General features: G+C 67.8%; 53 protein-coding genes (1 of these 53 running past the window's edge). 27 read left to right on the top strand and 26 right to left on the bottom strand.

Annotated elements, in window-relative coordinates:
- A partial coding sequence (locus ACWJIO_RS07275) for a sigma factor-like helix-turn-helix DNA-binding protein (protein ID WP_480312437.1) occupies positions 1-202 on the top strand: 202 nt, incomplete at its 5' end.
- 5 nt (positions 203-207) lie between these two features.
- On the opposite strand, the gene ACWJIO_RS07280 is transcribed toward ACWJIO_RS07275, so the two are convergent.
- Both ACWJIO_RS07280 and ACWJIO_RS07285 read right to left on the bottom strand, forming a co-directional pair.
- The gene (locus ACWJIO_RS07280; protein WP_480312794.1) at positions 208-630 is read right to left on the bottom strand and encodes a hypothetical protein; all 423 of its coding nucleotides are present in this window, start codon (positions 628-630) and stop codon (positions 208-210) included.
- 30 nt (positions 631-660) lie between these two features.
- Positions 661-2,331 carry an ABC1 kinase family protein gene (locus ACWJIO_RS07285; RefSeq protein ID WP_480312439.1) on the bottom strand — a complete coding sequence of 557 codons (1,671 nt, stop codon included), beginning with the start codon at positions 2,329-2,331 and terminating at the stop codon, positions 661-663.
- A 189-nt stretch (positions 2,332-2,520) separates the two neighbouring features.
- Between ACWJIO_RS07285 and ACWJIO_RS07290 the strand changes: the two genes are divergently transcribed.
- Genes ACWJIO_RS07290 through ACWJIO_RS07300 form a run of 3 tightly spaced genes read left to right on the top strand, consistent with a single transcriptional unit; the run spans position 2,521 to position 5,407 of the window.
- A complete protein-coding gene (locus ACWJIO_RS07290; protein WP_480312441.1) occupies positions 2,521-3,876 on the top strand; it encodes an aminotransferase class I/II-fold pyridoxal phosphate-dependent enzyme in 1,356 nt (451 codons plus the stop codon).
- A gap of 59 nt (positions 3,877-3,935) precedes the next feature.
- Positions 3,936-4,565 carry a precorrin-6Y C5,15-methyltransferase subunit CbiT gene (cbiT, locus tag ACWJIO_RS07295; RefSeq protein WP_480312443.1) on the top strand — a complete coding sequence of 210 codons (630 nt, stop codon included), beginning with the start codon at positions 3,936-3,938 and terminating at the stop codon, positions 4,563-4,565.
- Positions 4,562-5,407 (top strand): phosphatidate cytidylyltransferase, encoded by an 846-nt coding sequence (locus tag ACWJIO_RS07300; protein ID WP_480312444.1) that lies wholly within the window; start codon positions 4,562-4,564, stop codon positions 5,405-5,407. Before cbiT ends, ACWJIO_RS07300 begins: the two co-directional genes overlap by 4 nt.
- Positions 5,408-5,413: 6 nt before the next feature.
- On the opposite strand, the gene ACWJIO_RS07305 is transcribed toward ACWJIO_RS07300, so the two are convergent.
- The 5 genes from ACWJIO_RS07305 to ACWJIO_RS07325 all read right to left on the bottom strand — a co-directional run bounded on the left by ACWJIO_RS07305 (position 5,414) and on the right by ACWJIO_RS07325 (position 11,541).
- Positions 5,414-6,034, bottom strand: a complete 621-nt coding sequence (locus ACWJIO_RS07305) for an LmeA family phospholipid-binding protein (RefSeq protein ID WP_480312446.1) — start codon at positions 6,032-6,034, stop codon at positions 5,414-5,416.
- Positions 6,031-6,972: an alpha/beta fold hydrolase gene (locus ACWJIO_RS07310; protein ID WP_480312447.1), complete on the bottom strand. Its 942-nt coding sequence runs from the start codon at positions 6,970-6,972 to the stop codon at positions 6,031-6,033. The genes ACWJIO_RS07305 and ACWJIO_RS07310 overlap by 4 nt, the downstream gene beginning before the upstream one ends.
- Positions 6,969-8,162, bottom strand: coding sequence for an iron-containing alcohol dehydrogenase family protein (locus ACWJIO_RS07315; protein ID WP_480312449.1), 1,194 nt, complete (start codon positions 8,160-8,162; stop codon positions 6,969-6,971). The genes ACWJIO_RS07310 and ACWJIO_RS07315 overlap by 4 nt, the downstream gene beginning before the upstream one ends.
- Before the next feature lie 94 nt (positions 8,163-8,256).
- A complete protein-coding gene (locus ACWJIO_RS07320; RefSeq protein ID WP_480312450.1) occupies positions 8,257-10,806 on the bottom strand; it encodes an ATP-dependent Clp protease ATP-binding subunit in 2,550 nt (849 codons plus the stop codon).
- A 162-nt stretch (positions 10,807-10,968) separates the two neighbouring features.
- Positions 10,969-11,541 (bottom strand): GNAT family N-acetyltransferase, encoded by a 573-nt coding sequence (locus tag ACWJIO_RS07325; RefSeq protein ID WP_480312453.1) that lies wholly within the window; start codon positions 11,539-11,541, stop codon positions 10,969-10,971.
- 38 nt (positions 11,542-11,579) lie between these two features.
- On the opposite strand from ACWJIO_RS07325, the gene lysA reads away from it, so the two are divergent.
- The 10 genes from lysA to ACWJIO_RS07375 all read left to right on the top strand — a co-directional run bounded on the left by lysA (position 11,580) and on the right by ACWJIO_RS07375 (position 21,349).
- On the top strand, positions 11,580-13,010 hold the full coding sequence (gene lysA / locus ACWJIO_RS07330; RefSeq protein WP_480312455.1) for a diaminopimelate decarboxylase: 1,431 nt from the start codon (positions 11,580-11,582) through the stop codon (positions 13,008-13,010).
- A gap of 105 nt (positions 13,011-13,115) precedes the next feature.
- Complete coding sequence (locus ACWJIO_RS07335; protein WP_480312795.1) at positions 13,116-13,862, top strand: diadenylate cyclase; 747 nt, start codon at positions 13,116-13,118, stop codon at positions 13,860-13,862.
- A complete protein-coding gene (locus ACWJIO_RS07340; RefSeq protein ID WP_480312457.1) occupies positions 13,859-14,635 on the top strand; it encodes an isoprenyl transferase in 777 nt (258 codons plus the stop codon). The genes ACWJIO_RS07335 and ACWJIO_RS07340 overlap by 4 nt, the downstream gene beginning before the upstream one ends.
- A 57-nt stretch (positions 14,636-14,692) precedes the next feature.
- Positions 14,693-15,664, top strand: a complete 972-nt coding sequence (gene bioB, locus ACWJIO_RS07345) for a biotin synthase BioB (RefSeq protein WP_480312460.1) — start codon at positions 14,693-14,695, stop codon at positions 15,662-15,664.
- 10 nt (positions 15,665-15,674) lie between these two features.
- Positions 15,675-16,634 carry an oxygen-dependent tRNA uridine(34) hydroxylase TrhO gene (gene trhO / locus ACWJIO_RS07350; RefSeq protein ID WP_480312462.1) on the top strand — a complete coding sequence of 320 codons (960 nt, stop codon included), beginning with the start codon at positions 15,675-15,677 and terminating at the stop codon, positions 16,632-16,634.
- A complete protein-coding gene (locus ACWJIO_RS07355) occupies positions 16,627-17,643 on the top strand; it encodes a DUF952 domain-containing protein (protein WP_480312463.1) in 1,017 nt (338 codons plus the stop codon). The genes trhO and ACWJIO_RS07355 overlap by 8 nt, the downstream gene beginning before the upstream one ends.
- Positions 17,640-18,671 (top strand): hypothetical protein, encoded by a 1,032-nt coding sequence (locus tag ACWJIO_RS07360; protein ID WP_480312465.1) that lies wholly within the window; start codon positions 17,640-17,642, stop codon positions 18,669-18,671. The genes ACWJIO_RS07355 and ACWJIO_RS07360 overlap by 4 nt, the downstream gene beginning before the upstream one ends.
- Positions 18,671-19,198 carry a hypothetical protein gene (locus tag ACWJIO_RS07365; protein ID WP_480312467.1) on the top strand — a complete coding sequence of 176 codons (528 nt, stop codon included), beginning with the start codon at positions 18,671-18,673 and terminating at the stop codon, positions 19,196-19,198. Before ACWJIO_RS07360 ends, ACWJIO_RS07365 begins: the two co-directional genes overlap by 1 nt.
- Entirely contained in the window at positions 19,195-20,598 is a 1,404-nt protein-coding gene (locus ACWJIO_RS07370; protein ID WP_480312468.1) for a mechanosensitive ion channel domain-containing protein, read from the top strand. The genes ACWJIO_RS07365 and ACWJIO_RS07370 overlap by 4 nt, the downstream gene beginning before the upstream one ends.
- 139 nt (positions 20,599-20,737) lie before the next feature.
- Positions 20,738-21,349 (top strand): cytochrome b, encoded by a 612-nt coding sequence (locus ACWJIO_RS07375; protein WP_480312470.1) that lies wholly within the window; start codon positions 20,738-20,740, stop codon positions 21,347-21,349.
- A 44-nt stretch (positions 21,350-21,393) separates the two neighbouring features.
- Here the strand turns inward: ACWJIO_RS07375 and ACWJIO_RS07380 are convergent, their stop codons facing one another.
- Both ACWJIO_RS07380 and ACWJIO_RS07385 read right to left on the bottom strand, forming a co-directional pair.
- Complete coding sequence (locus ACWJIO_RS07380) at positions 21,394-21,732, bottom strand: hypothetical protein (RefSeq protein ID WP_480312472.1); 339 nt, start codon at positions 21,730-21,732, stop codon at positions 21,394-21,396.
- 57 nt (positions 21,733-21,789) lie between these two features.
- A complete protein-coding gene (locus ACWJIO_RS07385; RefSeq protein WP_480312473.1) occupies positions 21,790-22,134 on the bottom strand; it encodes a winged helix-turn-helix transcriptional regulator in 345 nt (114 codons plus the stop codon).
- Positions 22,135-22,610: 476 nt separating this feature from the next.
- Here ACWJIO_RS07385 and ACWJIO_RS07390 point away from each other — a divergent pair, with 476 nt between their 5' ends.
- Both ACWJIO_RS07390 and ACWJIO_RS07395 read left to right on the top strand, forming a co-directional pair.
- On the top strand, positions 22,611-24,200 hold the full coding sequence (locus ACWJIO_RS07390) for an alpha/beta hydrolase (RefSeq protein WP_480312474.1): 1,590 nt from the start codon (positions 22,611-22,613) through the stop codon (positions 24,198-24,200).
- Positions 24,201-24,535: 335 nt separating this feature from the next.
- A complete protein-coding gene (locus ACWJIO_RS07395) occupies positions 24,536-24,757 on the top strand; it encodes a CDGSH iron-sulfur domain-containing protein (RefSeq protein WP_480312476.1) in 222 nt (73 codons plus the stop codon).
- 89 nt (positions 24,758-24,846) lie between these two features.
- Here ACWJIO_RS07395 and ACWJIO_RS07400 read toward each other — a convergent pair whose 3' ends face one another.
- From ACWJIO_RS07400 to ACWJIO_RS07420, 5 genes are all read right to left on the bottom strand, one after another.
- On the bottom strand, positions 24,847-25,527 hold the full coding sequence (locus ACWJIO_RS07400) for a class I SAM-dependent methyltransferase (protein WP_480312477.1): 681 nt from the start codon (positions 25,525-25,527) through the stop codon (positions 24,847-24,849).
- 113 nt (positions 25,528-25,640) lie between these two features.
- Complete coding sequence (locus ACWJIO_RS07405; protein ID WP_480312478.1) at positions 25,641-26,261, bottom strand: LysE family translocator; 621 nt, start codon at positions 26,259-26,261, stop codon at positions 25,641-25,643.
- A gap of 87 nt (positions 26,262-26,348) precedes the next feature.
- Positions 26,349-26,897, bottom strand: coding sequence for a GNAT family N-acetyltransferase (locus ACWJIO_RS07410; RefSeq protein ID WP_480312480.1), 549 nt, complete (start codon positions 26,895-26,897; stop codon positions 26,349-26,351).
- Between the two features lie 78 nt (positions 26,898-26,975).
- A complete protein-coding gene (locus tag ACWJIO_RS07415) occupies positions 26,976-27,914 on the bottom strand; it encodes a DUF5996 family protein (RefSeq protein ID WP_480312797.1) in 939 nt (312 codons plus the stop codon).
- Between the two features lie 13 nt (positions 27,915-27,927).
- Positions 27,928-28,641, bottom strand: coding sequence for a pirin family protein (locus ACWJIO_RS07420; RefSeq protein WP_480312481.1), 714 nt, complete (start codon positions 28,639-28,641; stop codon positions 27,928-27,930).
- 759 nt (positions 28,642-29,400) lie between these two features.
- Between ACWJIO_RS07420 and katG the strand changes: the two genes are divergently transcribed.
- Positions 29,401-31,620 carry a catalase/peroxidase HPI gene (gene katG / locus ACWJIO_RS07425; protein WP_480312482.1) on the top strand — a complete coding sequence of 740 codons (2,220 nt, stop codon included), beginning with the start codon at positions 29,401-29,403 and terminating at the stop codon, positions 31,618-31,620.
- On the opposite strand, the gene ACWJIO_RS07430 is transcribed toward katG, so the two are convergent.
- Positions 31,604-32,377, bottom strand: coding sequence for an alpha/beta hydrolase (locus tag ACWJIO_RS07430; RefSeq protein ID WP_480312483.1), 774 nt, complete (start codon positions 32,375-32,377; stop codon positions 31,604-31,606). The genes katG and ACWJIO_RS07430 overlap by 17 nt on opposite strands.
- Positions 32,378-32,488: 111 nt before the next feature.
- Between ACWJIO_RS07430 and ACWJIO_RS07435 the strand changes: the two genes are divergently transcribed.
- The 5 genes from ACWJIO_RS07435 to corA all read left to right on the top strand — a co-directional run bounded on the left by ACWJIO_RS07435 (position 32,489) and on the right by corA (position 35,408).
- Positions 32,489-32,644: a hypothetical protein gene (locus ACWJIO_RS07435; protein WP_186696894.1), complete on the top strand. Its 156-nt coding sequence runs from the start codon at positions 32,489-32,491 to the stop codon at positions 32,642-32,644.
- 56 nt (positions 32,645-32,700) lie between these two features.
- Entirely contained in the window at positions 32,701-33,306 is a 606-nt protein-coding gene (locus tag ACWJIO_RS07440) for a nitroreductase family protein (protein ID WP_193913785.1), read from the top strand.
- 20 nt (positions 33,307-33,326) lie between these two features.
- Positions 33,327-34,001 carry a Coq4 family protein gene (locus ACWJIO_RS07445; protein WP_480312485.1) on the top strand — a complete coding sequence of 225 codons (675 nt, stop codon included), beginning with the start codon at positions 33,327-33,329 and terminating at the stop codon, positions 33,999-34,001.
- A gap of 109 nt (positions 34,002-34,110) precedes the next feature.
- Positions 34,111-34,260: a hypothetical protein gene (locus tag ACWJIO_RS07450; protein WP_193913787.1), complete on the top strand. Its 150-nt coding sequence runs from the start codon at positions 34,111-34,113 to the stop codon at positions 34,258-34,260.
- Positions 34,257-35,408 carry a magnesium/cobalt transporter CorA gene (gene corA / locus ACWJIO_RS07455; RefSeq protein ID WP_480312487.1) on the top strand — a complete coding sequence of 384 codons (1,152 nt, stop codon included), beginning with the start codon at positions 34,257-34,259 and terminating at the stop codon, positions 35,406-35,408. The genes ACWJIO_RS07450 and corA overlap by 4 nt, the downstream gene beginning before the upstream one ends.
- Before the next feature lie 117 nt (positions 35,409-35,525).
- Here the strand turns inward: corA and ACWJIO_RS07460 are convergent, their stop codons facing one another.
- Positions 35,526-36,020 (bottom strand): globin domain-containing protein, encoded by a 495-nt coding sequence (locus ACWJIO_RS07460; protein WP_480312489.1) that lies wholly within the window; start codon positions 36,018-36,020, stop codon positions 35,526-35,528.
- A 367-nt stretch (positions 36,021-36,387) separates the two neighbouring features.
- Here ACWJIO_RS07460 and ACWJIO_RS07465 point away from each other — a divergent pair, with 367 nt between their 5' ends.
- Together ACWJIO_RS07465 and gad are read left to right on the top strand one after the other, a co-directional pair.
- Positions 36,388-37,377 carry a carbon-nitrogen hydrolase family protein gene (locus ACWJIO_RS07465; RefSeq protein WP_480312491.1) on the top strand — a complete coding sequence of 330 codons (990 nt, stop codon included), beginning with the start codon at positions 36,388-36,390 and terminating at the stop codon, positions 37,375-37,377.
- Between the two features lie 56 nt (positions 37,378-37,433).
- Complete coding sequence (gad, locus tag ACWJIO_RS07470) at positions 37,434-38,822, top strand: glutamate decarboxylase (protein WP_480312496.1); 1,389 nt, start codon at positions 37,434-37,436, stop codon at positions 38,820-38,822.
- Positions 38,823-38,840: 18 nt separating this feature from the next.
- On the opposite strand, the gene lipA is transcribed toward gad, so the two are convergent.
- Together lipA and recR are read right to left on the bottom strand one after the other, a co-directional pair.
- Positions 38,841-39,755 carry a lipoyl synthase gene (gene lipA / locus ACWJIO_RS07475; RefSeq protein ID WP_480312498.1) on the bottom strand — a complete coding sequence of 305 codons (915 nt, stop codon included), beginning with the start codon at positions 39,753-39,755 and terminating at the stop codon, positions 38,841-38,843.
- A 10-nt stretch (positions 39,756-39,765) separates the two neighbouring features.
- Positions 39,766-40,335 (bottom strand): recombination mediator RecR, encoded by a 570-nt coding sequence (gene recR / locus ACWJIO_RS07480; RefSeq protein ID WP_480312798.1) that lies wholly within the window; start codon positions 40,333-40,335, stop codon positions 39,766-39,768.
- Positions 40,336-40,444: 109 nt separating this feature from the next.
- Between recR and psbP the strand changes: the two genes are divergently transcribed.
- Complete coding sequence (psbP, locus tag ACWJIO_RS07485; protein WP_186696887.1) at positions 40,445-41,011, top strand: photosystem II reaction center PsbP; 567 nt, start codon at positions 40,445-40,447, stop codon at positions 41,009-41,011.
- A 30-nt stretch (positions 41,012-41,041) separates the two neighbouring features.
- Positions 41,042-42,091 (top strand): FAD-dependent oxidoreductase, encoded by a 1,050-nt coding sequence (locus tag ACWJIO_RS07490; protein WP_480312500.1) that lies wholly within the window; start codon positions 41,042-41,044, stop codon positions 42,089-42,091.
- Positions 42,092-42,122: 31 nt separating this feature from the next.
- Here ACWJIO_RS07490 and ACWJIO_RS07495 read toward each other — a convergent pair whose 3' ends face one another.
- From ACWJIO_RS07495 to ACWJIO_RS07505, 3 genes are all read right to left on the bottom strand, one after another.
- Positions 42,123-43,043: an LCP family protein gene (locus ACWJIO_RS07495; protein ID WP_480312501.1), complete on the bottom strand. Its 921-nt coding sequence runs from the start codon at positions 43,041-43,043 to the stop codon at positions 42,123-42,125.
- Between the two features lie 75 nt (positions 43,044-43,118).
- Positions 43,119-44,957, bottom strand: coding sequence for an ABC transporter ATP-binding protein (locus ACWJIO_RS07500; RefSeq protein WP_480312502.1), 1,839 nt, complete (start codon positions 44,955-44,957; stop codon positions 43,119-43,121).
- A 50-nt stretch (positions 44,958-45,007) separates the two neighbouring features.
- A complete protein-coding gene (locus tag ACWJIO_RS07505; protein WP_480312504.1) occupies positions 45,008-45,346 on the bottom strand; it encodes an RNA recognition motif domain-containing protein in 339 nt (112 codons plus the stop codon).
- 291 nt (positions 45,347-45,637) lie between these two features.
- Here ACWJIO_RS07505 and ACWJIO_RS07510 point away from each other — a divergent pair, with 291 nt between their 5' ends.
- Positions 45,638-45,838, top strand: coding sequence for a hypothetical protein (locus ACWJIO_RS07510; protein WP_480312505.1), 201 nt, complete (start codon positions 45,638-45,640; stop codon positions 45,836-45,838).
- Positions 45,839-45,853: 15 nt separating this feature from the next.
- Here ACWJIO_RS07510 and ACWJIO_RS07515 read toward each other — a convergent pair whose 3' ends face one another.
- The 5 genes from ACWJIO_RS07515 to ACWJIO_RS07535 form a co-directional block, all read right to left on the bottom strand.
- Positions 45,854-47,734, bottom strand: a complete 1,881-nt coding sequence (locus ACWJIO_RS07515; protein ID WP_480312800.1) for a DEAD/DEAH box helicase — start codon at positions 47,732-47,734, stop codon at positions 45,854-45,856.
- A 264-nt stretch (positions 47,735-47,998) separates the two neighbouring features.
- Positions 47,999-48,193 (bottom strand): hypothetical protein, encoded by a 195-nt coding sequence (locus ACWJIO_RS07520; RefSeq protein WP_480312507.1) that lies wholly within the window; start codon positions 48,191-48,193, stop codon positions 47,999-48,001.
- Positions 48,180-49,793, bottom strand: coding sequence for an ATP-dependent DNA helicase (locus ACWJIO_RS07525; RefSeq protein WP_480312508.1), 1,614 nt, complete (start codon positions 49,791-49,793; stop codon positions 48,180-48,182). Before ACWJIO_RS07525 ends, ACWJIO_RS07520 begins: the two co-directional genes overlap by 14 nt.
- Positions 49,790-53,560 (bottom strand): UvrD-helicase domain-containing protein, encoded by a 3,771-nt coding sequence (locus ACWJIO_RS07530; protein ID WP_480312510.1) that lies wholly within the window; start codon positions 53,558-53,560, stop codon positions 49,790-49,792. Before ACWJIO_RS07530 ends, ACWJIO_RS07525 begins: the two co-directional genes overlap by 4 nt.
- Positions 53,557-55,541 carry the 3' portion of an exodeoxyribonuclease V subunit gamma gene (locus ACWJIO_RS07535; RefSeq protein ID WP_480312511.1) on the bottom strand. 1,279 nt of this gene lie beyond the right edge of the window, so only the last 1,985 of its 3,264 coding nucleotides appear in the window; the start codon falls outside the window, past its right edge — the gene reads right to left on this strand; its stop codon occupies positions 53,557-53,559. Before ACWJIO_RS07535 ends, ACWJIO_RS07530 begins: the two co-directional genes overlap by 4 nt.

The raw sequence follows: 55,541 nt of genomic DNA on the forward strand, positions 1-55,541 counted from the left end.
GCTGCCGGAGTTGCAGGGGCGGGTGCTGAAGATGCGCTACGGCATCGATCCGGAGGGCATGGGCCTGGGCGAGCCGATGAGCCTCAGCTCGATCGCCAAGAACCTCGGCATGAGCCGCGACAAGACCCGCAACCTGGAGCGCAAGGCCCTGGAGGGGATTCGCTCCCAGTCGCGGCGCCTCGAGGGCTACCTGGTGGCCTGAGCGGCCTAGAAGAACTGGTCGAAGTTATCGAAATCCACGGCGCTGAAGGTGCCGTTTTCCACCTGCTGCATCAGCCGCTCCAGCTGGGCCCAGAGGGCCCCAGCTGTGCCGATCGAGAGCACGAAGGACACCAGCAGGGCCGCCCCCGAGGCGAAGCCGAACACCTGCAGGGCGCCGCCGATGAACAGGGTGACCCCCACGACGATGCCGATGTAGGGCAGTGTGGTGCCGCCGTTGCCGAGGGGCAGCAGGGGCAAACGATCCTGTTTCCAGCCCTCCAGCCGGTTCTGCACCATCTTGGCGAAGGTGAGGCCGCAGAGCACGCCGATGGCCAGCCCCAGGCCCGACACCAGGTAGGGCGGCTGGATGAAGGTGCCGTACTCAATCAGAAACTCGCTGGCATCGAGGTCGAGCGGGGCAGTGTCGATCACGGCGCACAGTGGAGTCGGAGGGTGACCCTAGGCGGCGGCCAGGGGGTTGAGCCGCGCCAGCAGAGTGCCCGCCAGCTTGCGGGCGCTGAAGGTGCGCCGCAACAGACCCATCAGGGCGCGCAGGTCTTCGGCGTTGAGGCGGTCATCGCGCACCAGGGTGAGCAGCAGCCTCTGGCGCAGGCTGGCGCCATCGGGACCCAGCAGCAGCTTCAGCCCTGAGCCCATCACCGGCAGCAGGTCGGCCCGCGGCCCGTCGTTCTCCAGCACCGCCAGCAGGCTCTCGAGCCGCTCGATCTGCAGCCGGCCCTCCCGGTCGAACAGCACGTCGAGCAGCTTCTCGCGCATCTCGGCGGTGTCGCCCGCCAGCAGCCGGCGGGCCACGTAGGGGTAGGCCACGCGGATGATCTTGAAGTCGGGGTCGAGCCGCAGGGCCAGACCCTCCTGGCTCACCACGGCCCGGATGATCAGCGCGAAGCGCACCGGCACCCGGAACGGATAGTCGAACACCAGCTCGGAAAAGCGGTCGGTGACCGCCTTGAAGTTGAAGTTGCCGACGTTCTCGCCCAGGGTGCCGCCCAGCACCTCCTCCAGGGCCGGAATGATCGGCTCGAGGTCGGTGTCCGGGCTGAGGAAGCCCAGGGCCACGAAGTCGCTGGCCAGGGCGCGGAAATCGCGGTTGATCAGATGCACCACCGCCCCGGTGAGGGTGAGCCGGTCGGCATCGGAGATCGAGTCCATCATGCCGAAATCCACGTAGGCCACATGGCCCAGCTGGCCGGTGCGTCCCGGCAGGGCGAACAGGTTGCCGGGGTGGGGATCGGCGTGGAAATAGCCGAACTCCAGCAGCTGCTGCAGTCCCGCCATCACCCCGGTGCGGATCAGGGCGGTGGGATCGAGGTGGCGCGCCTCCAGCACCTGGCGCTCCTGCAGCTTGGTGCCATGGATCCAGCTGGTGGTGAGCACCCGCCGGGCGCTCAGCTGGCGCTCCACGTGGGGCACGGTCACCTCGGGATGGGCGCTGAACAGGCCGGCGAAGCGCTCGGCGTTGTCGGCCTCCTTGCGGTAGTCGATCTCGTCGAAGAGGGTCTGGCCGAACTCGTCGATGATGGCGTCGAGCCCGAAGCCCAGGTTGAGGGGCAGCAGCGGCGCACTGAGCACCGCCAGCATGCGGATGATCACCAGGTCGCGGCGCAGGATCTGGGGCAGATCGGGCCGCTGCACCTTCACGGCCACCCAGTGGCCGTCGTGCATCTGGGCCTTGTAGACCTGGCCCAGGCTGGCGGCGGCAATCGGGTAGTCGGGGAACAGGGCAAACAGCTCCCGGGCCGGTGCCCCCAGCTCCGTCTCGATCGTGTGCAGGGCCACCTCCTGGGGGAAGGCGGGCAGGTTGTCCTGAAGCTGGGTGAGCTGCTCGAGCCAGTCGCGCCGCACCAGGTCGGGGCGGGTGGAGAGGGCCTGCCCCACCTTGATGAAACAGGGGCCGAGGCTGGTGAGGGTGGCGAGGATGCGCTTGCCCAGCCGCTGCTGCACTGCGCGGTCGCTGCTGCCGGCATGCACCACCAGGGTCAGGGCCAGGCTGATCAGTTGCCACAGCACCGAGCTGAGCCGGCTCACGAACAGCCACGGCTGGCCCAGCAACCAACGCCGATCAGCCCTGGGGTCGTAGGCCGGCGGGGCGGGGCTCGCTGCGGCGGTCAAGGGCGCGGTGGGGTGAGTGGGGCGACTCTAGAAAGTCCGGCCGGGCTGACCGCGCTGGCGATGACCGCCCCGGAGCCGATCGGGCTAGCGGGCGGACGTGCCCAGCCCAGGAGCGGCCAGACTCCTGATCCGTGCCAGAGCGCTGCCGGGACTGTCTGCGCAGCTGCATCCCTGGCCCTGGCCGCGCCGGTGTTGCTCCCCCCCGCTGATCCCGATCTCCTGGCCCTGCACCTGCCCGCCCATGGGCGCGGCCGGGGCCTGGCGCCGCCGCTGGCGCAGTTGCTGCGGCGCCGGCCAGGCAGCTGGGATCTGCCCGAGCTGCCTGGTTTCGGCGGCCCCCTGGAGCCGGAGGGTGCGGTGGCGGAGGAGCAGCGCCAGTGCGCGGCGCTGCTGGGGGCTGAACACTGCTGGTTCGGGGTGAATGGCGCCAGCGGCCTGCTGCAGGTGGCGCTGCTGGCTGTGGCAGCCCCCGGCAGCCGGGTGCTGCTGCCCCGCAACCTGCACCGCTCGCTGCTGCATGCCTGCGTGCTCGGCCAGCTGGAGCCGGTGCTTTACAGCCTGCCCTTCGATCCCGCCACTGGCCTGTGGCTGCCCCCCACCCCCCAGCTGCTGGAGCAGGCGCTGGCGGCAGCCCGGGCGGGTGGCCCCCTGGCGGCGGTGGCGGTGGTGTCCCCCACCTATCAGGGTCTGGCGGCTGACCTGCCGGCCCTGGTGGCGGTGGCCCACGCCGCCGGCCTGCCGCTGCTGGTGGACCAGGCCCATGGCGCCGCTGAGGCCGTGGCCGCCGGGGCCGATCTGGTGGTGCTCTCCTGCCAGAAGAGCGGCGGCGGTCTGGCCCAGAGTGCCGTGCTGCTGGCCCAGGGCAGACGCTGCGCTGTTGAGGCGATCGAGCGGGCCCTGCTCTGGCTGCAGACCTCCAGCCCCAGCGCGCTGCTCCTCGCTTCGGCTGCGGCCAGCCTGCGCCATGGCCGCAGCGCCGCCGGCCTGGCCCAGCGCCGCCGCGCCCTGGCGCTGGCGCGTCGCCTGCGGCGCCGTTGCCGCCGCCTGGATCTGCCGCTGCTGGCCAGCCAGGACCCGCTGCGTCTGGTGCTGCCCACGGCGGCACTGGGCATCAACGGGGTGGAGGCCGATGCCTGGCTGCTGGAGCGGGGGGTGATCGCGGAGCTGGCGGAGCCCGGCAGCCTCACCTTCTGCCTGGGGATGGTGCCTCCGGCAGGGGTGGGAGTGCGGTTGCCGCGGGCTCTGGCCGGTCTGAGGCTGGCCCTGGGCGGGCCGCCGTTGCCGCCCTTCAGCCCGCCTCCCCTGGCGGCGGTGGCGCAACCGGAGATGGCCGTGGCCGTGGCCTGGCGGTCTGCCGCAGAGCCCGTGCCCCTGGCGGCGGCGGCGGGCCGGATCGCCGCGGAGCCCCTCTGCCCCTATCCCCCCGGGATTCCGCTGCTGATCCCGGGGGAGCGGATTGATCGGGCCCGGGTCGACTGGCTGCAGCGGCAACGGCGCCTCTGGCCTGGCCTGATCGCTGATACGGTGAGGGTTGTGGTGGGCTGACGCGGGACCTCCAGCGGCGTGCCACGCCCCCTGTTCTGCGTGCTCCACAGGCCTCGCCGGTGATCGACGACCCCACTGCAGCGTCCCCGACGCCTCCCTATCAGTGGGATTTCGTCACCCCTGGACTGCCCGATGGCGTGTTTGATGCCGCGCCGGGCTTCAGTCCCACGCCGATGGAGCTGCGGGTGATGCTGCTGGCCCATCTGCGGCCGCGGGCCGATTCCCTGGTGTGGGACGTGGGCGGCGGCACCGGTGCCCTGGCCCTGGAGATCGCCCGGCTGATGCCCCGGGGCCAGGTGCACACCCTCGAACGCGACCCCGAGGCCCTTGCCCTGCTGGAGCAGAACCGCCAGCGGCTCGGTATCGCCAACCTCCATATCCACCCCGGTGCGGCCCCCGACGATCTGGCGGCCCTGCCCCCCGCCCCCGACCGGGTGGTGCTGGAGGTGGGCCGGCCCCTCGGCGATGTGCTGCGGGTGGTGTGGCAGGCGCTGCAGCCGGCGGGGCGGCTGGTGATCAGCACCGCCAGCCTGGAGGGCCTGGTGGATGCCACCGACACCCTCGGTCAGCTCGCCGCCCGCGATGTGCAGGTGGTGCAGGCCACCGTGCACCGCATGCAGCGCCGCGGCAGCCAGGCCAAGCTGGCCGCGGCTGAGCCCCTGTTCCTGATCGCCGCTGAGCGGCCGTGATTCCACAGCCCCGCACCAGCACATCACTGCCGCGCCTGCTGAGCGGCTGGGCCGCCGGGGGCTTCGGCTTCGTGGTGGTGATGCTCGGCGGCTGGTGGTTCACCGTGGCCGTCGGGGTGATCGTGCATCTGGGGCTGCTGGAGTTCTTCCGCATGGCCCAGTTCAAGGGCATTCGGCCGGCCACCAAGACCACCCTGGTGGCGGTGCAGCTGCTGCTGGCCACCACCCAGCTCGCCGGCACCGACAGCTGGCTGGCCGGCGATGTGGCCGCGGCGGTGCTGCCGGCCTCCGGCGCGGTGATCTGCGGCTGGCTGCTGCTGCAGCCCGTCACCGGCACCATCGCCGACATCGCCGCCTCGGTGTTCGGCCTCTTCTATCTGGGCTTTCTGCCGAGCCACTGGATCAAGCTGCGCGATCTGCCCGACTCCGGCCTGGAGCTCACCCTGCTGGCCTGCTTTCTGATCGTGGCCACGGACATCGGCTCCTACGCCATCGGCCGGCGGCTGGGGCGGCGGCCGCTCTCGCCGATCTCGCCGGGCAAGACGGTGGAGGGAGCCCTGGGGGGGGTGGCCTGTGCCATGGCCGTCGGGGCGGTGGGTGGCACCTGGATCGGCTGGAACTGGGGCTGGCTGATCGGAGCGGTGCTGGGGGCGGTGGTGGCCCTGTTCGCCCTGGTGGGCGATCTCACCGAGTCGATGATGAAGCGCGATGCGGGCCTGAAGGATTCCGGCGATGCGATCCCCGGCCATGGCGGCATCCTCGATCGCATCGACAGCTATCTGTTCGTGCCGGCGGTGGTCTATTCCCTGGTCACCCTGGTGTTGCCGCTGCTCGGTTCCTGAAGGGCTTCAGGGGGTCACCGTGGCCCGGCCCTGCAGCACCACCCTGCCGTCCTCCACGGCGGCGCGCTCGATCTGAACGGCGGGGTCCATCGGCAGCCGCAGCTCGGTGCTGCCGTCCACGGCGCGGATCAGCACCGTGCCGGCCTCCGCGCTCAGGCTGGTCTCCAGCTCCAGCGCCCCATGGCTCCTGAACACCAGGTGCTCCTGGCTGAGGCTGAGGCTGAGGCTGAGGCTGCTGCCCCGCCAGGCGGCGCCGCCGAGCAGCTGGCCGGCGAGCCGGTCGGCCAGGGGTTGCCAGCTCGCCTGGGCCAGGGAGTGCTCCAGGCCCTCGGGGCTGAACCGCACCTCCCCCCTGATCCCGAAGGGTTGCCCCAGTTCGATGGCCTGGCCCCGCAGCAGCCCAGTCACCTGGAGGCTGATCGGGTCGCTCGAGAGCGTCACCGCGTCGAGCTCCAGCCCCCGGTAGTGCACCTGCCGGGCCTGGAGCTGGGCCCCGGCCAGCCGGCCCCGCAGCAGCTGCAGATCCCGGCCCTCCAGTTCCAGCGAGAGGGCGCCGATCTGCTCGCACTGGCGGCGGATCCACAGCTGCAGGCCCGTCGCCAGCAGCTGCAGCAGGGGCCCACTCATGCCCCAGCGCCGGCCAGCCAGGCGGCGGCCACGCTGTCCGGCTGGTCGATGTGGGGCAGGTGGCCGCACTGCTTCAGCTCCTGCACCCGCTCCCCGAGCAGGGCCAGGGCGGCGCGCTTCTGGGGCTGGCGCAGGATGCGGTCGTCGGCTCCCCACAGCACCGCGATCGGTTGGGGCGGCAGGGGGGCACCGCAGCCGGCGAAGCCCCCCGAGCGGGCGAACCGGCCCAGGGCCGGGCCCCAGCCCGGCGCGGCCAGGTGCAGGGAGGCGATTTCCAGTTCGGCGGGGCCCACATCCCGATCAGGATCGGCGAAGGCACTGCGGCAGAGACCCTTCCGCACACCGGGCAGGGCCAGGAAGCGCACTCCGAGCCCATCCAGCAGCGGCGGCAGGGGCATGGGCCGGCCGGTGAGGCCGGCGGGGGCCAGCAGCAGCAGGCGGCTGATCTGCCCGGGGTGGCGCCGGGCCAGTTCGACGGCCACGGAGCCGCCCATCGAGGCGCCGATCAGGCCGATCACTGCGGCCTCCTTGCCGCCGTGGGTGTCGCTGTGGTCAGGGCTGGTCTGGCAGTCGATGGCTGCCAGCAGGGCCGTGAGGTGCTCCAGCACGGCCGCCGGGCCGTAACGGGCCTGGGCCGGACGGGGGCAGAAGCCGAAGCCGAACAGGTCGGGAATGAACAGCTGATGGCTCTGGGCCAGCCGTGGGGCGATGCGCCGGAACTCCAGAAACGAACTGTCAAAGCCGTGCAGCAGCAGCAGCGGTGGCCCCTGGCCCAGCACCGCCACGGGCCAGAGGTCGGGCAGCCCTTGCAGGGGCCACCACTGCACGGCCTGGGCCAGGGCGCGGCCCTGGGGATCGAGCAGTTTCCGGGCTGCCCGCTCCACCAGGGCCTGGGCGGTGAGCTCAAGCGGGCCGCCGGCCTCAGGGCTGGCACTCACGCGGCGACCCGCTCGCCGCAGCGGGTGCTCACCAGGGCGGCGATCAGATCGAGGGCGCTGACGCTGAAGGGCAGGTGGTGCAGGTCGGAGCCGGGGGCGCAGGCAAAGGCACAGGCCTGCTGCAGCTGCTCCAGGGTGGCCTGGCCCAGGCCCAGATCGGCCAGATCAGCGGGCAGGTCGAGCTGGCGGAACAGGGGCAGCAGCTGACGCCGGGCCTGGCCGGCCAGCTGGTTGCCCCCCAGCACCTCCTCCAGCCGCAGCTGCACCAGGATGCCGAAGCCCACCTTCTCGCCATGCAGGGCGCCATGGCTGGCGCTGAGCTGGGTGAGGCCGTTGTGGACGGCGTGGGCGGCCACGGTGCGGCAGCGGGCACCGCCGATGCCGCCGATCAGACCGGCGGTGAGGCCACAGGCCTCCGCCACCCGCACCCAGGCCTCGCTGCCGCTGTCCAGCAGGGCCTGTTCGGCGTCGAACAGCAGCTGGTCGCGCAGCACCCGGGCCATCTGCACGGCCTGCTGAATCAGCCCGTCGCTGCTGGCCGCGGAGCTCACCGAGGCCTCGTACCACTTGGCCAGGGCGTCGGCGATGCCGCTGGCCAGGGTGCGGGCCGGGGCGGTGCGCACCAGGGCGTGGTCGAACACGAGCAGCTCGGGGCAGCGCTGCAGTTCCACATCGCGCTGAAAGGCTCCCTGCGGGCTGTAGATGTTGGCCAGGGCCGTCCAGCCGGCGCAGGTGGCGGCGCTGGTGGGCACGGTGACACAGGGCAGGCCGTGGCGGTGAGCCAGCAGCTTGCCGGCATCGAGCACCTTGCCGCCGCCGCTGGCGATCACGGCATCGGGTCGGCCCCCGCTGCCGCCTGCCTCCAGGTTGCGGCCGAGGCGCTCCAGGTCCAGCTCGCAGCAGTCGTGCTCCAGCTGCTCCAGCTGTGGCGTCAGCCCCTCCTGGCGCAGGCTGTGCTCCAGCTTCTGCCGCAGGGGCAGCGTGGTGGGCCCTCGCCCCAGCAGCAGGGGGCGGCGGCAGAGGCGGGCGATGGCGGGCAAGGCCTGCTGCCAGGCCCCCTCACCGCGCAGCACCTCGGCGGGGGCGATGCGGTGGGCCTGAGGTGTGGCCGGGGCCGAGGCAGCGGCAACCGCCCGATCGCGGGCTGGGCTGGTGGGCTCTACAGAGCCCCGGCGGGAACGCTGGCGCATCAACCCATCGTAATGAACACAAAACCGCCCAGCTGCTGAGCCGGGCGGTTGAAGACGGCTGCCTCAGCAGGGAGGCAGCCAGGGGCGGCAGGCCTCAGGCGCCGGCGCCGGCGAGTTCGGGCATCACGGGCAGGGCGCTCTGCTTGCGGATCACCACCTGCTTGTCTTCGCCCACATCGACCAGGGCGGAATCGCCCTCGCTGATCCGGCCCGAGAGGAACTCCTCGGCGAGGGAGTCTTCCAGCAGGCGCATCACGGCCCGGCGCAGGGGACGGGCGCCGTAGGAGGGGTTGTAGCCCTCTTCCACCAGCCGCTCCTTGAAGGCCTCGGTGACCGAGAGGTGGATGCCCTTGTCATCCATGCGCTGGAACACCTCTTTGAGCATGATCTCGGCGATCTCTTTGACCTCGTCACGGGTGAGTTGGCGGAAGACGATGATTTCGTCGAGCCGGTTGAGAAACTCGGGGCGGAAGTACTGCTTCAGCTCCTCATTCACCAGCGAGCGGATGCGGTTGTACTGGGTGTCTTCGGCGGCACCGCCGGAGAACTCGAAGCCGAGTCCGCCGCCACCCTTCTCAATCACCTTCGAACCGATGTTCGAGGTCATGATGATCAAGGTGTTCTTGAAGTCCACCGTGCGTCCCTTGGAGTCGGTGAGGCGACCGTCCTCGAGCAGCTGCAGCAGCAGGTTGAACACATCGGGGTGGGCCTTCTCGATCTCGTCGAACAGCACCACGGTGTAGGGACGGCGCCGCACCGCTTCGGTGAGCTGGCCGCCCTCGTTGAAGCCCACGTAGCCCGGGGGCGAACCGATCAGCTTGCTGACCGTGTGGCGCTCCATGAACTCGGACATGTCGAGGCGGATCATCGCCTCCTCACTGCCGAAGAAGTAGGCCGCCAGCGACTTGGTGAGCTCGGTTTTACCGACGCCGGTGGGACCGGAGAAGATGAAGCTGGCAATCGGCCGGTTGGGGTTCTTGAGACCCACCCGGGCGCGGCGAATGGCGCGAGACACCGCCTTGACGGCCTCGTCCTGGCCGATCAGCCGCTGGTGGAGGGTTTCCTCCATGTTCAGCAGCTTGGCCGACTCGCTCTCGGTGAGCTTCTGCACCGGCACACCGGTCCAGGAAGCCACGATGTGGGCGATGTCCTCCTCGGACACCATCGGAGCCCGGTCGGGATCGGCGTTACCGATGAAGGAAGGCAGGGTGTTCAGCTCGGAATCCGAGATTTCTGCATCCCCGGCCTGGGGTTCATCGTCCTTGCGGGCCTGCAGGATCGTGCGGATCTGATCGCGCAGCTCCACCTCGCGGTCGCGCAGTTCACCGGCCTTGGTGAAGTCCTGCTCGCGCACGGCTTCCTCCTTCTGCTTCTGAACACCGCGCAGCTGCTTGTCCACTTCCTTGGCGGCAGGGGGCAGCTTGGAGTTCATCAGCCGCACCCGGCTGCCGGCCTCATCGATGAGGTCGATCGCCTTGTCCGGCAGGAAGCGGTCGGAGATGTAGCGATCGCCCAGGGTGGCCGCGGCGACCAGGGCCTCGTCGGCAATCTTGAGGCGGTGGTGCTCCTCATAGCGCTCCCTGAGGCCGCGCAGGATCTCGATCGTGTCCTCCACGGAGGGCTCGCCCACCATCACGGGCTGGAAGCGACGCTCCAGGGCCGCATCGCGCTCGATGTGCTTGCGGTACTCGTCGAGGGTGGTGGCGCCGATGCACTGCAGCTCGCCACGGGCCAGGGCCGGCTTGAGGATGTTGGCGGCGTCGATGGCCCCCTCGGCGGCGCCGGCGCCGATCAGGGTATGCACCTCGTCGATCACGAGGATCACGTTGCCGGCGCCACGGATCTCTTCCATGATTTTCTTGAGGCGCTCCTCGAACTCACCGCGGTACTTGGTGCCGGCCACCAGCAGGCCGATGTCCAGGGTGAGCACCCGTTTGTCCTCGAGGATGTCGGGGATGTCGCCGGTGTTGATGCGCTGGGCGAGGCCCTCGGCGATGGCGGTCTTGCCGACGCCGGGCTCGCCGATCAGCACGGGGTTGTTCTTGGTGCGGCGCCCCAGGATCTGGATCACCCGCTCGATCTCCTTCTGCCGGCCGACCACCGGGTCGAGCTTGCCGTCGGCCGCCTGCTGGGTGAGGTTGCTGCCGAACTCATCCAGGGTGGGGGTCTTGGTGGAGCCCTTGCTGCCGCCGCCGGCGGCCACTTCGGCCGTCTCGCCCAGCATGCGGATCACCTGGGTGCGCACCTTGGCCAGGTCGACGCCGAGGTTCTCGAGCACCCGGGCAGCCACGCCCTCGCCCTCCCGGATCAGGCCCAGCAGCAGGTGCTCTGTGCCGATGTAGTTGTGGCCCAGCTGGCGGGCCTCCTCAAGGGAGAGCTCCAGCACGCGCTTGGCCCTGGGAGTGAAGGGGATCTCCACCGCCACGAAGCCGGAGCCGCGGCCGATGATCTTCTCCACTTCAACGCGGGCGTCCTTGAGGTTCACGCCCATCGACTTGAGCACCTTGGCCGCGACGCCGGTGCCCTCGCCGATCAGGCCCAGCAGGATCTGCTCAGTGCCCACAAAGTTGTGACCAAGGCGGCGGGCCTCTTCCTGGGCCAGCATGATCACCTTGATGGCCTTCTCGGTAAACCGCTCGAACATGGGGCGGGGCCTGGTGCAAGTACACCCAACCTATCAGGGTTGGAAGGGTGGTGTGGTTGCGGGGAGGCCAGTTCGCTGAAGCCAGTGATGCCAGGCACCTGGCGGCTCTTCAGTGCAATTCAGCGCAGCAAATTGCAGCTCCTGTGCAATAAGAAAAGCCGGTTATCCGCACCGGTCGATCGTGTTGTCCGCTCGATCGTCTGGGCGGGGTTGCGTGAGGGGTAGCCATTGGATCAGGGCCGCCTCGCCGCTGCGGTAGTAATCGCGACGCCTGCCGCGGCTGCTGAACCCCAGCGCCCCATACAGGCCCAGGGCGGCGCGGTTCCCCTCGGCCACCTCCAGGGTGGCGGCCCTGGCACCGCTGCTGCGGCCCTCCGCCAGCAGGGCCCGCAGCACCCGCCGCCCCAGGCCCCGGCGCCGTTGCTGGGGCCGCACCGCCACCAGGGTGATGTGCAGCTCATCGACGATCAGCCAGCCGCAGGCCATCGCCGCCAGGGCGTCCCCCTGCCAGAGCCCCACCGCCGTGCGCGCCTGATCGGCCAGTTCCGCCTGCCACTGGGCGGCGCTCCAGAGCTGGCCCAGGGCGGCGGCGTCGAGGTCCTGGCAGGCCGCCAGGTGCTGGCATTCCAGGCGGCTGAGCCGCAGGCCCTGGTCGGCCTCGGCCTGGCCATGGCTCTCCAGACCGTCGCCACCCTGCTCGCCCTGCCCCCTGCTGCCTCGATCTCTTCCGTACATTCGTCAGTGTCGTCGCGCACCCGACCTGCGGTCTTCCCATGGTGATGTCCAGCGAGCCCGTCACCGGCACCGAGCTCTCGCCCGAGCAGGCGCCCCAGGGAGCGGTGGCCCGGCAGCCCTTCGAAAGCGGCTGCGATGCCACCAGCCCCAACCGCAACCTGGCTCCGATCAGCACCGGCCTCGACGCCGAGGGTCGTCTGGTGGTGGGGGGCTGCCGGCTGAGCGACCTGGCCCGCACCTACGGCACACCTCTCTATGTGCTGGATGAGGCCACCCTGCGGGCCAGCTGCCGCGCCTACCGCGACGCCCTGACCGCCTCCTATCCCGGCCCCTCCCTGGCCCTCTATGCCTCCAAGGCCAACAGCTCCCTGGCGATCACCGCCCTGGTGGCCCAGGAAGGGCTGGGGCTCGATGCCGTGTCCGCCGGGGAACTGCTCACCGCCCTGGGCGGGGGCATGCCGCCCGAGCGCATCGTGCTGCACGGCAACAACAAGAGCCTGGAGGAGCTGGCCCTGGCCGCCCAGGCGGGCGTCACGGTGGTGGTGGACAACTGGCGCGACATCGAGCTGCTCAGCGCCCTGGCCCCATCCCTGGCGCAGCCTGTGCGGCTGATGCTGCGCTTCACGCCGGGCATCGAGTGCCACACCCACGAGTACATCCGCACCGGCCACCTGGACAGCAAGTTCGGCTTTGACCCGGAGCAGTTGCAGCACGTGCTGAGCCACCTGGCCGGCTGCAGCTGGGCGCGCCTCACCGGCCTGCATGCCCACATCGGCTCCCAGATCTTCGAACTCCAGCCCCACCACGACCTGGCCGCCGTGATGGCCGACGCCCTGGCCCAGGCCCGCGGCCTCGGCCACCCGGTGAGCGACCTCAATGTGGGCGGGGGCCTCGGCATCCGCTACGTGGCCGGCGACGACCCGCCGACGATCCAGGCCTGGGTGAGCACGGTGGCCGAGGCGGTGGCGGCGGCCTGCCGCGAGCGGGGGCTGGAGTTGCCGCGGCTGCTGTGTGAGCCGGGCCGCTCCCTGGTGGCCACCGCCGGCGTCACCGTCTACGAACTCGGCAGCCGCAAGGCCATCCCCGGCCTGCGCACCTACCTCTCCGTGGATGGCGGCATGAGCGACAACCCCCGCCCGATCACCTATCAGTCGCAGTACACCGCCCTGCTGGCGGACCGGCCCACCGCCGAGGCCAGCGAGACCGTGACGGTGGCGGGCAAGCACTGCGAATCAGGCGATGTGCTGCTGCCGGAGATCGCCCTGCCGCCGGCCACCAGCGGCGACCTGCTGGCGGTGTTCGCCACCGGCGCCTACAACGCCTCGATGGCCTCCAACTACAACCGCATCCCGCGGCCGGCGGCGGTGCTGGTGCATGAGGGGCAGGCGGAGCTGGTGCAGCGCCGCGAGCAGCCGGAAGACCTACTGCGCTACGACGTTCTGCCAGCGCGCCTGACGCCGGTAATCTGACGCCGAGAATTGGGTTCAGGCGTGACCGGGCCGTGGCTGGAAGGTTGGCTTCGGCTGCTGGATTGGCGTCTGTTGATCGATCTGGTCTGCGCCACGGCCCTCGGCATGGTGGTGCTGGGGAGGGTCACGGAGGCGCGCACGCTGTGGCTGCTGCGGGGCTACCTGCTGCTGGTGGCGATGGCCTGGCTGGTGCAGCGCTTCGCCAACCTGCCGCTCACCACCAAGCTGGTGGATGCCCTGGTGCTGGCCTGCAGCCTGGCGCTGGCGATCCTCTGGCAGGGGGAACTGCGGCGGCTGATGGAATTGCTGGGCACCGGCCGGCTGGGGCTGCTGTTCGGCAACCGCAGCCGTGATCAGCTGATGTCCAGCTCGGTGGGGGTGCTGAGTGAGGCGGCCGGACGCCTCTCCCAGGCACGGCGCGGCGGCCTGATCGTGGTGGATCTGGGCAGCGACCTGCGCCCTGAGGACTTCCTCAGCCCCGGCCTGGCCATCGACGCCCAGCTCTCGGTGGATCTGCTGCTCAACCTCTTCGCCACCGACACCCCCCTCCACGACGGCGCGGTGCTGGTGAAGGGCAACCGCATCCTGGCGGCGGGCGTGATCCTGCCGCTCTCGCGCCAGGGGATGAACCGCTACGGCACCCGCCACCTGGCCGCCATCGGCCTCACGGAGCGCTTCGACCGCTGTCTGGCGATCGTGGTGTCGGAGGAGACGGGCACCCTGGCGCTGGCCTGCCAGGGCCGCCTGGAGAGGCCGATCACCAGCAGCCGTCTTCATGATCTGCTCACCCGGGCGCTGGCCCAGTCCGGCGGGCGTACCGTGACCAAGGACACGCCGGATTCCCGCGGATGAGTCGCGCCCTGGCGACCAGCAGCACAAGGCAGACCCATCCCTTGCCGGCGGGGCTGGATCCCGCCCGGCTGCCAGCCCATGTGGCCGTGATCATGGACGGCAACGGCCGCTGGGCCCAGCGGCGCGGTCTGCCCCGGGTGGTGGGCCACCGGGCCGGCGTGGAGGCCCTCAAGCGCACCCTGAGGCTCTGCAGCGACTGGGGTGTGGGCGCCCTGACGGCCTATGCGTTCTCCACCGAAAACTGGAACCGGCCGGGGGAGGAGGTGAACTTCCTGATGGCCCTGTTCGAGCGGGTGCTGCAGCGGGAGATCGAGGGCCTGGAGCGGGAGCAGGTGTGCATCCGCTTTCTGGGGGATCTGGAGCCCCTGCCTCTGGGCCTGCAGAACCTGATCGCCAAGGCCACCGCCCGCACCGCCGCCGGCAGCGGCATCCACTTCAACGTCTGCACCAACTACGGCGGTCGGGCGGAGCTGGTGCGGGCGGCCCGGCGCCTGGCGCAGCGGGCGGCCGAGGGGGAGCTGGACCCCGCCAGCATCGACGAGCAGTGCTTTGCCGCCGAACTGCACACCGCCGGCCAGCTGGATCCCGATCTGCTGATCCGCACCAGCGGCGAACACCGCATCAGCAACTTCCTGCTGTGGCAGCTGGCCTATGCCGAGCTGCACATCACCGATGTGCTGTGGCCCGATTTCGACGGCGAGGCCCTGCACGCCGCCCTGCTGGACTACCAGAACCGCCAGCGCCGTTTCGGCGGCGTGGACCCGGCCCCCTGAGCGGCCTCCGCCCGGGCTGTCCACCCTTTTCTCCTTGCCCTTTCCCCGCCCTCCTCAGTGACCCACCGCCACGACTGGACCCGCGCCGAGATCCAGGCCCTGCTGGAGGCGCCGCTGATGGAGCTGCTCTGGCAGGCCCAGCAGGTGCACCGCCAGGCCAACCCCGGCTACCGGGTGCAGCTGGCCTCGCTGCTGAGCGTCAAGACCGGCGGCTGTGAGGAGGACTGCGCCTACTGCCCCCAGTCGATGCACCACAGCGCCGATGTGAGCGGCCGGCCGCAGCTGGAGGTGGAGCCCGTGCTGGCCCGGGCCCGGGCCGCCAGGCAGGCGGGTGCCCACCGCTTCTGCATGGGCTGGGCCTGGCGGGAGATCCGCGACGGGGCGCCCTTCGAGGCGATGCTGCAGATGGTGCGCGGCGTGCGCGCGCTGGGCCTGGAGGCCTGCGTGACCGCCGGCATGCTCAGCGACGCCCAGGCCGCCCGGCTGGCCGAGGCGGGCCTCACCGCCTACAACCACAACCTCGACACCAGCCCGGAGCACTACGAGCGCATCATCAGCACCCGCACCTACCAGGAACGGCTCGAGACTCTCGAGCGGGTGCGGCGGGCCGGGGTGACGGTCTGCTGCGGCGGCATCATCGGCATGGGCGAGGCGCTCAGCGACCGTGCCGGGCTGCTCGAGGTGCTGGCCAACCTCGATCCCCACCCCGAGAGCGTGCCGATCAACGCCCTGGTGGCGGTGGAGGGCACGCCGCTGCAGGAGCAGCCGCCGCTGGATCCGCTGGAGCTGGTGCGGATGGTGGCCACGGCCCGGATCCTGATGCCCAGCAGCCGGGTGCGGCTCAGTGCCGGCCGCGAACAGCTCAGCCGCGAGGCCCAGATCCTCTGCCTGCTGGCCGGCGCCGATTCGATTTTCTACGGCGACACCCTGCTCACCACCGGCAACCCCGACGTGGCCGCAGACCAGGCCCTGCTCGCCGCCGCCGGCGTGACGGTGGAGGGGGCGGCGGCGGCGCTGTGCCCTGCCTGAGCCGCTCCCCATGGGCCTGAGCCTGGCTGCCTTCTACCGCTTCGCGGCCTTCGATCCGGCGGAGCTGCCGCCGCTGCGCCAGCGCCTGCTGGCCTGCGGCGAGGCCGGCGGCGTGCGGGGCACGGTGCTGCTGGCGCCGGAGGGCGTGAACGGCACGGTGAGCGGGCCAGCCGAGGCGGTGGAGGCGCTGCTGGAGCTGCTGCGGGCCGATCCGCGCCTGGCCGCCCTGGAGGTGAAGCGGGCCGAGGCGCCCCAGCAGGCCTTTCACCGGCTCAAGGTGCGGCTCAAGCGCGAGATCGTGACCCTGGGCGATGCCTCCCTGCGCCCCTACCTGGCGGCGTCGGTGGGCCGCCACGTGGCGCCCGATCAGTGGGAGGCCCTGATTCAGGATCCAGACACGCTGGTGGTGGACACCCGCAACGCCTACGAGGTGGCCCTGGGCAGCTTTGACGGCGCCATCGACCCTGGCACCACCAGCTTCCGGCAGTTCCCCGCCTGGGTGGAGCAGCAGCTGCGGCCCCTGGTGGAGCAGCGCCGCCCCAAGGCGATCGCCCTGTTCTGCACCGGCGGCATCCGCTGTGAGAAGGCCACGGCCCACCTGCTGCAGCAGGGTTTTGAGGGGGTGCACCACCTGCATGGCGGCATCCTGCGCTACCTGGAGCAGCGGCCGCAGCAGGGCAGCAGCTGGCGGGGAGAGTGCTTCGTGTTCGACCAGCGGGTGGCCGTGAATCACCAGCTGGAGCCGGGCGAGGCCAGCCTCTGCCACGGCTGCCGCATGCCCCTCACCGCCGCCGACCGCCAGCTGCCCAGCTACGCCGAGGGGGTGAGCTGCCGCCACTGCGTCGATCGCCAGAACGATGCTGATCGCCTGCGCTACGCCGAGCGCCAGCGCCAGATGGAGCTGGCCCGCCAGCGCGGCGAGGACCACCTCGGCCGGCGCTTTCCGGTGCCGCCCAGCAGCGGTGGCTGAAGCGCGGCCGATCCTCTACAGCTTCCGCCGCTGCCCCTATGCGATCCGGGCGCGGCTGGCCCTGGCGGCGGCGGGGCTGAAGCCCGGCGTGGATCTGGAGCTGCGGGAGGTGAGCCTCAAGGCCAAGCCGCCGGAGCTGCTGGCGGCGTCGGCGAAGGGCACGGTGCCGGTGCTGGTGCAGGGGGAGCGGGTGATCGAGGAGAGCCTGGCGGTGATGGGCTGGGCCCTGGGGCGCCGCGATCCCCACGGCTGGCTGCAGGGCTGGAGCGCGGCCGAGGCCGCCGCCATCGAGGCGCTGATCGCGGAGAACGACGGGCCGTTCAAGCACCACCTGGACCGCTACAAGTACGCCGGCCGGTTTGGTGCCGAGGGGGAGCAGGAGAGCCACCGCCAGGCGGCCCTGGCGATCCTGCGCCGCTGGAACCAACGGCTGGCGTCCGGCGGCTGGCTGCTGGGCGAGCGGCCGTCCCTGGCCGACATGGCCCTGCTGCCGTTTGTGCGCCAGTTCCGCCTGGCCGACCCGCAGCGCTTTGACGCCGAAGCGGCGCTGCAGCCGTTGCAGGCCTGGCTGGGCCGCTTTCTGGCCGGAGAGGAACTGGCGGCGGTGCTGGATCCGCCCTGGGCGGCCCGCCAGGGGTGGTGGTCGCCCGGCTGGCTCTATCACCTGGCCCTGCGGCAGGAGTGGCAGGCGGCGCAGGCCGCCGGCAGCTACCGCCGCTCCACCCGCGGCCGCTCGCTGGAGCAGGAGGGCTTCATCCACCTCAGCCAGGCCCACCAGCTGGCCGCCAGCCATGGCCGCTTCTTCGCCGACCTCAACCCCGCCGAGCTGAGGCTGCTGGTGCTCGACCCCGAGCGGCTGGCGGCGGCGGGCGCCGTGGTGCGGCTGGAGCCGGCGCCGCACAGCGGCGAGCTGTTTCCTCACCTGCACGGGCCCTTGCCGCTGGCGGCGGTGCTGGCGGCCTGGCCCTGGTGCCCTGAGGATGGGCCAAGCCAGAGCTCACGATGGTGAACCCCTCCCGAGGTCCGGAACGGCTGGTGCGCGCCGGCCAGTGGCTGATCGCCCTGCTGTTCGCCTACTTCCTGATCCAGGTGGGCGGGGCGCTGATCGCCGACCTGCCCCTGCTCTCCAGAGCGCCCCAGCTCGAGCAGTTCCTCGACCAGCCGGCCAAAACGGCGCTGGAGGCCGAGCTGCAACCCCTTGAGAGCCGCCGCGAGGCGCTGCAGGAGCAGGCCGAGCGCCTGGGAGAGCGCCAGCAGCAGGCCCAGGCCCGCTACGAGCGCGAGAAGGCCAGCTTCGACAACTGGCGCTCCACCCGCTCGGCCACGGCCCAGTCCGACCAGAACCCGGAGGTGATCGCCCGGGCCCGCCAGCTCGATGGGCTGCTGCAGCAGCAACAGCAGCTCAGCGGCGAGCAGGCGGCACTGGCGGCCCGCTTGCGGCAGGTGCAGGCCTCGATCGCCGTGCCCCGGCAGCAAATGCAGCAGCTGCAGGCCGAGGCCCAGGGGCGCTTTCAGGCGGCCCGGCAGCGGGCGGAACTAAGGGCCTTCGGCATCCGGCTGTTGCTGGTGGGGCCGCTGCTGGGGCTGTCGCTGTGGCAGTTCCGCCGCTTCCGCCGCAGCGACCAGTGGCCCTTCGTGTGGGGCTTCCTGCTGTTCGGCCTGTTCGCCTTCTTCGTGGAGCTGGTGCCCTATCTGCCCAGCTTCGGCGCCTACATCCGCTATGGGGTGGGTGCCCTGCTCACCTTCCTGGTGGGCCGGGCCCTGATCCGCTGGCTGAATGGCTACCTGGCGCGCAAACAGAAGGAGCAGGCGGCGCCGCAGGAGCAGCGCCAGCACACGATCCGCTACGAGAAGGCCCTGCAGTCGCTGGCGCGCAGCCAGTGCCCCAGCTGCGAGCGCAGCCTGCCGCGGCGGGAGGGCGTGCTGCCCAACTACTGCATGCACTGCGGCCTGCAGCTGCAGCACGACTGCAGCCAGTGCGGCGCGCTCCATTACGCCTGCTTCCCCTACTGCCCCAGCTGCGGCAAGCCGGCGTAATGGAGCCCGATCTGCCGAGCCTGGCCCAGCTGGAAGCGCAGGCCCGCCAGCGGGGCCTGCTGCTGCGGCTGCAGGTGGGGCGCCTGGCCGCCGTGGGCTGGAGCTTGCGGGTGGGGGTGGCCCGCCGCCAGGCTGGGGGCGCCCAGGTGGAGCGGCTGGTGTTGCTGGGGGAGCTGAAAGGCTGGGCCCTGCCCACGGCCGCTGGCCTGCGGCTCGACACGATGCGGGTGCAGGGAGAGGAGAGCGCCGCGGTGGGGGCACTGATCTGGGCGGCCAGCTTCGCCTGGGCCCTGGAGGCCACCCCCTGCCGCCGGGCGCGGCTGCTGGCGATTCGCGATGACGACCGCCAGCACCGCCGCCTGGTGCGCTACTTCCGCCAGCTGGGCTTTGAGCCGCTGCGGGAGCTGGGGGGCGGCGCGGCCGACCTGCCGGCCCGGCTGCTGTGGGGCGGCGCCGGCCTGCTGATGCAGGGCGACTGCGCCGAGGGGCTGCGGCGCAGCGCCCGGCGGCTGGAGCGGCGGCGATGACCCCAGCGCTGGCCTGGAACGGCCTGATCCGCCTGTTCAACGCGCCGCTGCTGCCCCTGGGCAGCCAGACCATCACCCTGGGCTGGCTGCTGGGGGTGGGGCTGCTGTTGCTGGTGGTGACGCTGGCGGCCCGGCTGCTGCGTTTCCTGCTGGCCAAGCGGCTGCTGCTGTGGCTGGGCCTGCCGGAGGGCCGCCGCGAGGCGATCGGCACGCTGCTGGCGATCGGCCTGGCGGCCTTCGGCTATGTGGCGGTGGCCCAGGGCATGGGGCTCGACTTCGGCGCCCTGGCGGTGCTGTTCGGGGCGCTGGGGGTGGGCCTCGGCTTCGGGCTGCAGGACCTCACCCGCAACCTCAGCAGCGGCCTCACCCTGTTGATGGAGGGGAAGCTGAAGGTGGGCGATCTGATCGAGTTCGAGGGCACCCAGGGCTTCATCCGCGAGATCTCCTTCCGCTCCACCGTGATCCGCACCTTCCAGGGCTCGGAGATCGTGCTGCCCAACGCCCTGATCACCAACACACTTGTGCACAACCTCAGCTACCTGAGCTCCCAGGGGCGGGTGGATCTGGCGGTGCGGGTGATGCACGGCAGCGACCCGCTGCTGGTCACCGAGGCGCTGCTGGCGGTGGCCCTTGAGGAACCAAGGGTGCTGGATGACCCCGCCCCCAAGGTGGTGCTGCACCAGATCGGCCGCGACGGTCTGGAATTCGAACTGTGGGTGTGGACGGCCGAGATCCAGAACCAGCTGCTGCTGCGCAGCGCCATGAACTACGCGATCCACCGGGCCCTGAAGAGTCGCGGCATCCACCTGCTGGGTGAGAAGCAGGTTCTGCAGTTGCTGCCCGAGGCAGGCCCTGGGGCGCCCCTTGCTTTTGATCTGGATGAACAGCTGGCCGCCATCCCCTGCTTCGCCAACATGGACGGGCGGCGGCTGCGGGAGCTGGTGGGCAGTGGCGCCCGCCGCAGTGTGACGGCGGGGCAGATGCTGGTTGAGAAGGGGGACCCAGGCCGGGCACTGCATCTGGTGCTGGAGGGGAGGATCAGCGCCATTCACGAAACCGAACGCATCAGCCACCGACTGTTCAGCTTCGGCCCCGGTGAGTTCTTCGGCGAGCTGCCGCTGCTGTTGCAGGTGCCCTACCCCACGGCGATGTGGGTGCAGGAGAACGCCGTGCTGTTCGAGATCCCCAGCGGCAACGTGCGCCTGCTGCTGGAGAACCGGCCCGACTTCGCCGAGATCGTGCTGAAGGCCCTGGCCCGCCGCGGCGATGTGTTGCGCAGCTACGAGAGCTGCCTACGGGAGCGGGGCCTGCTGCAGGAGGGGGATCTGGGAAATCCCTTGCAGTGGCTCAGGGGGCGGTTGCGGCGGGTGTTGGAGCCGCGCGTGGGGGGTGGGGGTTAGGGGGGCGCCACTGCTGGAGAGACAACCGAGCCAGGGTAAGCGGGTAAGAGTTACCGCCCGGATACCTACGAACCAGAAGGTATGTGCTTGCCGTTGAGGCTGCTTTCCATCACACTTAATCCATTGAATCGGAAACCCTGTGACCGAAATCTCAGGTAACATCAACAAGCGAAGGCTCACAACGTCTTTCCAGCGGCTGATGTCGATTCACTGGTGGATGGCACTGTGCTACTTAGTCCTCTTTGTGGGTGGAGCCTTCATGGCCCGGCTAGACCGCCAAGTATTCTTCAGAGGCGGTCTGTATGACGTACATAAGTCCATTGGAGTGCTCGCTCTGGCGTTGCTGAGTTGGAGAGTCATTGTGCTGCTGCAAGTCTGGTGGAAAAAGTACAGCATTCGATGGCCCAAGAGAACCACGAAGTGGTGGCAGAGTGCGGTGTTGCATGCAAGCTTGTATTCATTTATGGTGTCCGTGCCTGTAGCTGGCCTTCTCTTCTCAAATTCCTTCAAGGCGAACAATGTTAAGTTCTTAGGCCTACCCGTTCCCGATCTTTTCCCCGAGGACAAGGCCATGGTTGAATATGGTCGAAGTTTGCATTTCTGGCTTGCCTATATATTCCTAGGCTTCATCATCTTGCATGCCGTCATGCAATGGAAGAGCGTCAGGGCTTACTGGCGGCGTTTCTTGGCATTCATGAGCTTGAGAGCAGGGATGCACCGCTCTACAGGTGGCACGGATAAACATCGCTGATTGACTAACTGGCCTAGCACGAAAAGAGCGTCAACCGGAGAGCTTCATGGTTTTCGGCTACCAAGAACAACGCGGCTCATCTCCCCGTCACAGCGCCAGCTGAGTGCCAACAAGTAAGTGCTCAAGAAAAGACTCCCACCCACGAGGGCAAGCAGCGCAAGCCCCAGACCTGCCGGTGAGAACTGATGCCGCCAGGCCACCCAGAGGGAGCTGATGATAAGCATCATCATGAAGTCCAGATCGAATTGTCCAGGCCAGTCGAGGTGGCGGATGTCAGTAAAGAAGACCTGAAATAGGCCCAGCCCATGGCTCCCGATCACGGCTGCTGTGTAGGCAACCAGAGTGATCCAGAGGACAATCAGCAGGGCACGAAAGCTTGTCATCGGAGAATCATGCAGACTGAAGAATGAAGCACTCAGATGAGAGGAAACGAATTCTTCTCAGGTATCAGGAGCCGGTTCTGGCAGCCCCCAGGCATGCAGGCCTTCCAGCAGAGGAATCAGGGCCAGTCCCCTGGTGCTGAGCTGGTAGTCCACCCTCAAGGGCATGCTTTGGACGACAGTGCGTATTACCACCCCGTTGCCTTCTAGTTCGCGTAGCGTGCTGCTCAGAACCTTGGGGCTGATCCCATGGAGTGAGCGGCTGAGTTCGGAGAAACGCTGGGTACCATCGGCAAGTTCCCTCAGCACAGGAATCTTCCAGCGGCCTTGCATGACCTCTAAAGCCAGCTTTGCCGGACAGTTGTTGTGGTCATGGGAATCCAGAAATCCCTGAGGTTCATCCATGGTTACCAGACGGATAGTAGATTTCCTGGAGGTGTGATCTTGACATGCTGATACCTGTTGTTCCAAGCTTGCATTCTACCCATAGAGGTGAGGGAGCAGACAGCCAACTTCTCGACACAGTTTATCCTTGTTCTTGATCACAGCCTGCCCCATCGGCCTGGGCTGACAATCATTGTCCCTCCTTGCAATGGCGGCCCACGAAAAGTAGTCGTTCTTGCGAAAGCGCTGTATTTATCCATTCAACCATGCAAATCGGAATCCCAAGGTCTCGGTAAGCACAAATCTCCTGACTCCAGCAAATCGAGCCATGTCTCAAACTCTGAGCAAAGACGCCTTGGCTGATTCTTAAAACATCCAAGCATCACTTTAACCCCGGAGCCTTTGTCTTAAGCATCTGGTCTTAGGCTAGCTTTCATATCTGCCTTAGAAGTGTGGCTCTCAAGACCAATTCATTCCATTGACAAACAGTATAGGTCATGAGTCTCAAGTCGCTCCTAAGTGGTTTAACCAGTCTGCTTATCCTATCGAGCCCTGCGATATCAGCTGAGCGAATCAGTATCAAGCTATCACCCCACGTCTTCAGGATCTCAGTACGAGAGCTTCAGAACTATGCAGAGGGTCAGCCCACAGGTCATGATCTGTTTCAATTGGCCAGCCTGCTCGGTGGCGGGCTCCATCAATCGATCAAAAAGAACCTGGCCACTCCTTACTCAATCAGTGCCTCAGAAGTCGCCACTGTGCTAAGAGAGCCAATGCTTCAAGACTTGTTCCGGTGGCTTGGCGAAATCTTCCAAACTGAAACAGGAGAGAATGGCTCCAGATCCATTCAACAAGCCCTTGTGGCCAGCTCGGCTAGGGCAAACTCCGTCTCACTATTGTCACTAGTTAAGGATTTCCCTGGCGAGGAAATTCAAGTTGATGCTGACCATGCCTTGGAGCTATTCTCAAAGCTCTTGCATCTCAAGCATAGGACCAATGATGTCATCAGGGTGATGCGAGAGGGCTATCCGCCGGGTGATCTGCCGGAGACACCTGCTCAGGATCTACTGGCTTCAGGCTCTTTCGCTACGACGACGAGAACGCTGCGCTTCTTTGACAAGGCCAGGGACAGAAGCCTTGATGTGGACCTGATCCTGCCAGAAGTCATTCAAGACCATCCAGCCCTGAAGTTAATCATTATTTCCCATGGGCTGGGTTCGAATCGCCAGTACTACGGTTATGTGGCTCAGCACATGGCTTCCCATGGCTATGCGGTGGCAGCCATTCAGCACCCGGGTAGTGACTCCATCCGTATGCACCAGTTCATCGAAGGGCAGTGGTCCAGTGTGTTCGACGTTGGTGAGTTCATTGATCGCCCTAGGGATGTCACGTTCATTTTGAATCAACTTGAGCAGATAGAGAATAGCACTGTCCATTCCCAGATCATGACTGATCGGGTTGGTGTTTTTGGTAACTCATTCGGAGGCTACACCGCATTGGCCCTCGCGGGAGCCAATTTTGATCGGGCTCAATTGGTCCATGATTGTGATCGGTTGACAACCTCTCTTAACCTGTCCCTTTTGCTCCAGTGCCGAGCCCTGTCCTTGCCACACCTTAACGATCAGTTACGAGATGAGCGAGTGAGTGCGGTGCTTGCCATCAATCCTCTCAACAGCAGCATCTTTGGTCAAAATGGGATAAAGAGAATCAAGATTCCAGTTCTCCTGGCTGCCAGTGCTGAGGACATTGTGACCCCAGCCTTGATTGAGCAGGTTCCTGCCTTCCAGTGGGTGTCTAGCCAATCTCGGTATCTGGCTATGGCTGAAGCTGTGACCCATGTGGTCGGTGAATCCAGGGGCGGAGGCATCAAGGACATCATGTCAATGTTGATCAGTCCAGCACCATCGGCATTGGTTAAGTATGATCAAGCTCTCTCCTTGGCATTTTTTGGCCGATATCTTGGAGATGAACTTGGTTTCGAATCTAATCTGAAAGGCACTTACGCCAGGAGCATCAGCCAATCGCCCTACGAACTCTATCTCTCTGGCATGAGCACCCTTGGCCAGTTAGAACGTCTATTGGAATAGACGCACGCAAGCTTGTTCGCTGATCACCAGATCTGTTTCGAGACTAAGTCGGTTGATGCTCGAAGTCTGCCCTCTTTGCTGGTAGTTCTGATGGCGACCATCTTTCATTTAACTCCTCTTGGAATCTCGCTAATTCATCTCCTTAACTCTCGGGCTCGCTGCCGGTTGTAGGTTCGCTTGGCCTAGGGCATGCCACGAATACATCCTTGGTTACTGACGGGATAGTTGGTTTCATGGTAGTACGTTATTGACACTGTCATCATCTTCTATCACAATTCACTCTAGGAGGTGACAGCCATAGGCTTGATCCTTCTGCCTAATCTGAAGTCAGTTCTATGTCTCAACCCACTCCTGTTTCCCTTGATCTGCCAAGCGGTACCCATGCTTTGTGCACGTGTGGTAACACTCAGAATGGGCGATTCTGCGATGGATCGCACCAAGGCACTGAGTTTAGGCCTGCAGTCCTCGTCTTGGATGCCGAGAAGACAGTGTATCTTTGCTCCTGTGGGGCCACAAAGACCTCTCCCTACTGTGATGGCAGTCACCTTAAGGGCTGATCTTTCACTCCTCGTCTCCCCATAGCTATGCCAGTTTATCTGGTTCAAGTCACCATGTCCACGACGCGATTCTGAACCTGAACGGTGAGTTAGTGATCGTTGGACTCTGCGATGATCACTAGAGACATCGGCACTTGCTTGTCTGGGTGGAGAGGTTCCATGAGGTCCACGATCGTGTAACTGCAATCACGAAATAGATTGACCCAGGAGCCAAGAGTGCGAAAGTACCAAGGCATGGGCAGCCAGGAGCCCTCGAAATCGTGAAAACTCTCTTCGCGCCAGCCATCGCAAGATGCATCGGCCACTGACCAGGGATGTAGTGTCTGCAGTACGATTCTGCCTCGTGGTACGAGTAACTGTCTAAGGGTGTTCAATAGCGCAGCAGCCTCCTGGTGGAGTATGGAAAAGTTGGCTGAGATCACATCGAAACCATTGCCAGCAAGGCTAGAATTATTGGCTAATTCGAAGTATGTGCAAACGTGAAAAATGCCACCTCCCGCAGACTGAGCCGCTTCAATGAGGCTGGGTGAACCATCAACTCCAACAGCTTCAACTCCCTTTAGAGAAAGCCTCCGAACCAACCAACCTTCACCACAGCCCAGGTCGAGTACTCGCGTTGGCTGTTGAGCGAGGACGGCGTCAACGATAGCTTGATCTGTCACGAGTCGGCGGCTTTCGATGCCGCTACCACGGATGATGTTTGTCCATCGATCGGCATTCACGATCCAGCTCTGCATTAGGTCGTCTGATTGATCAGAATATTTGTTCATCACAAGGCTGATCGAGAATTCAAAGATATACAGTGATTAACGCCAGTCATAAGTGATACGGTAATTTGGTATGTGGTAGAGGGGCATCGGCTCGTACAACCGAAATGGAGATGCTAGATTCTAATGATTAAGAAGCCTCCTGCGCCAATCATGATGCTACCAATGGTTTTGCGATAAATGCCAGTAAACCTGTTGCGGCCTGCGATACTGGCAAGCCTTGCGCCTAGCAATGCATAAGCAACTTTGACACCACCCACGCTTATTATGGTAATTGCGACTATTGTTAGGATCTCCTGGATGCTGATGACGGCTAAGTCGACAAATGCTGGTAGGAGGCTCGCATAAAATAGAATCGCTTTGATGTCTCCGAGAGTTAAAGCAAAACCAGCAATCAGACTAGCGGCCAGACTTTTCCCCTGGTGCGATTCAGGAGGCACTCTCGGCGGAGCGGAGTTCGAAGTCAATAGTCTTATTCCAAGCCAGATTAAATAGAGCCCAGCGAGAACTTTAACTATGACGAAAAAGCCGCCGAACATTTCTGCTGCTGCAGACATTCCTGCTATGGCAAGTGCCACAAAGAGAAGATCGCCGAGGACGATGCCAATGCCCACCGCAATTCCATTGGCTGGGCCAAAAGTGGCTGCACGAGCAACCACCAAAGCAACACTGGAACTTGGTAATGCGGCGAGCAAGACCATGATTCCAAACAGGGTGATTGATTCGACAAGTGTCATAGAGTCTCGCGTCTATTCTTATTGACCAGTGGCAAGGGCGCACCAGTTGCGGCATGCAGTCGTGTGGAGAGACTTCATAGCCGGAAGTCATTTTGGTAGTACGTACTTCCGACCCGAAAGTGTTTCGTGTTCTTGATCTCCGGTTACCGCTTTTCGTCGAATGGGTCCCGCATCGATTAAGCCAAGTCGTTCAGCAACGCGAACCGAGGGTACATTCTCTGAAATGACGTAGGCAATCAGCCTCGACTCCGTGGTCGCGCTGAGGTAGTTAAGCAGTGCTCTGGCCGCTTCTGTTGCATAACCTTTGCCCTGATGCTCCGGCATGACCGTGTAATAGACTTCGAGATCTTTCCCGTCCGGGTTCGCCCCACATGAGCCCAGATATTGATCCGTCGTCGGATCGGCAATCGTCAATGAGCATATCGGAGTGGCCGTCTGATACGAGCCAATAACATACTCCAGCATTTGACGTGCCCCTGCCTGCGTCTTCTGTTCGGGCGTGAATGCCATGTAGCGCGATGCTACTGGGACGCTCAAGAAGGCTTGAAAGGCTTCGAGGTCCTTGATCTCATGCTTCCGAAGGGATAGTCGTTGGGTTCTGATTCTAGTTGGCATTTTCATCCGTGCCGCCTCCATTTAACGGCATAGCTGAGCGGCGGTAGATCATCTCGAACTCAGCGCCAATATCTCTAGGCCGTCCGCTCCAGCGATTGGTTAGGCTTGTATCGTTGGAATACGCTCCAGTGCTGCTCGATCCCAATGCCCTAGATTTGCCGCTGCTTCATAAGTGCTTTGGAGAAACGCAAAAAGCACCGCATCTGGATCGTCAGCTTGTCTCATCGCTTCATAGGGAAGGATAAACTCTTCCATTTCTAAGCTATAGAATGCCTCTTTAGGTTGCACAGGATATTCTTGAAATCCTTCTGGCGCAGGGTAAGCATAAGAATAAAACACTGGTTCCGAGACTGATCCACCACCGGGCCAAAACCCACAACTGCTGACCTCATGAGAGTAAGCTTCTCGTGTAACCCAATCCGCCATTCCAGGAACTCCGCCAGGATGTGGAGGCGCAGATCGACCAGAGAACCGTGTGACTGCCAGATCGAAGCTACCCCAGAAAAAATGCACCGGACTAGACTTCCCGATAAATCTTGATCTGAAAACTGTCAGGATTCGATCAACCTGAACTAGAATCTGCCAAAAGCGCTGGACGTATTCTGAATCATAGGCAGCATGCTGATTGTCTTGGTTGAAGCGGATGGGATTGTCTATCTCTTGAGGCATCGTCCAAATCGAAACGTCGACGTCGATCACATTCAATGCTGCTATCACCGCCTGGTAAAAATCGGCGACCGATTGCGGCACCAATTCAATGTTTTGGGTTGCCCCGTCACTGGTTTCAATGCGCAACTGGTGATCGATAAAATCGAACCGCATTTCAAAGGTACGAGTTTTGTAGGGAATCGTGCCAGTGGTCAGCCCACGCGAGGTCACATAGAGGGTCGATTGCCACCAGTGATTGATTTTGGGCATGAGCGTCAGCCGAATCTTGCCAACGATCTGAGTCCACAGGTGCACGGTGGCATATGTGTCTTGCCATTCTCCTAAAGGCAAGCTGGGCAGTAAGGTTGAAGAGGGTAGATTAGAAGCCATATCAAAAGGTGTGCTAGGCAAGGTCGAATAACAATATTTCAGCACTGGCTTCTGTCGTTAATTCTAGCAGTTCTGGGTGATTGATTTGTACTCCATCGCCCTCTCGCAGTGATTCGCCACTGAGCGTCGCGATCCCACGTGCAACTTGAATCCAGGCAAAGCGACTACTCTCCATCTCAAACGTAATGCGATCACCCGATGACAGGATTGAAACATAAAGGTCAATATTTTGATGAATGACAACCGAGTCATCTCGTCCGTCCATTGAAGCAACCAAGCGTAGCTTGCCTTGCTTTTCTGCAAAAGGGAAGTCGCGTTGATCGTAACGAGGGGTGATACTTTGTCGATTTGGCAGCATCCAAACCTGTAAAAAATGCACAGGCTCTGATTCTGAGTTATTAAATTCGCTGTGGTGAATCCCTGTACCTGCGCTCATGATTTGAACTTCGCCGGGGCGTATCACAGAGCCATTTCCTAGGCTATCTTTGTGGGCTAGCTCTCCCTCTAACACATAGGTAAGTATTTCCATATCACGATGTCCATGCGTACCAAACCCAGCCCCTGGAATCACGCGATCATCGTTAATCACCCGCAGTGAACGAAATCCCATGCGATCAGGATCTTGGAAGTCACCAAACGAAAACGTATGGCGGCTGTCAAGCCAACCAAGTATGGTCTGTCCTCGCAAACTGCGATCATGAACGGTATGAACGGAAGCGTTGACCATTTATTAACTCCTTGAGACATTGGACATGGCAGAACTCGGCAAATGCCTAGATTGGCAACAGACTCCAGCATCCACTCCACTGTAGATAGACTAAGTCAGTGGCTTGCGGATTCTGGCGGAAAATTCATGAATCTGAATCGTTTCCTGAAGGGCTTGGGTGCCTCACTGCCAAATCAATGAGGCTCTGAAGCTGTGAAACAATCAAAAGGCTAACGATTAGCTGAGCCGCACCGCCGTTCGTCAAGAACGGCGGTGCGGCTAGCAGGCGGTGTCGGCTCGAGCTTGCTGTTGCTTAGCCGTGCAGATATCCTAGGCATCCTGAACAACCGTAAAAACACGGTCTAAGCTGATTGGGCGGGTCCGGTAACCACCCCCCAAGCTCTGCCCTTGCCAGGATAACCACTGCGTCACCTTGCGGCAGCGAACCCCAGGCCTTGCCACGGCAGGTTTTCTTGGCTCAGCCTCGCAGGTCTGAGAAGTTGATGCGGACCCGGTAATGCGCTGTTCAAGCTGCTACAGAGAACCTGCTCTCTGAAGAAACCGGATCAAACCCGATCCAGTCAATACCTTATCCATCGGGGCTATTCCCCTGAGGTTTACCGCATCGGTCAGTCAAATCCCACCCTTCCGGTTAATTCCCGCTTCCGTGGCCCCAACCCAGAAGCCCGTAAGCCTTGTAAAGCCCCACAGCCTTCCCGCCCCCCTGCTCTCTACCTTCCCCATAGGCCCCCGCCCACCCCATTCCCCCGGAGTTTGCCGATGACGGCCATCAGCCAGTGCCCCTTCGCGGGCCGCTCCGGGGCCCCAACCACGGCGGGCGACCAGGCCAACCGCCATTGGTGGCCCCATCAACTCAATCTGGCCATCCTTCACCAGCACGCGCCAGCCTCCAACCCGCTCGGGGCGCACTTCAACTACGCCCAGGCCTTCAGCGAGCTGGATCTCGCCGCCGTGAAGCGGGATCTCCATGTCCTGATGACCGACTCCCAGGACTGGTGGCCGGCGGACTGGGGCCACTACGGCGGCCTGTTCATCCGCATGGCCTGGCACAGCGCTGGCACCTACCGCACCGGCGATGGCCGTGGCGGCGGTGGCACCGGCAACCAGCGCTTTGCGCCGATCAACAGCTGGCCCGACAACGGCAACCTCGACAAGGCCCGGCGGCTGCTCTGGCCGATCAAGCAGAAGTACGGAACCAGCCTCTCCTGGGCCGATCTGATCATCCTGGCCGGCAACTGTGCCCTCGAATCGATGGGCTTTCCCACCTTCGGCTTCGGTGGCGGCCGCGTGGACGTATGGCAGCCGGAGGAAGACATCTACTGGGGCCGCGAGACCAGCTGGATGGGGGATGAGCGCCACAGCGGCGACCGCGACCTCGAAAACCCCCTGGCTGCGGTGCAGATGGGGCTGATCTACGTGAACCCGGAAGGCCCCAACGGCGAGCCCGACCCGGTGGCCTCTGGCCGCGATGTGCGCGAGACCTTCGCCCGCATGGCCATGAACGACGAGGAAACCGTGGCCCTGGTGGCGGGCGGCCACACCTTCGGCAAGGCCCACGGCGCCGGTGATCCCGAGCTGGTGGGCCCGGCTCCGGAGGGCGCCACCTTGCAGGAGCAGGGGCTGGGCTGGCACAACCGCTTCGGCACGGGCAAGGGCCTCGATGCCACCACCAGCGGCATCGAGGGCGCCTGGAAGCCCAACCCCACCACCTGGGACCGGGGCTACTTCGAGATGCTGTTCGGCTACGAGTGGGAGCTGGAGAAGAGTCCGGCCGGTGCCTGGCAGTGGCGCGCCAGGGATGTGCGCGAGGAGCACCTGATTCCCGACGCCCACGACCCCGGCAAGCGCCACCGGCCGATGATGACCACCGCCGATCTGTCGCTGCGTTTCGATCCGATCTACGAGCCGATCTCCCGGCGCTTCCACGCCGACCAGCAGGCCTTCGCCGACACCTTTGCCCGCGCCTGGTTCAAGCTCACCCACCGCGACATGGGGCCCAAGGCTCTCTACCTCGGCCCCGATGTTCCCGCCGAAGACCTGATCTGGCAGGACCCGGTGCCCGCCGTGGACCATCCCCTCATCGGTGCCGCCGCGATCGCCGAGCTCAAGGCTCTGGTGCTGGCCTCACGGCTCACGCTGTCTGAGCTGGTGGCCACCGCCTGGGCCTCCGCCTCCACCTTCCGCGGCTCCGACAAGCGCGGCGGCAGCAACGGCGCCCGCCTGCGCCTGGATCCCCAGAACAGCTGGGAGGTGAACCAGCCCGAGCAGTTGGCGCGGGTGCTCTCGGTGCTGGAGGGCATCCAGCAGGGCTTCAATGCCGCCCAGAGCGATGGCACCCGCGTGTCCATGGCCGATCTGATCGTGCTGGCCGGATCGGCTGCCGTGGAGGCGGCGGCCAGCGCGGCCGGCCAGCCGCTGCAGGTGCCGTTCCGGCCGGGCCGCACCGATGCCTCCCAGGAGCAGACCGATGCCGCCTCCTTCGCGGTGCTGGAGCCCCAGGCCGACGGCTTCCGCAACGTCCAGAAGCAGGCCTTTGCGGTGCGCGCCGAGGAACTGCTGATCGACCGGGCCCAGCTGCTCAGCCTCAGCGCCCCCGAGCTCACGGTGCTGGTGGGGGGCCTGCGGGTGCTGGGCGCCAATGCGGGCGGCTCCAGCCATGGGGTGTTCACCCACCGGGTCGGCACCCTCAGCAACGACTTCTTCGTGAACCTGCTCGACATGGCCACGGTCTGGACCCCCAGCCCCGAGGCCGCAGACAGCAGCCTCCCCGACCACTTTGAAGGCCGCGACCGCGCCAGCGGTGCGCTGCGCTGGACCGCCACCCGGGTGGACCTGGTGTTCGGCTCCAATGCCCAGCTGCGGGCCATCGCCGAGGTCTACGCCCAGGCCGATGGCGCTGCCCGCTTCGCGGCCGATTTTGTGGCGGCCTGGGCCAAGGTGATGGAGCTCGGTTGTTTCAACCTCAGCTCGCCAGCCTGATCCGCTCGCTCACAAACGCCACCACCGCGTCGATCACGGCGGCCTGCTCCACGTCGCGGAACAGCTCATGGCCGCTGCGCTCGAACCAGGCCGTGCGCACCTCGCTGCTGTGGCTGCCGATCTCGGCGGCCAGCAGGTTGGCCGCCGCGGGCGCCACCACCCGGTCGGCCGTGCTGTGCAGGATCAGGGCTGGCTGCATCACCTCGGGGAGTCGCCGCCGGGCCACCCCAATCAGCTCCAGGAAAGAGAGCAGGGCATCCATCGGCACCCAGGGATAGCTGGGGTCGCTGGCGGCCAGGGCCGCATCGACGTAATCCTTCGGCAGGGGCCAGCGGCGCAGCAGTCGGCCGAGCAGCGGCACCAGCCCCCCCAGCGGCCGCCCCGGAGCCAGGGGAGAACCCAGCTGCAGCGGTGTGGCCACCAGCACCAGGCTGTCGATCGCCCCGGGCTGCTCGGCCGCCAGCAGCAGCGCCAGCAGGGCCCCCATGCTGTGGCCCACCACGATCACGCTGCCGTTTTCGGCGCCAGCCCCAAGCTCGGCCCGCAGGGTCGCCAGGGCGCTGGTGGCATCCGCGAGCCAGTCGGCCCAGGTGATGCCGGCCAGGGCCTGGGGTGACGCTTCCGCATGACCCCGCAGGCGTGGGACGGCCACGGTCAGGCCAAGCCGCCGCAGGGCCTGCTCCAGGCTCGTGAAGGTGCTGGGTCCCCCGCTGAAGCCATGCAGCAGCAGCACGCCGAGGGGGGAAGTCCCTGCCAAGAGCGGCCTCATCGCGCCGGTGCCCCGCCATCATCCCCATCAGCACCCCGTGGCCAGCCAGCACCGGGGCCTGCAGGGCAGTGCCACACTGGCGTTCTGCTGGTGTGCCCCATGGCCGAGACGAACTCCGACCCCTCCCTCCGATCGCGCCTGATCAGTGCCCTGGTGGTGCTTGGCGTGCTGGCGGGCCTGGCCGTGGTGGTGTGGTCCACCGTTGTGATGCTCGACCTCAAGCACCTCAACACCTCCGGCTTCACGCTGCCCTGAAGGCCCCTGGTCCCTAAGTTGCCCCCAACTACCGCCTTTCAGGCAGCCAGATCCCCATGGATGTGTTCGAGGCCATCGTCAGCCGGCGCTCCGTCAAGCAGTTCGATCCCAGCCACCGGCTGACGCCTGCGGAGGAGCGCCGCCTGCTGGAGGCCACCATCCAGGCCCCCACCAGCTTCAACATCCAGCACTGGCGCTTTGTGATCCTGCGGGATCCCGAGCTGCGCGCCCGCATCCGCACCGAGCTGGGCAACGACCAGGCCCAGATCACCGACGCCTCCCTGCTGGTGCTGTTCACGGCCGACACCAGGGCCTTTGCCAAGAACCCCGAGCGCTACTGGGTCAATGCACCCCAGGAGGTGGCTGAGCTGCTGGTGGGCTGGATGGGCCCCTTCCACGCAGGCCGCGAGTGGCTGCAGCGCGATGAGGCCCAGCGCTCGATCGGCATGGCGATGCAGACCATGATGCTGGCCGCCACCGGCATGGGCTATCAGAGCTGCCCGATGATCGGCTTCGAGATCGAACAGCTGGCCCAGCTGATCCAGCTGCCTTCCGACCATGTGATGGGTCCGCTGGTGGCCATCGGCAAGGGCACCAAGGAGCCCTGGCCCAAGCCCGGTCAGGTGCCTCTGGAAGAGCTGGTGGTGGAGAACCACTTCTGATCCATGCTGGGCTTGATTCGATGGGCACGGCCGCGATGATGCAGCAGCTGAAGCAACGGTTGGAGTCGTTGCGGTTGGTGGCCAGCCTCGGTCAGTTCCTCAACCATCCAGGCGAGCTCGACAACGTGTTCGCCATTGCCCGCCATCTGCAGGGCAGTCCCCTCGCCACCCAGATGCAGCGCCATCTGCTGGAGCACCCGGGGATGGCCGCCCTGGTGGAAGGCGGCTGGCGGCCCGCCCCGGTGGATCTCGATCAGTTGCTGGCGCTGCCCGCAGGCAGCCTGGGCCATGCCTACGCCCAGCACCTGCGCGGCCAGGGTCTGACGGCGGAGAGCCTGATCGATCCCACGCCGATCACCTCGCCGCAGCAGTACATCACCCACCGGCTGCGCGAGACCCACGACATCGTGCACGTGCTCACCGGGTTCGGCGTGGACGGGCCCGGGGAACTGGGCCTGCAGGCCTTCAACCTGGCCCAGGTGCGCTCCCCCCTGGCAGTGATGCTGATCTTCGGCGGTCTGCTCAATGTGCTCCAGGAGGATGAGCCGCTTGAGCCCCTGCTGCGGGCCCTCAGCCACGGTTTTTCGATGGGCCTGGCCGCCCGCCTGGTGGTGGCCGCCAAACTGGAGGAGGGCTGGGAGCGGCCCCTGCTGGCCTGGCGCCAGGAGCTCGGACTGCCGGCGGCCGGTGCCTGAGATGGTCAGGCCAGCGCCCGTGTATGCCGCGATCCCTCCAAGCGTCGCCCCGGCGACAGCCCCCCAGCCGCCGGGGCGATGAACTGGGTGGCCCCGCCGTACCCCCACCATGGCCGTGCTGCTCTGGGCTCAGCGCCGCCAGATCGGCTGCTGTCTGTTGCTGCAGGCCGCCTTCCTCGGCACGGGGATGGCCCTGGAGGGCCGGCTCAGCCCGGCGCTGCCCCCCTGCGCTCCGCCCCTGGCGAGAAGCGCTGAATGATCCGTCTGGCCCCGGGCTCGCTCGTGTCCCGCCGGCTGCAGGAGCGGCCGGGCGAGCTTCCCGGGCCCCTGTTCGTGCACGGCGGCCAGCCGCCCACCAGCCTCTCGGCCCTGCTGTTCACACCCGATGGGGCCGTGGAGCAGCGCCTCGACAGCCTCGACGATCTCGATGCCCTGCTGGCCACGGGCATGCCCTGCTGGTTGCGCCTGCAGGGCCAGGCCGATGCGGCGCTCGTGAGCGAGGTGCTGACACGGGTGAGCGTTCCTGAACTGCTGCACGCCCCCTTGATCGACACGCCCCAGCGCACCCGCCTCGATGCGGTGGAGGACGTGGTGCTGGTGGTGATGCACCGCCTCAGCTTCTCGCGAACGCCGGCGCGGCTGATCTCCGAGCAGGTGGGTCTGCTGCTGCTGCCCAACCTGCTGCTCAGCCTCGAGGAAGCCCCCAAGCCGGAGGCCTTCCCCCGCCTCAGCCGTTGGCTGCTGGGGCTGAGGCCGCCGCCCGGCCAGGAGGATCTCGATGATCTGCTGCACTTCCTGATTGATGAGCTGCTCGATGAGCTCTTCCCGATGCTGGAGGAACTGGCCGATCTGCTGGATGGCATGGAGGAGGCAGCCCTGCGCAACCCCAGGCCGAGCCTGCTGAACCGCACCTACCAGGTGCGCGCCACCCTGAGGCAGATCCGCAGCCAGGTGTGGCCCCTGAGGCCCCAGATCATGATCCTGCTGCGCCAGAACCATCGCCTGCTCGGCGGCGAGGCGCTCAGCGGTTTCCGGGATATGGATCAGCAGGTGGCGCTGATCTTTGAACACGTGGAACTGTTGCGGCACCAGTGCGATGCCGTGACCGACGCCTACATGGCCAGCATGGGAAGTCGCATGAACCAGGTGATGAAAACGCTCACCATCGTGTCGACCATCTTTGCTCCCCTCACCCTTTTAGCCGGCATCTACGGCATGAACTTCGAGCGGATGCCCGAGCTCAAGTGGACCTACGGCTACCCCATGGCCCTGGCGTTCATGGCCTTGATTGCCATGCTGCAGTGCTACTGGCTGTGGCGGCGCGGCTGGTTCGAGGACTGGACGGCCCAGCGCGGCTGGCCGGCCCAGCGTGGTGGATCGGAGCGCGACGGGCGCTTGGGTCGTTAGCGCTCCTCAGCACCTAGGCGACAGCCACTGAGGGAGTGGGTTTCCCAACCCACTCCCATCTGGCTTCTGCTCAGCTGCACCTGGCTTGCGACGCAAGGGCCTTCCCCGTTGTCCGCTCTACGAGGGGGTGCTTGTGCCGAGCTTTTCGACCAGGTCAGTGTCGTTCTGCTTATACAGACTTGCCTCTGCATCAATGAGTATCGCTGCCAGAGCGCCGTAGGCTTCTGTCCATGCCGCCATCACGTCATCGGTTGCGGCATCACCCAGAACCTCTTTCATGGCCTGGAGCAGTTTTTCTCCAATCAGGGGGTACTGTTCAGGCAGTATTCGACAGGCAACATGCCGGTGGGCAATGGCATCAACCGCATTTGCAAGTTCGTCAAGCCGGTCAATATGGGTTGCATAGGCATAAACGGATGAAGCCAGCTTCTTGGCCTGCCCGTTGCCATGGGCATCAACCATCCAGGTGCTCTCAAAGCCAAGTTTGTAGTCAGGCCGCTCCGAAAAAGCGATTTCATACATGCGAGAGGTGATCTTCTCACCGTGCTCCTTCACCACCGGAGCAGTGGCCTTGACAATGTCGATCGTCTTCTGAGAGATCCCTATCGTCATGTTCTATGCGTTGGTAATAGCTCACCCTACGCCGAAGCTTCTGGCTAGGGACTGAAGAGTGATCAAAGCGCTGTGCGCAGACCAAGACGCCGGAGACCAATGGAGGCCCTCCCGCTCGGTCGCAGGCTGCCTGGGACACCACACTGCGCTGACGATCCCGCCCCGCTCTCTGCGCAGAGGCCCATCAGGTGCAGGCCCTGCTGGATCCGCTGGATCAGCCGAACCTCCTGACGATGCTGTTGGTTGACGGCGATGGCGTGGGCGTCTTTTGCTCCTGCAGGATCGAGATCGCCCCAGTGCAGTGGTCGAAGCGATCGCGCTGCACGGGCCCCAGACTCCTGGGCCGTGACCTCCCGCAGCCGCCGCTGTGCTCCCCCACTCCACCGAACCCCCCTTCAGCGTGCTGCCGCCACTGCTGCTGAGCCGGCTCCTGCCCACGCCGCCCGCCCCTGGCGAGGGGCTGCGGCTCGCTCTCTGGCAGGGGGAGGGGACGGCGGGAACCCCAGAGGCGGTGGAGGCAAACCTGCTGCGCCTGGAGCAGGTAGCCGCTGAGGCCGCCACCTTGGGCACCCAGTTGCTGGCCTTCCCCGAGCTGTTTCTCAGCGGCTATGCCAGCGATCCGGAGCGGGTGCGCCGGCTGGCGGAGCCGGTGGATGGTCCCGGCCTGGAGCGGGTGGCGGCCTGCGCCCGCCGCCACGGCATGGCCATCGCCTGCCCCTACGCCGAGCGGGCCCTGGTGGGCGGCCAGGAGCGCTTCTACGACGCCATTGCCCTGGTGGCCGCCGACGGCAGCCTGCTCAAGAACTACCGCAAGACCCACCTCTGGGGACCGGATGAACGGCTGTTCTGGAGTGAGGGCTACAGGCTGGCCGAGGAGGGCGAGCCCTTCACCGTGCACGCCGTCAACGGTGTCGGCGTGGGCCTGCTCAACTGCTACGAGGCCGAGTTCCCGGAGCTCACGCGCCTGCTGGCCCTGGCCGGCGCCAGCCTGGTGCTGATCCCCACCGCCGCCGACATCTGGGTGCGCCTCAGCGACGGCCGCCGCACTGATCACCCCTACCCCGATGTGTCGCGCAACCTGCTGCCGGCCCATGCCTTCGAGAACGGCTGCTTTGTGGCCTACGCCAACCGCTGCGGCCTTGAGCTGGTGGAGGGGGAGCCCTGGGCCCATTACCTGGGCAACAGCGTCATCTGCGGCCCCGATGGCGCCCTGCTGCTGGCCGCCCAGAACCGCCCCACCCTGCTGCTCGCCGACCTGATCCCCGCTGAGTTCCGCGCGCCGCACCCGGAGGGCACCACCTACCGGGCCGACCGCCGCCCGGACCTCTACGGCCCGCTGCAGGCCCCCGCCGGCTGACGGACGATCTCGCGCCGCGTGCATACGGTGAGGGCCCTGGCCCCCTCAAGCCGCCCATGGCCCTGCACCTCACCGGCGCCACCAGCCAACGCGATCAGCAGGAGGCCGAGCTGCTGGTGCGGCCACTGCCGCTGGACCTGTTCCCCGCCGAGGGCCAGGAGCCCGCTCTCACCGCCGCCATCCTCACGGAGGAGCTGCTGCTCGATGGCAACAGCAAGCAGAACCTGGCCACCTTCTGCCAGACCTGCGAGGAGCCCGAAGTCCACGCCCTGATGGATCTGGGCCTCGACAAGAACCTGATCGACAAGGACGAATACCCCCAGACCGCCGAACTGGAACGCCGCTGCGTCAGCCTGCTGGCCGACCTCTGGCATGCCCCTGCCGGCGCCACCGGCTGCTCCACCATCGGCAGCAGCGAGGCGGCCATGCTCGGCGGCATGGCGGCCAAGTGGCGCTGGCGGGCGGCGCGGCAGGCGGCGGGTCTGTCGGCCGACAAGCCCAACATGGTGTGCGGCAGCGTGCAGATCTGCTGGCACAAGTTCGCCCGTTACTGGGACATTGAGCTGCGCGAGATCACCATGACGCCGGGCCGTCTCTGCATCACACCGGCGGATGTGCTGGCCCAGGTGGATGAGAACACGATCATGGTGGTGCCCACCCTCGGCGTCACGTATCACGGCCTCTACGAGGATGTGGCGGCCATCAGTGCCGCTCTCGACGACCTCCAGGCCCGCACCGGCCTGGACGTGCCGATCCATGTGGACGCCGCCAGCGGCGGCTTTCTGGCCCCGTTCACCGCCCCGGATCTGCCCCCCTGGGACTTCCGCCTCGAACGGGTGAAGTCGATCAATGCCTCGGGCCACAAGTACGGCCTGGCCCCCCTGGGGGTGGGCTGGGTGCTGTGGCGCCAGGCCAGTGATCTGCCCCGCGAGCTGGTCTTCAGCGTGTCCTATCTGGGGGGCGACATGCCCACCTTTCAGATCAACTTCTCGCGGCCGGCCGGCCAGGTGATCGCCCAGTACTACACCTTCGTGCGCCTGGGCCGGGAGGGCTACCGCCTCACCCATGGCGTGGCCTACCAGGTGGCCCGCTATCTCGCCGCCGAGCTGGCCAGGCTGCCGCTGTTCTCGGTGCTGCACGACGGCGACCCCGCCAAGGGGATCCCGGCCGTGGTGTGGCAGCTGCAGCCGGGCACTGATCCGGGCTTCAGCCTCTACGACCTCGCCGACCGCCTGCGCAGCAGGGGCTGGCAGGTGCCCGCCTACCCCTTCACCGGCGCCCTCGCCAGCCAGGCCTTCCAGCGGATCATGGTGCGGCGCGGCTTCAGCCGCGACATGGCCGATCTGCTGCTGCAGGACATCCGTCAGGCGATCGACCACTTCGAGCAGCACCCGATCAGCGTGCCCCTCTCGGCTGCCGAGGCGGCCTCCTACAACCATCTCTAGGTGGTGTCTGGCCGCGGATCAGTCGCCGGCGTGGTAGCTGCTGCGCACCAGCGGCCCGCTGCGCACCTGGACGAAGCCCAGCTCCCGGGCCAGGGCACCGAGGCGCTCGAACGCGTCCGGAGTCCAGTAGCGCGCCACCGGCAGGTGGGCCAGGGAGGGGCGCAGGTACTGGCCCAGGGTGAGGCGCTGGCAGTCCACTGCCCGCAGATCGCGCAGGGTCTCCACCACCTCCTGCTCGCTCTCCCCCAGCCCCAGCATCAGGCCGCTCTTGGTGGGGATGGCGGGGGCCAGCTCCCGGGCTGCGGCCAGCAGTCCCAGAGAGCGGCGGTAGGTGGCGCCGCGGCGCACCTCCCCCTGCAGCCGCTCCACGGTTTCGAGGTTGTGGTTGAAGCACACCGGCGTCGCCGCCAGCACCGTGGCCAGCCGCTGGCGCTGGGCGGCCAGGGCCGCCTCGGGATCGGCCAGGCCGCCCCAGAAATCGGGGGTGAGCACTTCAATCGCTACGGCGGGGCTGCGGCGCCGGATCGCGGTCATGGTGGCGGTGAACAGGCTGGCGCCGTGGTCGGCCAGATCGTCCCTGGCCACGGCGGTGAGCACCACATAGCGCAGCTGCAGCGTGGCCACGGCCTCCGCCACCCGCTCGGCCTCGGCCCCGTCCACGGGCAGCGGCGCCCGGCCTTTGTCCACCTGGCAGAAGGCGCAGCTGCGGGTGCAGATCGGACCGCCCAGCAGAAAGGTGGCCGTGCCGGCGGCATAGCACTCGCCCCGGTTGGGGCAGCGGCCCTCCTCACAGATGGTGTGCAGCCGCTGCTGCTTCACCACCCCCTGCACCGATTCCAGGGCGGAGGCCTCGCCGATCGGCCGCCGCAGCCAGGCGGGCAGCCGTTCGGCCGGGGCGATGCTGCTGTACCGGCTGGTGGAGGTCTGGCTCATGGCTGGTCGTTCATTCCATCCGCCGCCGCCCCTCGAAGGCCCGGGCCAGGGTCACCTCGTCGGCGTACTCCAGCTCACTGCCCACGGGCAGGCCGTAGGCGATGCGGGTCACGGTGGTGAAGGGTTTGAGCAGTCTGGCCAGGTAGAGGCTGGTGGTGTCTCCCTCCACGCTGGGGGTGAGGGCCAGGATCATCTCCTCGATGCCCTCATCGGCCACCCGCTGCACCAGCGGCCCGATCTGCAGCAGCTCCGGGCCGATCCCGTCCATGGGCGAGATCAGGCCGCCCAGCACGTGATAGCTGCCCCGGAACTCCCGGGTGCGTTCCATGGCCAGCAGGTCGCGGGAGTCGGCCACCACACAGAGCTGGCCGTTGCGGCGCTCCTCATTGCGGCAGATCTCGCACAGGGGCTCAGCCGAGAGGTGAAAGCACCGCTGGCACTGGCCCACCTGGCTGCGGGCCGCCAGCAGGGCGTCGGCGAAGCTGCGGATCTGCTCCTCCGGCTGGCGCAGCAGGTGCAGGGCCAGCCGCTGGGCCGTGCGGGGGCCGATGCCGGGCAGCCGCTCGAACTGGTCGATCAGCCGGGCCAACGGGCGCGTGAAGCCGCTCAGCGAACCGCCGCAGATGGGCTGAATGTAGGCGGGCCGGCGCTCGCAGCAGAATGGCGCCACCGGTCCCCCTCTCCCTGCCATGACCAGCCCCTCCGCCCTGCTGCCGCGACCCCTCGTGCGGGGGGCCCTGGCCCTGCTGCTGGCCGTGGCGCTGGTGGGCTGCAGTGCCGCTTCAGCGGGGCTGAACCGCTTCCAGAACCCCGACGGCCGCTTTGCCTTCCTCTATCCCACCGGCTGGGTGCGGGTGCAGGTGAGCGGCGGCCCCCAGGTGGTGTTCCACGACCTGATCAACAGCGATGAGACCCTCAGCCTGGTGATCTCCGAGGTGACCCCCGAGAGCGACCTCACCAGCCTGGGCAGTGCGGTGGCCGTGGGGGAGCAGCTGCGCCGGGCCGTGATCGCCACCGAGGGCAGTGGTCGCCAGGCGGAGCTGCTCCAGGCCGATGAGCGCCAGCAGGACGGCCGCACCTTCTACGACCTCGAGTACGCCGTGCACCTCGACGACCGCGATCGCCACGAGTTCGCCACGGTGGTGGTGGACCGGGGGCGCCTGTACACCTTCGCGGCCAGCACCAATGAGGCGCGCTGGGACAAGGTGAACGAGCTGTTCCACCAGGTGGTGACCTCCTTCACGCTGCTGGTCTGAGCCGGAGCGGGAGGGGCGCTGGCCCGGGCCATGGCGATGGCTGCCGCTGTGTTGGTGGTGGGGGGCGGCCTCTGCGGCGGGCTGGTGGCCCTGGAGCTGGCGGCGCTGGGGCTGGAGGTGGTGCTGGTGGAGGGGACTGAGCCCGCCGCCACAGAGCTGAGCTACGGCCTGATGCCCCTGCCGGCCGCCCTGCCCTGGCTGCGGCTGCAACTCCGCCATGGCCCCCTGGGGCTGCGCTGCCGCTGGCTGCGGCTGCACAGCGCCGCTGAACCCGCAGGTTCCTTTCCCTGGCTGGATCGCCTGCCCCTGCCCGCCGCCCAGGTGGAGGCCCCGCTGTTCCTGGCCGCCCTGCCCGCCGCCCTGGCTGCCGCAGGGGTGCAGGTGCTCCGGGGTCAGGTGCGGGGCCCGCTGCAGAACGGCCCGGGGGGCTGGCGGCTGGCGTTGGAGCCGCCCCCGGGCGCTGGTGGTGGCGCCAGGGGCTCAGCTGCTGATCCTGGGCTGGAGGCCGCCCAGGTGGTGCTGGCCGCCGGTGCCGGCTGCCGCCAGCTCTGGCCTGCTCTTGCACCAGGCCTGCAGACCAGCTGGGCGGGGGTGCTGGAGCTCGCCGAAGCCCCGCCCCGGGGCCTCTGCTGGCCGGCTGAACTGACGGTGCCGCGGCGCTTTCAGCGGCCTGCCCTGGAACGCCAGGCGTTCGCCCCAGGGCCAGTGGCCTGGGTGGTGGATGCTGGCCTGGTGCTGAGCGCGGATCGCTGGCTGGCCGGCCAGATCAGCCTTGTGGGTGCGGAAGCTGCGGTGGGTGCGCAGGCGCCCGGGGCGCAGCTGCCGGATCCGGCGGCGATGGAGGAGCGCCTGCGCCAGGGGCTGAGCGGCCTGAGCCCCTCCCTGGCTGGGGCCACCGCCCGCTACCGCCAGGTGCCGGTGACCTTCTCCCCAACGGCCACGCCGCTGGTGGGCCCGGTGGGCGGGGCGCCGGGGCTGTGGGTGTTGAGCGGCTTCTCGGCGGCCTTCAGCCAGGTGCCCCAGCAGGCGCTGCGCCTGGCCCAGGCCATCGCTGCCGCCGCGGCCGATTCGGTTCAGTAACCGAGTCAGCCTCAGTCAGAGGGGGCAACCCTCAGTAGACGTAGTTGTTGTCGAAGCTGCCGTCGCCGTCACCGGCGGGCCTGGGCCAGTCGGCCTCCCAGTAGCTGATGCCATCGAGCATGAAGGGCCGTCCCCCCAGGCGCTCCGTCTTGAGTTCGGTGGTGCCCATGGCGGTGATCAGGCCCCCCAGTTCCATCGGTCCCAGGTTGGTCTTCACGTCGTTGCCACCGGCGGCGAGCAGCATCGGCAGCCGCACCAGGTTTTCAGGCCGGGTGAGCTTGCGGAACAGGGCCTTGAGGGCCAGCTGCTGCCGCTCGATGCGGCCGATGTCGCCCCATTCGTCATGGCGAAAGCGCAGGAAGCCCTCCAGGTCGTTGCCCTTGAGCCGCTGGGGTCCGGGCTGGAGATCGATCGAGAGCCCCTGGCTTCTGTCCGTGTAGCGCATCCGCTTCGGCACATCCACGTCGATGCCGCCGAGGGCGTCGGAGATGCGGCGGATGGCGTTCAGATTCACCACCACGTGGTGGGTGATCGGCCGCCCCATCTTGAGGGAGAGTTCCCGCTCCAGCAGGTCGGTGCCCCCGAGTGAGTAGAGCGCATTGATCTTGGTGGGGCGGTACCCGTCCGCGTCGATGTACGTGTCGCGGGGCACCTGGATGATGCTGGTGATGCCACCATTGATGCGCAGCGTGGCGATCACATCGGTGTTGCTGCCGCTGGCATCGGTCCCCAGCACGAGGATGTTCTGGTCGCCGATGCCGCTCCAGGCGGCAAAGGGATTGGTGATGCGGGGGTTCTCCGGCAACGATGCGCCGCTCAACCAGTCCGCCAGCGGCATGGACGCCAGCAGCCCGCCCCCCAGCCCGATCAGCATCGCCAGCAGCACCGGCCCGCGCCGGCGCCGCTTGGGGGGCTGCTGATGGGGGGCCCGCCGGGCCTCGCTGGTCTTCATGGAGAAACGCTATTGCACAGCGGCGTGGTGCACGGTTGCCGCTGAGCCGGTTGGACGGGCAGCCACCTTGGCGGCCTAGGCCCTCAGCATCTCGTCGAGCTGTTCATCGCGGCGCAGGCCGGCCTGCACCCGCCAGAGGTTGGCGTAGACGCCGCCGGCACGGATCAGCTGGTCGTGGCGCCCGCTCTCCACAATCTGGCCCTGGTCCATCACCACGATCCGATCGGCATGGCGCACAGTGGAGAGGCGGTGGGCGATCACCAGGGTGGTGCGCTCTGCCGTGAGGTGCTCCAGGGAGCGCTGGATGGCGGCCTCGGTCTCGTTGTCCACAGCGGCCGTGGCCTCGTCGAGCACCAGCACCGGCGGGTCCTTGAGGATGGCGCGGGCCAGGGCGATGCGCTGGCGCTGGCCGCCGGAGAGGCGTTGGCCTCGCTCGCCCACCACCGTGGCGTAGCCCTGGGGCAGGGCCCGGATGAAGTCGTCGGCTTCGGCGCGGCGGGCGGCGGCCTCGATCGCCTCGGGGCTGGCCTCGAAGCTGCCGTAGGCGATGTTTTCCGCCACCGTGCCATGGAACAGGAACACCTCCTGGCTCACCAGGCCGATGGCCTGGCGCAGGTCATCGAGCCGCAGGGTGCGGATCGGAATGCCGTCCAGGCTGATCTCGCCCTCCTGGATCGCGTAGAGCCGAAGCAGCAGCTTCACGATCGTGCTCTTGCCCGATCCGGTGGCCCCCACGATGCCGAGGGTGCTGCCCGCGGGGATCGCCAGATCGAACCCCTGCAGCAGGGGCTCGCGGCCCCCATAGCCGAACTGCACGGCGTCGAAGCGGATCTCGCCCCGCACCTGCTCCACGGGCAGGGGGCGCTCACCACCGTGGATCGCCACCGGCGTGTCGAGCAGGTCGAGCACCCGGTTGGTGGAGGCCATCGCGCGCTGGTAGTCGTCCAGGGTGCGGCCCAGGGTGGTGAGCGGCCAGAGCAGGCGCTGGGTGATGAACACCAGAAAGGCGTAGGTGCCCGTGGCGATGGCGCCGCTCTCGGCCTGGAGGCCACCGATCACCAGGATGGCGATGAAGGCGAACAGGATCGCGTAGCGGATCAACGGCACGAAGGCCGCCGAGAGCCCGATTGCCCGGCGGTTGGCCTGGCGGTAGGCCTGGCTCTGCCGCCGCAACCGCTCCAGCTCCCAGCCCTCGGCGGTGTAGCTCTTGATCGTGAGCATGCCGCCCAGGTTGGTGCTGAGCTGGCTGGCCAGGTCGCCGGCCTGCTGCCGCACGGCGGCATAGCGCGGTGCCAGCCGCTTCTGGAACCGCAGCGACCCCCACAGGATCACCGGGATCGGCAGGAACGACAGCCCCGCCACCGTGGGCGAGAGCACGGCCATGGCGCCGCCGACGGCCAGCACGGTGGTGAGCAGCTGCAGGATCTCGTTGGCGCCGTGGTCGAGGAAGCGCTCCAGCTGGTTGATGTCGTCGTTGAGCACGGCCATCAGCCGGCCGCTGCTGCTGGTTTCGAAGTAGGCCATCTCCAGCTGCTGAAGATGGTCGTAGGCCTCGAGGCGCAGCTCGTGCTGCACGGTCTGGGCCAGGTTGCGCCAGAGCACGCCGTAGAGGTATTCGAACAGCGACTCAGCGCTCCAGATCAGAAAGGAGAGCAGCGCCAGCACACCCAGCTGGCCAGCCACGCTGCTGACCCCGAAGCTGCTCAGCCAGGCGGTGTCCTGCCGCACCACCACATCCACCGCCAGGCCGATCAGCACCGGTGGTGCCAGATCGAACAGCTTGTTGAGCACCGAACAGGCCGAGGCCAGTCTCACCAGACGCCGGTGGGGCCCCAGGGCCGCCAGCAGGCGCCGCAGGGCCGGGGGCTGGGCAGGGTGATGGCTGGTCGGGGGGGCTGTGGGGGGTGGCGACATGGCAGGGGAGAGGGGCTGGGGCGTGCAGGCCCCACTCTCCCCTTCCGGGATCACCAGCGGTTGCCGCCGCCCCCATAGCCGCCGCCACCGCCGCCATCGCGGTTGCCGCCCCCGTAGCCACCGCGGCCACCGCCACCGCCACCGCCTTCGCGGGGGGTGGCCTTGTTGACGCGGATCATGCGCCCCATCCACTCCACGTTCTGGAGGTCGTCGATGGCCTTCTGTTCCTCGGCATCGCTGGCGAGTTCCACAAAGGCGAAGCCCCGCTTGCGACCGGTTTCGCGATCGAGCGGCAGGCTGCACTGACGCACCTCCCCGTACTGGCCGAAGAGATCAACCAGATCCTCGCGTTCAGCCTGGAAGGAGAGGTTGCCGACGTAGATGGTCATGAATGAAGCAAAACCTGGAACGGATTCCTGGCGACGGAAAGGGGTGGTGCCGGCCAGCTGGTGCTGGTGCAGCGCTCCCCTCCGGAGCCAGTGGGAATCGCTGCCAATTTAGGGGGCAAACCAGAGCGAGAGGCTCGGCTGCCCGGGCGGACGTAGTCCTGGCCACCCAGCACCGACAGGGGTTGAGTGTCAACAACCTTGAAGCTGTTCCTGAAGAGACTCTGTAGAAGCCCGAGTGATCCCGGTCGCTCGGGCATTGTCAGCAAACCCTGATCTAGCCGAGTGGTTGCCATGACGGCCCCTGTTCCCTGGAGCCTGGCCTGGAGCGAAGACGGCGAGCTGGCTCCCCAGGATCGCTTTGATCTCCTCCAGAGCCTGGTGCAGACCGAGAGCCTGGAGGCCCAGGTCTCGTTGATCGCGGCCGTGGAGGTGATGGCGCTGAACGAGGTCAGCGCCAGCCAGTGCACCACTGTCACCACACTCTGGGCCTGAGCCCGAGGGCTGGACTCAGCCCTGGAACCGGGAGATCTGCAGGGGTTTGTTCAGCACCCGCAGCTCCCGCAGGCTCGCGAAGATGTCCTCGGGCATGCCCTTCGGCAGGTCGATGATGCTGTGGGCATCAAAGATCTGAATCCGGCCGATCGCCTTGCCCTGCAGGCCGGTCTCGTTGGCGATCGCACCCACCAGGTTGCCCGGCTTGATGCGGTCGCGCCAGCCGAGTTCCACCCGGAAGCGGTCCATGTCGGCTTCGGGAGCCCCCAGAGAGCGCTCGGGGCGTCCGCCGCCGCGGCGCAGCTCCCGGCCACTGTCGCGGCCACCGTCACGACCCCCGTCACGGAACTCCCGGCCACCATCGCGGCCGTCGCGGCGGGCCGGGCCCTGGGGCCGCACCTGGGTGAAGTCGTCATTGCCTTGCAGCAGCAGGGTCTTGCCCGCCAGACCCAGTTCCAGGGCGGCCAGGGCCAGCTGGTCTGGGGAGCAGCCCTGTTCCTGGGCCACCCGCTGCAGGATCTCGCCCAGCAGGGCCCGTTCATCGGCGCTGATGGCGCTCTGCTGCAGGGAGCCGGTGAGGCGCATGCGCAGGCGATCGAGGCGGCTCTGGTTGATGGTGGCGTTGTTGGGCACCTCCATCGGCTCGATCGGCTTGCCCACCGCCCGCTCCAGCCCGCCCAGGAAGCGCCGCTCCCGGGGGGTGAGGAACAGGATCGCGTCGCCCTTGCGGCCCGCCCGGCCGGTGCGGCCGATGCGGTGCACGTAGGCCTCGCCGTCAAAGGGGATGTCGTAGTTGATCACCAGGGCGATCCGCTCCACATCGAGGCCGCGGGCGGCCACGTCCGTGGCCACCAGCACGTTCACCTGGCCGGTCTTGAGCCGCTCGATCGTGCGCTCCCGCTGGGCCTGGGGCACGTCGCCGTTGAGCACGGCCACGTCGTAGCCATGGGCCTCCAGCGATTCAGCCACGTTGAGGGTGATGGCCTTGGTGCGGGCGAAAATGATCACCCCCTCGCTGGTCTCGCTCTCGAGCACGCGCTCCAGGGCGGCCAGCTTGAGGGGGGCCTGCACGGTGAGGTAACGCTGACGGATGCGGCTTGCATCGGCGGCCCGCGTCTTGATCGTGATTTCGGCGGGGCTGTTGAGGTATTGCTGCGAAATCCGGCGTATTTCGGCCGGCATCGTGGCGGAGAAGAGCACCACCTGGCGTTTCTCGGGCAGCTGGCCGAGCACCCATTCCACGTCGTCGATGAAGCCCATGCGCAACATCTCATCGGCCTCGTCGAGCACCAGGGCCCGCAGCTCCGAGAGGTCCAGGGTTCCCTGGCGCATGTGGTCCATCACCCGCCCGGGGGTGCCCACCACGACCTGGGCGCCGCGGCGCAGGTGGTGGATCTGGTCGCGGAAGTCGGCGCCGCCATACACGGCCACCGTGCGCACCTGGGGCAGATGGGAGGCGTAGGTGCTGAAGGACTCAGCCACCTGGATGGCCAGTTCCCGGGTGGGAGCCAGCACCAGCACCTGGGGCTTGCGCTGCTCGGGGTCCAGGCCGGCCAGCATCGGCAGGGCGAAGGCCGCCGTCTTGCCGGTGCCGGTCTGGGCCTGGCCCACCAGGTCGCGGCCCAGCATCAGCTCGGGGATCGCCGCCGACTGAATCGGGGAGGGCTCGCTGTAGCCCACGGCCTCCAGGGCCTGGAGCAGCTCCGGGCCGAAGCCGAAATGGGCGAAGCCGCTGGCCGGTCCGCGGTCGTTGCCGCCAGCCGCCGCGGGGGCCTGGCTGGTGGTCTCGGCAGCAGGGGAGGTTGCTGAGCCGGAAGTGTCCGCAGCAGGGCTCTCCTGGGCCGGCGTGGCCGAGCTCTGCAAGGCAGCCCCGGAGCCGTCTTCGATGGGAGTCATCGGCGCCGCGCTCTCGGCTCCCGGATCGCTTGAGCCGGTGGCCGCAGCCGCCATGGCCACAGGGGCGGTGGTGTCGCTGCCGAGAACGGCCTGGGGAGTGGTGGAAATGGTGTCGCTGGGGGTGGTGGTGGGGTCGGGGCACACGACGGTGGTGCCGCTGAACGATTCAGTCACGGAAGTCAATCGAGCCTGTGCAGGCCAGGGCCTGGTGGAATCCTTCTTCGCAGGACGGCAGATGCCCAGATGGAGGGAACCGCTGGACCATCAAGGGGTTGTCGTCGCTGTGGGCTCCCGCCGGTCGATGACATGCACGACGCTGAGGCGATGGGCTGAGGAGCCGTTGACCTTGCTGCCGCTGAGATCGCGCCAATGAAGGCGAATCTCCTTGAAATCCTTGAGTTCTTGGAAATCCTTAGAACTGCCTTGCCCTTGAGAAAGGGTGAAATCAAACTTTATCACCCTGGGGTGTGATCAACTCCGCCCGATGTCTGGCGCGGGTGAGAGCGGTGTACAGCAGGCGGTCGCTGGGGCGCCCTGTTTCTGGCATCAGGATCCACACCTCCTCGGCTTCGCTGCCCTGGGCTTTGTGCACCGTGAGGGCCAGGGCCGGCTGCAGCGTCGGCAGCTGGGCCGGGTGGAGCCAGAGGTGCTCGCCGCCGCCCACGCCGAACAGCAGGCGCGGCTCCTGCCCCTGCTCCCCTCCCGCGAGGATCCCCACATCGCCGTTGGCCAGCCCCAGCTCGAGCAGGTTGTGCTGGCAGAGCACCGGTGTTCCCAGCGGCCACTGCTGCACCGGTTGCTCCAGGAGCTCGCCCAGCAGGGCCCGGTGGATCGCCTCCACCCCCCAACGTCCGCGGCGTACGGGGGTGAGCACCAGCAGGGCATCGAGCTGGGCCAGCAGCCGCGCCTCGGCCTGCTGGTCCCCGGGCCGGGTGCTGTCGCTCAGCCGGCGCAGCTCCTGCTGCTGCCGCTGCAGCCGCTCCAGCAGTTCACCCGGCAGCCGCCGCGGCGAGGCCTGTCGCCAGGCCAGGTTGTCGCCGGGCTGCAGCTGGCGCAGCTGGGGCATCAGATGGCGCCAGTCGCCTGATCCCTGCGGCGCCGCGTCCACCGGCTTGGGGCCAGGGCTGGGCCGCAGGCTGGCCGCCGCAGTGGCGATGGCGCCGCCGTTGCGGTAGGTGGTGCGCAGCTCCACAGCTGCGGCGCCCAGGGCCTGCCGCCTGTCGGCACGCTGCAGCTCCAGCAGCACCGGCCCGGGGCCCACCGGCGCCAGCTGGGCGCCATCCCCCACCAGCACCAGGCTGGCCTGGGCCGGCAGCGCCTCCAGCACCGCCTGCATCAGGGCCAGGTCCACCATCGACACCTCATCGATCACGAGCAGATCCAGCTCCAGCGGGTGCTGGCGGTTGCGCCCGAAGCGCTCCCCCTGGCTCTCCAACAGGCGGTGCAGGGTGGTGCAGGGCACCAACTCGGTGCGGGCCAGGCTGGCCCGCAGCCGGGCCGCGGCCTTGCCGGTGGGTGCCGCCAGGTGGATGCGGGCAGCGGGGTCCCGCTGACGCACGGCCTCCAGCATTCCCCCCACGGTGCTGGTTTTGCCGGTGCCCGGCCCCCCTTCCAGCAGCACGAGCTGGTGGTTCAGCACCGCCGCCACCGCCCGCCGCTGGTCGGCATCGAGCCGGCCCGCCGCAGGGATGGCCCCAACCTCTTCCGGGGCGGTGACGGCCCGGGCCCGCTGGATCAGGGCCTCCAGCACCTGCTGGCGCTGGGCATGCCAGCGCCGCCACAACAGCCGATCGCCTTCCAGCACGAGGGGGCCCCAGGGGTCGCTGGCCAGGGGCGAGGCCGCCACCGCCCGGCGCTGCTCCGGATCGGCCAGCACCAGCTCCAGCTGACCCTCCGCCAGGGCGCCGGTGAGGGCCGCCATCACGGCGTCCAGCTGCGGATTGCTCTGACAGCCATGCAGCCGGGGCAGGGCCTCCTGGAGCGAGGCGGCCAGGGCGCCAAGCCAGGCCGGCCGCGGGTTGCCAGCGGGGTCGGGCAGGGCGGCGGGGGAGCTGGTCATGGCGCCCCCTCCAGCACCCGATCCAGGGCCAGCAGGCGCTCCAGGGGCGGGGTCTCCACCGCCAGCCCTGGCAGCAGCACGGCCTTGGCGGCCTGCCGCTGCGCCCGCTGCGTCGGCCCCGGCACGCCCCGCAGGAACACGTAGGCATAGCCGCCCAGGTGGCAGGCAGGGTCGTAGCCGGGCAGGCGCCAGCGCAGGTAGCGGTGCAGGGCCACCAGATAGAGGTGGGCCTGCAGCGGGTAGTGGTTCGCGGCCATCAGGGCGGCCAGGGCATCAGGTCCGTAGTGGCAGGGACCGCAGGCCAGGGGCTGGCCATCCCCATCCCGCTCGCCCAGCCAGTTGCTCTTCCAGTCGAGCACCCACCAGCGCTCGCCCTGGCGGAACACCAGGTCGATCGAGCCCGTCAGGAAGCCGCGGCTGTGCACGTCCAGCAGGGCCAGCCGGTCGGCGTAGTCGGCACCGAAAGGACCGCCAGGGTGGTCGAGGAACGGCCGGGCCAGGGCCTGGGCCCGCACCAGGCCGAGGGGCAGATCGAAGCCCATCTCGTTCAGCCGCTCCGTCTGGGGCAGCTGGGCCAGCTGGAAGGCACCCAGGGGGCCCCCCAGGGGGCTCAACCGCAGCTGATCCAGCCCAGTGAGCAGGCACTCCAGGTGGCTGGCGGCGATGCCGCTGCGCTGCAGCTCCCTGCCCACCAGCTCGGCCTGGACCGCGGCGGGTTGCTGGTAGTCGAGCTGCTCCAGGATGCGGTGCAGGCAATCGCCTGCCTGGGAGCCGCGGGGGAAGTCCGCCAGGGGGCTCTCGGCTGGCCACGGTGCTTCTGGCTTTCCGGACGGCTCGCCGGCCAGGGAGGCGCTCAGCGGCTCGGGCAGCTCGGGCTCCCGGGCGATGTCATCGGTTTCCCGCCCCTCCTCCAGGGTCTGGGGGGCGGCGGCGTGGCTGCCCCGGGTCCAGCTGGTGTAGCTGCTGCGGCCCCAGGTGCGATCGAGGGGGTGGCTGGGCACTGGCCCCACGGCCAGCATCGGGCCCACCGCAGCCGCTGGAGCCACCGGCACGGGCGCGCCGGGATCGGGAAGGTCGCGCAGCCGCAGCGGCAGAGTCCGCCGGGCGATCTCCTGGTCGAGGCGCTGGCGCAGTTCCTGGTCGGAAGGGTCGGTGTAGGGGTCGTCGCCCGGCCCGGGTGGGGGCTCCTGGCTGAACAGCCAGCCATGCAGGGGGTTGCCCTGCTGCTGCTTCACCGCACCCCAGGCCAGCAGCAGGCGTCGCCGGGCCCTGGTGCAGGCCACGTAGGCCCGCCGCTCCGCCTCCTGCAGTTCGGCCTCGCCGTGCTGCAGCCAGGCCTGAGCGCCCCGGCCCCAGTGGGCGTTCAGGTGCAGGTCGAGCAGCGGGGCGGGGTGGTCCGGCGGCTGCCAGCGCAGGCCCGGGTCCGGGGGGCGGCGGCTGGGGGCCTTCCACAGGTAGGGGCAGAGCACCACGGGGTATTCGAGGCCCTTGCTGCGGTGGATCGTCACCACCCACACGGCCCCATCCTCCACGTCGCTGTGGGGCTGGTGGGTCTCGGGGGGATCGGGGTCAGGCTCCAGGCGCCGCTGCCGCAGCCAGTCGGCGGCGGCGGCCGGCCCGAGCTGGCGGCTGTGCAGCTGCTCCTGCACCAGGGCGGCGCACTGCTGCAGATCGGCCAGCAGCCTGCCGCCCGGGGCGAGCCGGGCCAGGCCCGGGGCGTCGAGCAAGGCGGCCAGTACCCCCATCAGGCCGCGGCGCTGCAGCTGCTCGGTGCCGCTGGCCAGCTGGGCGGCGAGGGCGCTCCACCGCTCCGGGGTGGCTGCAGCCAGCTCCGCCGCACTCCAGCCCAGCAGCGGCGAGGCGGCCAGCAGCCGCAGCCGGCGGGGATGGCCGGGGTGGGCGAGGGCATCGAGCAGGCGCTGCAGGGCTGTGGCCCCCGGGCTGCTGAACACATCGCCGTCCATCACCAGGCGGCTGGCGATCCGGCAGCGCTCCAGGGCTGCCCGCAGCTGCTCGGCCTGGCGGTGGGTGTTCACCAGCAGGCAGATGTCCTGGGGGACCTCGCCGCCAGCGATCAGCTCCACCACCACCTGGGCCACCTGGCCGGGCAGGCGTTTCTCCAGCTCCGTGCTGCTCTGGGGGGCCTCGCCGGCACCCTCGCCACTGGCCAGCCACAACAGCTCCAGGCTGCTGGCCGGCCCCTGGTCCCCTAAGGCCGCCTGACCAGGCCGGGGCTCCACTTCGGGCACCTCCAGTCCGGAGCGCCGCAGGCCCGGTGCCATCAGGCCGTTGAGGGCCTCGATCAGGGGTCCGGTGGCGCGGTAGTTGGTGGTGAGGGCGCTGATGCCCCCACTGGTTTCAGCCGCAGCGGCCGCAAGCCTGTAGGTGGCCAGCTCGCCGCCGCGGAAGCGGTAGATCGCCTGCTTGGGATCGCCCACCAGCACCAGCCGGTGCCGCTCGGGACTGAAGGCCCGCGACAGGATCCGCCACTGGATCGGATCGGTGTCCTGGAACTCGTCGATCAGGGCGGCGGCGTAGCGCTCCGCCACGGCCTCCAGCAGGGGGGAGGGGGCGTGGGAATCCGCGCCGGGATCGAGGCTCTCCAGCAGCTGGCCGTAGCCCATGCGGCCACTGCGCTGGCGCCGCCGGGCCAGCTCGCGGCGGCCCCAGTGGCAGGCATGCAGCAGCAGCGCCTCCGCCGGACCATCCAGCAAGGCTGCCACGGCCTCCATCAGGGGCCGCTCCGGCAGGCTTGGCTCCCGGCCGCCGGGGTCTGACGGGTCGGCCTCGATCGGTCTGGCCCGCTTCAGGAAGGCGCCGGGGTGGAAGTACTCGTTGAGTTCCTTCTGGGCCAGGCAGGCGGCGTGGTCGCCGCCGTCCGGTTGGCCCGCGATCCAGCCGCTCACGATGGCGCAGCGGTCCTTTCTGGGGCGCGGCGCGTAGGGAGTGATCGTGCTGAACCCCCTGGAGCGCCAGTCGGCCGCCGTGCTGCAGAGACTGGCTTCCAGGGCCTGGCTGTGCCGGGCCCAGAGGTCGCAGAAGGTGGTCCAGCTGCTCCCCCAGAGGTCCACCAGCTGGGCCGTCAGGGGCTGGTGGGCCTCCATCCCAACGGGCAGGGGGTCGAGGGCGAGGGCGGGATCGCCATCCAGCCGCGCCAGCAGCTGCACCAGGGTGTCGGGGCCCTTGAGCCGGCTCTGCACCCCTGCCAGCAGATGGGCAGGCAGGGCCAGCACCTGCTGGCGCCAGTAGTCGTGGCACACCTGCCGCAGCAGGGGAGCGGAATCGGTGTCGAGCTGCAGCTTGGGCGGATGGCCCCCCTCAAGGGCGTGGCGCTCCAGGGTGCGCAGGCAGAAGCCGTGGATGGTGGTGATGTCGGCACCATCGAGGTCCTCGAGGGCCAGCAGCAGGGGGGGCCGCAGTGCTTCGGTGCGCGGCCCGGCCCAGGCGAGCCAGTCCACCAGGGTGGGATCGAGATCCGCCCAAGGCCCGGCGCCCCTGTCTTCCATGGCCTCTTGCCCAGCTCCCGCCCCGGCCTCCAGCGCGGCAAGGGCCTGCTGCAGGCGACGACAGATCCGATCGCGCAACTCGGCGGCGGCGGCGTTGGTGAAGGTCACCACCAGCAGCTGGCTCAGGGGCAGCCCTTCCTCGCTCACGAGGCGCAGCACCAGATGGGCCAGGGAGAAGGTTTTACCGGTGCCGGCGCTGGCCTCCAGCAGCCTCAGCCCCGGCGTCAGCGGAAAGCGGTTGGCCTCGAACACAGCCTTCATGCCAGCCGCTCCCGCAGCGGAGCGAGCAGCTCGGCGGCCAGCTCCCGCACCGGGTTCTGCTCCAGCAGCACCACCCCCGGCAGCTCAGCCCCGAAACAGAGGGCCTGCTCGGGCTCCAGCCGCTCACCAGCCAGCTGGAAGCCCCCCTCCCAGCAGCTGATCGCGGCGCTGTCGCCTTTCTGCAGCAAGGCCCAGCCCGTCTCCGGCGGCACCGGCCAGCAGCGCTGCCGCCACTGCTGGCGCAGGGCGGCCAGGCGCTCCAGTTCGGCCCGGGCGCCTGCTGCATCGGGGGCCCGCAGCTCCAGCTCCTTCCCGAATCCCTTGCTGCCGCGGGCCACCAGCACGGCCCCGCTGGGCTGCTGGTCGGCGGCGGCGGCCAGCAGCAGCCGCAGCCACAGCTCCAGCCGCTGGCGGCTGCGGGCCCGGGCGGTGTGCACGAGCACCACGGAGCTGCCGCGCCAGGGCAGCTCCTGCTGCCAGCACTGCCAGCTGGCCAACCGCTGCTGCGCCGGTCCCAGGGCCTCCAGGGCTGCGCTGAGGTCGCGCCAGCGCCGCGCCAGGCCCTCCGCCTCCAGTTGTCCTCCTGCCATGGGCGGCAGCAGGCCGCGCCCCCGCTGGGCCTCAAGCCAGCTGCCGGCCTCAGCCAGGGGATCATCCGCCGGATCGGCCGGCCAGGCCTCGCCCCGGCCCAGGGCCTGGCGCAGCAGGGAGGAGCGCTGGCGCTCGTCCAGGCCGGCGGCGTCCAGATCCTCGATGGCCTCGCTCCACTCCTTCGGTTGCAGGCCGAGCGACTCCAGCCAGCTCCCCTGGGGTTGCACCAACCAGTGGCGCAGGTCCTCGTAGGGGCTGATGGGCGAGGCGCTAGGCGCGTTGCTGTCCGGGGCGGCCGTGGCCGCCAGGGGATGCAGCGGGGGGGGCTGCGGCTGATCCAGAAGCCGCCGAGCCGCCAGCCGGCGGCGGTCGCAGCTGGCCGGCGGTCCCTCCGCCGTCGGTAGGAAATTGGCCCGCTCGAGGGGGTTGGCGCGATGCTCCTGCACCAGCCCTGAAGAGGCCTCGGCGGGGCTGAGGGCACTCTGGAGCCAGGAGATCCACTGGCTCAACGGGGTGGCGGGCTGCAGTGGCTCCCCCTTGCGCTCGTCGCGGCAGTTCCAGGTGATCAGCAGGTGGTCGCGCGCCGAGAGCAGGGCCTCCAGCAGGGCGTAGCGATCCTGATCCGCCGGGCTGGGATCGCCCAGCTGCCGCCGCTGCTCCAGGTGGTGAAAGCCAGGCCGCCGGCTCTGCCGCGGAAAGCTGCCCCCATCCAGGCCCATCAGCACGATCACCCGGTGGGGAATCGCCCGCATCGGCTCCAGGGCACTGATCGTGAGTGCCCCGCTGCGGTGGCCGAACCGGCCGGCCTCCTCGGCCAGCCGCTCCTCCAGCACCGCCGCCACCACGGGAGCCGCGAGTTGCAGGTCACAGCCGGCGGCGGCCCGCTGCCAGTCGTCGATGGCGGCGAGCAACGGCGGCAGCTCCCAGGCCGCTTCGCCTGCGTCGCCGAACAGATCCTCCAGGCCGGCCTGCAGGCTCCTGGCCCAGGCGCCACAGCTGCGAGGCCGCCGCCACCGCTCCAGCCAGTGGCGCAGGCGGCCCAGCAGATGCAGCCAGCGCCCCAGCAGCTCCAGGCTGGTGCCAGCGGCAAATGGCGCCGTCTCGGCCGGGGCCAGGCCGGGCGTCTCGGGCAGCACCAGCCCCAGCAGCAGCCGATCGATCGCCCAGCTGAGGCTGCCGCAGGCCTCGCCGCCCCGCTCGGTGCCATCCAGTCCCCAGCGGAACCCCAGCCGCTGCAGGTTGCGGTGCAGGTCGGCCGTCTCCTCGGCGCTGAGCTGGAAGCGCTGCCCCAGGGCCGGGCTCTCCAGCAGGGCCTGCAGCGAGGAGGCGGTGAGCCTCTCCCCCGCCTGGCGCAACAGGGCCAGCAGGCTGGGGCCCAGACCGGCCTGGC

Source organism: Paraciimarium castrense LEGE 11436 (assembly GCF_056633055.1).

What these genes read in the sequence shown, in the direction of transcription:
- ACWJIO_RS07525 (WP_480312508.1), bottom strand. Translation starts at nt 49,793, where the DNA reads ATGACCAGCTCCCCCGCCGCCCTGCCCGACCCCGCTGGCAACCCGCGG.
- ACWJIO_RS07500 (WP_480312502.1), bottom strand. Translation starts at nt 44,957, where the DNA reads ATGTCGCCACCCCCCACAGCCCCCCCGACCAGCCATCACCCTGCCCAG.
- ACWJIO_RS07340 (WP_480312457.1), top strand. Translation starts at nt 13,859, where the DNA reads ATGAGTCGCGCCCTGGCGACCAGCAGCACAAGGCAGACCCATCCCTTG.
- ACWJIO_RS07395 (WP_480312476.1), top strand. Translation starts at nt 24,536, where the DNA reads ATGTCTCAACCCACTCCTGTTTCCCTTGATCTGCCAAGCGGTACCCAT.
- ACWJIO_RS07445 (WP_480312485.1), top strand. Translation starts at nt 33,327, where the DNA reads ATGGGCACGGCCGCGATGATGCAGCAGCTGAAGCAACGGTTGGAGTCG.
- ACWJIO_RS07400 (WP_480312477.1), bottom strand. Translation starts at nt 25,527, where the DNA reads ATGAACAAATATTCTGATCAATCAGACGACCTAATGCAGAGCTGGATC.
- ACWJIO_RS07365 (WP_480312467.1), top strand. Translation starts at nt 18,671, where the DNA reads ATGGAGCCCGATCTGCCGAGCCTGGCCCAGCTGGAAGCGCAGGCCCGC.
- ACWJIO_RS07410 (WP_480312480.1), bottom strand. Translation starts at nt 26,897, where the DNA reads ATGGAGGCGGCACGGATGAAAATGCCAACTAGAATCAGAACCCAACGA.
- ACWJIO_RS07405 (WP_480312478.1), bottom strand. Translation starts at nt 26,261, where the DNA reads ATGACACTTGTCGAATCAATCACCCTGTTTGGAATCATGGTCTTGCTC.
- ACWJIO_RS07320 (WP_480312450.1), bottom strand. Translation starts at nt 10,806, where the DNA reads ATGTTCGAGCGGTTTACCGAGAAGGCCATCAAGGTGATCATGCTGGCC.
- ACWJIO_RS07450 (WP_193913787.1), top strand. Translation starts at nt 34,111, where the DNA reads ATGGCCGTGCTGCTCTGGGCTCAGCGCCGCCAGATCGGCTGCTGTCTG.
- ACWJIO_RS07440 (WP_193913785.1), top strand. Translation starts at nt 32,701, where the DNA reads ATGGATGTGTTCGAGGCCATCGTCAGCCGGCGCTCCGTCAAGCAGTTC.
- trhO (WP_480312462.1), top strand. Translation starts at nt 15,675, where the DNA reads ATGGGCCTGAGCCTGGCTGCCTTCTACCGCTTCGCGGCCTTCGATCCG.
- ACWJIO_RS07490 (WP_480312500.1), top strand. Translation starts at nt 41,042, where the DNA reads ATGGCGATGGCTGCCGCTGTGTTGGTGGTGGGGGGCGGCCTCTGCGGC.
- ACWJIO_RS07510 (WP_480312505.1), top strand. Translation starts at nt 45,638, where the DNA reads ATGACGGCCCCTGTTCCCTGGAGCCTGGCCTGGAGCGAAGACGGCGAG.
- gad (WP_480312496.1), top strand. Translation starts at nt 37,434, where the DNA reads ATGGCCCTGCACCTCACCGGCGCCACCAGCCAACGCGATCAGCAGGAG.
- corA (WP_480312487.1), top strand. Translation starts at nt 34,257, where the DNA reads ATGATCCGTCTGGCCCCGGGCTCGCTCGTGTCCCGCCGGCTGCAGGAG.
- lysA (WP_480312455.1), top strand. Translation starts at nt 11,580, where the DNA reads ATGGTGATGTCCAGCGAGCCCGTCACCGGCACCGAGCTCTCGCCCGAG.
- ACWJIO_RS07380 (WP_480312472.1), bottom strand. Translation starts at nt 21,732, where the DNA reads ATGACAAGCTTTCGTGCCCTGCTGATTGTCCTCTGGATCACTCTGGTT.
- ACWJIO_RS07420 (WP_480312481.1), bottom strand. Translation starts at nt 28,641, where the DNA reads ATGGTCAACGCTTCCGTTCATACCGTTCATGATCGCAGTTTGCGAGGA.
- psbP (WP_186696887.1), top strand. Translation starts at nt 40,445, where the DNA reads ATGACCAGCCCCTCCGCCCTGCTGCCGCGACCCCTCGTGCGGGGGGCC.
- ACWJIO_RS07530 (WP_480312510.1), bottom strand. Translation starts at nt 53,560, where the DNA reads ATGAAGGCTGTGTTCGAGGCCAACCGCTTTCCGCTGACGCCGGGGCTG.
- ACWJIO_RS07515 (WP_480312800.1), bottom strand. Translation starts at nt 47,734, where the DNA reads ATGACTCCCATCGAAGACGGCTCCGGGGCTGCCTTGCAGAGCTCGGCC.
- katG (WP_480312482.1), top strand. Translation starts at nt 29,401, where the DNA reads ATGACGGCCATCAGCCAGTGCCCCTTCGCGGGCCGCTCCGGGGCCCCA.
- ACWJIO_RS07495 (WP_480312501.1), bottom strand. Translation starts at nt 43,043, where the DNA reads ATGAAGACCAGCGAGGCCCGGCGGGCCCCCCATCAGCAGCCCCCCAAG.
- ACWJIO_RS07505 (WP_480312504.1), bottom strand. Translation starts at nt 45,346, where the DNA reads ATGACCATCTACGTCGGCAACCTCTCCTTCCAGGCTGAACGCGAGGAT.
- ACWJIO_RS07385 (WP_480312473.1), bottom strand. Translation starts at nt 22,134, where the DNA reads ATGGATGAACCTCAGGGATTTCTGGATTCCCATGACCACAACAACTGT.
- lipA (WP_480312498.1), bottom strand. Translation starts at nt 39,755, where the DNA reads ATGAGCCAGACCTCCACCAGCCGGTACAGCAGCATCGCCCCGGCCGAA.
- ACWJIO_RS07335 (WP_480312795.1), top strand. Translation starts at nt 13,116, where the DNA reads ATGGTGGTGCTGGGGAGGGTCACGGAGGCGCGCACGCTGTGGCTGCTG.
- ACWJIO_RS07435 (WP_186696894.1), top strand. Translation starts at nt 32,489, where the DNA reads ATGGCCGAGACGAACTCCGACCCCTCCCTCCGATCGCGCCTGATCAGT.
- ACWJIO_RS07460 (WP_480312489.1), bottom strand. Translation starts at nt 36,020, where the DNA reads ATGACGATAGGGATCTCTCAGAAGACGATCGACATTGTCAAGGCCACT.
- ACWJIO_RS07305 (WP_480312446.1), bottom strand. Translation starts at nt 6,034, where the DNA reads ATGAGTGGGCCCCTGCTGCAGCTGCTGGCGACGGGCCTGCAGCTGTGG.
- ACWJIO_RS07325 (WP_480312453.1), bottom strand. Translation starts at nt 11,541, where the DNA reads ATGTACGGAAGAGATCGAGGCAGCAGGGGGCAGGGCGAGCAGGGTGGC.
- ACWJIO_RS07370 (WP_480312468.1), top strand. Translation starts at nt 19,195, where the DNA reads ATGACCCCAGCGCTGGCCTGGAACGGCCTGATCCGCCTGTTCAACGCG.
- ACWJIO_RS07390 (WP_480312474.1), top strand. Translation starts at nt 22,611, where the DNA reads ATGAGTCTCAAGTCGCTCCTAAGTGGTTTAACCAGTCTGCTTATCCTA.
- ACWJIO_RS07315 (WP_480312449.1), bottom strand. Translation starts at nt 8,162, where the DNA reads ATGCGCCAGCGTTCCCGCCGGGGCTCTGTAGAGCCCACCAGCCCAGCC.
- ACWJIO_RS07415 (WP_480312797.1), bottom strand. Translation starts at nt 27,914, where the DNA reads ATGGCTTCTAATCTACCCTCTTCAACCTTACTGCCCAGCTTGCCTTTA.